The 50,295-nt window shown below is 64.4% G+C and carries 42 protein-coding genes and 1 tRNA gene (1 of these 43 only partly in view); 19 read left to right on the top strand and 24 right to left on the bottom strand.

The window, feature by feature from the left end; translation table 11 throughout:
- Positions 1–58: 58 nt before the first annotated feature.
- The 10 genes from tatC to BDW41_RS20650 all read right to left on the bottom strand — a co-directional run bounded on the left by tatC (position 59) and on the right by BDW41_RS20650 (position 8,425).
- On the bottom strand, positions 59–850 hold the full coding sequence (gene tatC / locus BDW41_RS20695; protein ID WP_074551895.1) for a twin-arginine translocase subunit TatC: 792 nt from the start codon (positions 848–850) through the stop codon (positions 59–61).
- A complete protein-coding gene (gene tatB / locus BDW41_RS20690) occupies positions 837–1,202 on the bottom strand; it encodes a Sec-independent protein translocase protein TatB (RefSeq protein WP_074551896.1) in 366 nt (121 codons plus the stop codon). Before tatB ends, tatC begins: the two co-directional genes overlap by 14 nt.
- An 81-nt stretch (positions 1,203–1,283) precedes the next feature.
- A complete protein-coding gene (locus BDW41_RS20685; RefSeq protein ID WP_199535403.1) occupies positions 1,284–2,288 on the bottom strand; it encodes a LysR family transcriptional regulator in 1,005 nt (334 codons plus the stop codon).
- A 23-nt stretch (positions 2,289–2,311) separates the two neighbouring features.
- Positions 2,312–2,881 (bottom strand): hypothetical protein, encoded by a 570-nt coding sequence (locus BDW41_RS20680; protein ID WP_074551897.1) that lies wholly within the window; start codon positions 2,879–2,881, stop codon positions 2,312–2,314.
- Positions 2,882–2,983: 102 nt separating this feature from the next.
- Positions 2,984–3,211 (bottom strand): twin-arginine translocase TatA/TatE family subunit, encoded by a 228-nt coding sequence (gene tatA / locus BDW41_RS23940; RefSeq protein WP_074551898.1) that lies wholly within the window; start codon positions 3,209–3,211, stop codon positions 2,984–2,986.
- Positions 3,212–3,260: 49 nt separating this feature from the next.
- On the bottom strand, positions 3,261–4,550 hold the full coding sequence (locus BDW41_RS20670; RefSeq protein WP_074551899.1) for an Nramp family divalent metal transporter: 1,290 nt from the start codon (positions 4,548–4,550) through the stop codon (positions 3,261–3,263).
- Between the two features lie 87 nt (positions 4,551–4,637).
- A complete protein-coding gene (locus tag BDW41_RS20665; protein WP_074551900.1) occupies positions 4,638–5,897 on the bottom strand; it encodes an oxalate decarboxylase family bicupin in 1,260 nt (419 codons plus the stop codon).
- Between the two features lie 447 nt (positions 5,898–6,344).
- Entirely contained in the window at positions 6,345–6,653 is a 309-nt protein-coding gene (locus tag BDW41_RS20660) for a hypothetical protein (RefSeq protein WP_074551901.1), read from the bottom strand.
- A gap of 78 nt (positions 6,654–6,731) precedes the next feature.
- Positions 6,732–7,247: a GNAT family N-acetyltransferase gene (locus BDW41_RS20655; protein ID WP_074551902.1), complete on the bottom strand. Its 516-nt coding sequence runs from the start codon at positions 7,245–7,247 to the stop codon at positions 6,732–6,734.
- A gap of 95 nt (positions 7,248–7,342) precedes the next feature.
- The gene (locus tag BDW41_RS20650) at positions 7,343–8,425 is read right to left on the bottom strand and encodes an NmrA family NAD(P)-binding protein (RefSeq protein WP_074551903.1); all 1,083 of its coding nucleotides are present in this window, start codon (positions 8,423–8,425) and stop codon (positions 7,343–7,345) included.
- A gap of 141 nt (positions 8,426–8,566) precedes the next feature.
- Here BDW41_RS20650 and BDW41_RS20645 point away from each other — a divergent pair, with 141 nt between their 5' ends.
- Positions 8,567–10,237 (top strand): M28 family peptidase, encoded by a 1,671-nt coding sequence (locus BDW41_RS20645; protein WP_158537018.1) that lies wholly within the window; start codon positions 8,567–8,569, stop codon positions 10,235–10,237.
- Positions 10,150–10,782 (top strand): helix-turn-helix domain-containing protein, encoded by a 633-nt coding sequence (locus tag BDW41_RS20640; RefSeq protein ID WP_083337798.1) that lies wholly within the window; start codon positions 10,150–10,152, stop codon positions 10,780–10,782. The genes BDW41_RS20645 and BDW41_RS20640 overlap by 88 nt, the downstream gene beginning before the upstream one ends.
- Before the next feature lie 554 nt (positions 10,783–11,336).
- Here the strand turns inward: BDW41_RS20640 and BDW41_RS20635 are convergent.
- The 3 genes from BDW41_RS20635 to BDW41_RS20620 form a co-directional block, all read right to left on the bottom strand.
- Complete coding sequence (locus BDW41_RS20635) at positions 11,337–12,497, bottom strand: NAD-dependent formate dehydrogenase (protein ID WP_074551906.1); 1,161 nt, start codon at positions 12,495–12,497, stop codon at positions 11,337–11,339.
- A gap of 148 nt (positions 12,498–12,645) precedes the next feature.
- On the bottom strand, positions 12,646–13,575 hold the full coding sequence (locus BDW41_RS20630; RefSeq protein WP_074551907.1) for a LysR family transcriptional regulator: 930 nt from the start codon (positions 13,573–13,575) through the stop codon (positions 12,646–12,648).
- Positions 13,576–14,304: 729 nt separating this feature from the next.
- Positions 14,305–14,380, bottom strand: a tRNA-Ile gene (locus BDW41_RS20620).
- A 169-nt stretch (positions 14,381–14,549) separates the two neighbouring features.
- Here BDW41_RS20620 and BDW41_RS20615 point away from each other — a divergent pair.
- Entirely contained in the window at positions 14,550–14,921 is a 372-nt protein-coding gene (locus BDW41_RS20615; RefSeq protein ID WP_074551908.1) for a nuclear transport factor 2 family protein, read from the top strand.
- 171 nt (positions 14,922–15,092) lie between these two features.
- Here the strand turns inward: BDW41_RS20615 and BDW41_RS20610 are convergent, their stop codons facing one another.
- On the bottom strand, positions 15,093–19,760 hold the full coding sequence (locus tag BDW41_RS20610) for a DEAD/DEAH box helicase (RefSeq protein WP_199535400.1): 4,668 nt from the start codon (positions 19,758–19,760) through the stop codon (positions 15,093–15,095).
- A 206-nt stretch (positions 19,761–19,966) separates the two neighbouring features.
- Here BDW41_RS20610 and BDW41_RS20605 point away from each other — a divergent pair, with 206 nt between their 5' ends.
- Together BDW41_RS20605 and BDW41_RS20600 are read left to right on the top strand one after the other, a co-directional pair.
- The gene (locus tag BDW41_RS20605) at positions 19,967–22,228 is read left to right on the top strand and encodes a TonB-dependent receptor (RefSeq protein ID WP_074551910.1); all 2,262 of its coding nucleotides are present in this window, start codon (positions 19,967–19,969) and stop codon (positions 22,226–22,228) included.
- Positions 22,229–22,385: 157 nt separating this feature from the next.
- Complete coding sequence (locus BDW41_RS20600; RefSeq protein ID WP_074551911.1) at positions 22,386–23,237, top strand: alpha/beta hydrolase; 852 nt, start codon at positions 22,386–22,388, stop codon at positions 23,235–23,237.
- 213 nt (positions 23,238–23,450) lie between these two features.
- Here the strand turns inward: BDW41_RS20600 and BDW41_RS20595 are convergent, their stop codons facing one another.
- Complete coding sequence (locus BDW41_RS20595) at positions 23,451–25,751, bottom strand: Orn/Lys/Arg decarboxylase N-terminal domain-containing protein (RefSeq protein WP_074551912.1); 2,301 nt, start codon at positions 25,749–25,751, stop codon at positions 23,451–23,453.
- A gap of 42 nt (positions 25,752–25,793) precedes the next feature.
- Positions 25,794–27,137 (bottom strand): arginine/agmatine antiporter, encoded by a 1,344-nt coding sequence (gene adiC, locus BDW41_RS20590; RefSeq protein WP_074551913.1) that lies wholly within the window; start codon positions 27,135–27,137, stop codon positions 25,794–25,796.
- Between the two features lie 486 nt (positions 27,138–27,623).
- Between adiC and BDW41_RS20585 the strand changes: the two genes are divergently transcribed.
- The 3 genes from BDW41_RS20585 to BDW41_RS20575 are packed head-to-tail and all read left to right on the top strand — an operon-like array spanning position 27,624 to position 31,560.
- The gene (locus tag BDW41_RS20585) at positions 27,624–28,349 is read left to right on the top strand and encodes a gluconate 2-dehydrogenase subunit 3 family protein (RefSeq protein ID WP_074551914.1); all 726 of its coding nucleotides are present in this window, start codon (positions 27,624–27,626) and stop codon (positions 28,347–28,349) included.
- A complete protein-coding gene (locus BDW41_RS20580) occupies positions 28,346–30,121 on the top strand; it encodes a GMC family oxidoreductase (protein ID WP_074551915.1) in 1,776 nt (591 codons plus the stop codon). Before BDW41_RS20585 ends, BDW41_RS20580 begins: the two co-directional genes overlap by 4 nt.
- On the top strand, positions 30,118–31,560 hold the full coding sequence (locus BDW41_RS20575) for a cytochrome c (protein ID WP_074551916.1): 1,443 nt from the start codon (positions 30,118–30,120) through the stop codon (positions 31,558–31,560). The genes BDW41_RS20580 and BDW41_RS20575 overlap by 4 nt, the downstream gene beginning before the upstream one ends.
- 10 nt (positions 31,561–31,570) lie before the next feature.
- On the opposite strand, the gene BDW41_RS20570 is transcribed toward BDW41_RS20575, so the two are convergent.
- Genes BDW41_RS20570 through BDW41_RS20555 form a run of 4 tightly spaced genes read right to left on the bottom strand, consistent with a single transcriptional unit; the run spans position 31,571 to position 36,337 of the window.
- Positions 31,571–33,088 (bottom strand): efflux transporter outer membrane subunit, encoded by a 1,518-nt coding sequence (locus tag BDW41_RS20570; protein ID WP_074551917.1) that lies wholly within the window; start codon positions 33,086–33,088, stop codon positions 31,571–31,573.
- Positions 33,089–33,114: 26 nt separating this feature from the next.
- Positions 33,115–34,713, bottom strand: a complete 1,599-nt coding sequence (locus tag BDW41_RS20565; protein ID WP_074551918.1) for a DHA2 family efflux MFS transporter permease subunit — start codon at positions 34,711–34,713, stop codon at positions 33,115–33,117.
- Positions 34,710–35,813: an HlyD family secretion protein gene (locus BDW41_RS20560; RefSeq protein WP_074551919.1), complete on the bottom strand. Its 1,104-nt coding sequence runs from the start codon at positions 35,811–35,813 to the stop codon at positions 34,710–34,712. The genes BDW41_RS20565 and BDW41_RS20560 overlap by 4 nt, the downstream gene beginning before the upstream one ends.
- The gene (locus tag BDW41_RS20555; protein ID WP_074551920.1) at positions 35,810–36,337 is read right to left on the bottom strand and encodes a helix-turn-helix domain-containing protein; all 528 of its coding nucleotides are present in this window, start codon (positions 36,335–36,337) and stop codon (positions 35,810–35,812) included. The genes BDW41_RS20560 and BDW41_RS20555 overlap by 4 nt, the downstream gene beginning before the upstream one ends.
- A 185-nt stretch (positions 36,338–36,522) precedes the next feature.
- Between BDW41_RS20555 and BDW41_RS20550 the strand changes: the two genes are divergently transcribed.
- Both BDW41_RS20550 and glk read left to right on the top strand, forming a co-directional pair.
- On the top strand, positions 36,523–37,227 hold the full coding sequence (locus BDW41_RS20550; RefSeq protein ID WP_074551921.1) for an SDR family oxidoreductase: 705 nt from the start codon (positions 36,523–36,525) through the stop codon (positions 37,225–37,227).
- Between the two features lie 165 nt (positions 37,228–37,392).
- Positions 37,393–38,412, top strand: a complete 1,020-nt coding sequence (gene glk / locus BDW41_RS20545) for a glucokinase (RefSeq protein ID WP_074551922.1) — start codon at positions 37,393–37,395, stop codon at positions 38,410–38,412.
- A gap of 27 nt (positions 38,413–38,439) precedes the next feature.
- Here the strand turns inward: glk and BDW41_RS20540 are convergent, their stop codons facing one another.
- Complete coding sequence (locus tag BDW41_RS20540; protein ID WP_146217396.1) at positions 38,440–38,751, bottom strand: hypothetical protein; 312 nt, start codon at positions 38,749–38,751, stop codon at positions 38,440–38,442.
- A 294-nt stretch (positions 38,752–39,045) separates the two neighbouring features.
- Here BDW41_RS20540 and BDW41_RS20535 point away from each other — a divergent pair, with 294 nt between their 5' ends.
- Complete coding sequence (locus BDW41_RS20535) at positions 39,046–39,729, top strand: HAD family hydrolase (RefSeq protein WP_074551924.1); 684 nt, start codon at positions 39,046–39,048, stop codon at positions 39,727–39,729.
- A 170-nt stretch (positions 39,730–39,899) separates the two neighbouring features.
- Positions 39,900–40,226, top strand: a complete 327-nt coding sequence (locus BDW41_RS20530; protein WP_074551925.1) for a hypothetical protein — start codon at positions 39,900–39,902, stop codon at positions 40,224–40,226.
- Positions 40,227–40,447: 221 nt separating this feature from the next.
- Here the strand turns inward: BDW41_RS20530 and rpmG are convergent, their stop codons facing one another.
- Together rpmG and rpmB are read right to left on the bottom strand one after the other, a co-directional pair.
- The gene (rpmG, locus tag BDW41_RS20525; protein WP_008211962.1) at positions 40,448–40,615 is read right to left on the bottom strand and encodes a 50S ribosomal protein L33; all 168 of its coding nucleotides are present in this window, start codon (positions 40,613–40,615) and stop codon (positions 40,448–40,450) included.
- Between the two features lie 10 nt (positions 40,616–40,625).
- Entirely contained in the window at positions 40,626–40,862 is a 237-nt protein-coding gene (rpmB, locus tag BDW41_RS20520; protein ID WP_026033649.1) for a 50S ribosomal protein L28, read from the bottom strand.
- A gap of 313 nt (positions 40,863–41,175) precedes the next feature.
- Here rpmB and secB point away from each other — a divergent pair, with 313 nt between their 5' ends.
- From secB to BDW41_RS20505, 3 genes are all read left to right on the top strand, one after another.
- Positions 41,176–41,667, top strand: a complete 492-nt coding sequence (gene secB, locus BDW41_RS20515) for a protein-export chaperone SecB (protein ID WP_019463605.1) — start codon at positions 41,176–41,178, stop codon at positions 41,665–41,667.
- Positions 41,668–41,686: 19 nt separating this feature from the next.
- Positions 41,687–42,715 (top strand): NAD(P)H-dependent glycerol-3-phosphate dehydrogenase, encoded by a 1,029-nt coding sequence (locus BDW41_RS20510; protein ID WP_074551926.1) that lies wholly within the window; start codon positions 41,687–41,689, stop codon positions 42,713–42,715.
- Between the two features lie 157 nt (positions 42,716–42,872).
- Complete coding sequence (locus BDW41_RS20505; RefSeq protein WP_074551971.1) at positions 42,873–45,899, top strand: DEAD/DEAH box helicase; 3,027 nt, start codon at positions 42,873–42,875, stop codon at positions 45,897–45,899.
- Positions 45,900–45,985: 86 nt separating this feature from the next.
- Here BDW41_RS20505 and BDW41_RS20500 read toward each other — a convergent pair whose 3' ends face one another.
- Complete coding sequence (locus BDW41_RS20500) at positions 45,986–47,182, bottom strand: fatty acid desaturase (RefSeq protein WP_074551927.1); 1,197 nt, start codon at positions 47,180–47,182, stop codon at positions 45,986–45,988.
- Positions 47,183–47,356: 174 nt separating this feature from the next.
- Here BDW41_RS20500 and BDW41_RS20495 point away from each other — a divergent pair, with 174 nt between their 5' ends.
- The 4 genes in view from BDW41_RS20495 to BDW41_RS20480 are tightly spaced (each overlapping or abutting the next) and all read left to right on the top strand, a layout consistent with a single transcriptional unit that may run on beyond the window.
- Positions 47,357–48,094: an ABC transporter ATP-binding protein gene (locus BDW41_RS20495; protein WP_074551928.1), complete on the top strand. Its 738-nt coding sequence runs from the start codon at positions 47,357–47,359 to the stop codon at positions 48,092–48,094.
- On the top strand, positions 48,091–48,885 hold the full coding sequence (locus tag BDW41_RS20490; protein ID WP_074551929.1) for an ABC transporter permease subunit: 795 nt from the start codon (positions 48,091–48,093) through the stop codon (positions 48,883–48,885). Before BDW41_RS20495 ends, BDW41_RS20490 begins: the two co-directional genes overlap by 4 nt.
- A complete protein-coding gene (locus BDW41_RS20485) occupies positions 48,885–50,243 on the top strand; it encodes a Gldg family protein (RefSeq protein ID WP_074551930.1) in 1,359 nt (452 codons plus the stop codon). The genes BDW41_RS20490 and BDW41_RS20485 overlap by 1 nt, the downstream gene beginning before the upstream one ends.
- Positions 50,240–50,295, top strand: the start of a protein-coding gene (locus BDW41_RS20480) for a hypothetical protein (protein ID WP_074551931.1). The gene runs 451 nt beyond the window's last position; 56 of the gene's 507 nt are visible here — the first part of the coding sequence; the start codon lies at positions 50,240–50,242; the stop codon falls past the right edge of the window. Before BDW41_RS20485 ends, BDW41_RS20480 begins: the two co-directional genes overlap by 4 nt.

Raw genomic sequence — 50,295 nt, 5'->3', positions numbered from 1 at the left:
TCTGTTCGTCGGTAAAACGCTTCTTCATGTCCGTCCTCGTCGTTATGACGGACTCTACTTAGATCAGATTGGCACGGAAACCTGGGGGCAGGTCACCTTGAGCAGAATCTGTCCGAGGAAGCCAGCGCACGGCCCATACACCAAGCTCGTAGAGCACGCACATCGGAACTGCCAGCATGATCATCGAGGTGATGTCCGGCGGTGTGATGAAGGCAGCAATGGCGAATGCACCGACAACGGCGTAGCGTCGACCACTTTGCAGTTGCTCGAGATTCACCGCACCGATGATGGCAAGGATGACGACGGCCACGGGTACTTCAAAGCACAAGCCGAAGGCAAAGAACATCAGCATCACGAAATCAAGGTAGTGGTTGATATCCGTCATCATCGCCACGCCCTGGGGCGTTACCGATGTAATAAACCGGAACGCGGCGGGGAGCACCAGCCAGTAGGCAAACCCGCAGCCAAGATAGAAAAGCAGCAAGGCTGCCATCAGCAGCGGTCGCGCCAATCGCCTTTCATTGCGGTAGAGCGCAGGTCTCACGAATGCCCAAAGCTGATACACGATCATTGGCATGCTGACGAACAAAGCCGCGTAGAAAGCCAGCTTCAATGGCGTGACAAACGGGCTAGCCACTTCCGTTGCGATCAGGTGCGCGCCCCGTGGCAGGCGCGAGATCAACGGCGCAGACAGCTGGCTGTAAAGGCGATTAGCGAACGGCGCCAGCGCTCCCAATACCACCAGCACGGTGACGGTGGCACGCATGAGCCGCGAGCGCAGCTCGATCAGGTGCGAGAACAGGCTCTGCTCCAAGCCGCTGTCGGCGATATCGTGCTTAAGTGCTTCCACGCGACATCTCCTGCGCCATCGTGCTGGTCAACGGCCGTTCGGTCGCAATGCCCTCTTCTACTGGCATCGACGGCGAGATCGAAGCATCGACGCCAGAGTGCACGCCGTGCAACGTCTGCTGCCATTGATCGCGTACCGTTTGCGCTGTCGCCGCGGCCTCTCGAGCCTGGCGACGCATGTCCTCCACTTGGAGTTCGCGCTCGACTTCGTCCTTGACGTTATTCCAGCCGGTCCGCACACGGCGCATCAACGCGCCCGCGGTGCGCGCAGCGTGAGGAAGCTTTTCCGGACCCAGCACAATCAATGCGACGAGCGCGAGCAATATCAGCTTGCCAAAGTCGATCTCAATCATAAATTTCCTTAAACGGCGCAGAGGTTGCGCTGATGTCCAACCTGAGCATCGACGACGCCTTTGGTTGGACTAGAGGAATGCTTATGGCGAGCGCTGCTTCGAAAACCGCAAAATGTGCGCTGCGCCTTCGTTGAGCAGGAAGTCCTTGAAGGCCAGAGCAACGCCGCTGAGTCGCTTGTCGGCGCGATAAGCCATCTGCCAATGATCCATCACCGGAAAACCGTCAACATCCAACACCGTCAGCACGCCAGCCTCCAACTCGGCTCCAATGGTGTGCGACGACAAAAAGCTCACTCCCAGGCCGGCGATGACGCCTTGCTTGATCGCCTCGGTGCTGGCTATCTCGAGCGTCGCTACAGGCCCATCCAGCTCGTCGAGCAGGCGCTGCTTCATCATTTTCCAGGTGTCGGAACCCACTTCACGCACGAGGAAACGCTCTTTCGCCAAGGTGGGCAGAGCGATGCGCCTGGCCTGCGCGAGGGGATGGTCGGGCGCAGCGACAATCACGAAAGGATGGGGTGCAAACGGTTGGCTAACGACGGCAGCGTTCTTCGAGGCGCCCACCATCACGGCGATGTCCATCAGGTTTTCATCGAGCTGTTGCATCAACCCGTCGTGGTTCTGAACGACCACTTCCAGTTCGATACCTTCGTGCTCGCGCATGAACACACCCAGCATGTGGGGGAACAGATAGCCACCCGCGGTAATCATGCCAACGCGAAGACGGTTCTCCGAGGTGTTTCTAACACGCTCCATCGCCGCTTCGGCTTTGGCGAACTGCTCGATGATGTCGTGGCTATGCCTCAGCATCTCCTCACCGGCCCGCGTCAGGAAGATACGCTTGCCCAACTTTTCGAATAGAGGGGCACCCACATGCATTTCAAGCTGCTTGATATGCTCGGAGACGGCAGGCTGGGTTAGGTGCAGCTCCTCGGCGGCGCGCGAAAAACTCTGTCTGCGCGCGACAATCACAAAGGTTCTGAGCTGGCGAAGTGTGGCATTTCTCACCTGCGTTACATTATATCGAACGCCGGCAAGGCGCCAGACGGTCTGGCGCTCAGGGCCCAAGTTCACGCGCGCGATCACGGCATCGGCACCAGGGCTCGGTATCAGCCGTTGTAACTAAGGTCCGAGAACTCCGACTGCGAGGAGAGTCCCCAGAGCAGCTTGGATTTCATCGTTTTGACCACCTTGCCCCAGCCTTGTTGCTGGATGTCGCTAGCGCTGTAGACGCGGCGGTAGCTGTCGACCAGCCGACTCCCGTCGCACAGTGCCGCGGCGACAAGGACACCTTGCGCCTTGGGTAGCGAGTAAAGAGTGGCCGTTGTCTTGCAATAGGTCTCCGGCGTGGGGACCTGCTCGCCGCCCACGTACAGCACCACGCGGCGGGCAGCAAATTCGCCGACATTCGATGGAACGCTGGCCGCACTGGATGCGGTAACGAACGTCAGATGGGGTGCGGCCATCGGTGTAACCACAGCGCCTGGCTCTGACGACTGCTGATGAACTTGCACGGGAAGGGTATCCATCGACGGGGCCCACGTTTGAACCGTATCCGAGGGTTGGGACCAGGTGGTCTGCAAGACGCCCGAGCAGCCTGTGACAAGCATGGTGAGGATGAGCGCCACGGGGCCTTTGATGCGGGCGCTGATCGGGCGAGGCCGGGAGAACCTGGACATAAACATATCCTTCTTTGGAATAGGTGGAGGAAATCTGGGGAATGAGAAGCGACGTAGGTAGCGGAGCTTGGGTGCAGGAGCCTCAGCTCCAAACCACGGGGCTCAAGCTTCTTGCTTCGACTTGGCTGCGCTTGTATCCATTGGCGATACAGGTTTGCGCTCTAGCGGATCGGTGATGGCCAGCGTTGGCTTTTCGTCATCGATATTCTTCTTGAACTCTTTGACCGCGGCGCCGAGGTCACTGCCGATGGAGCGAAGCTTTCCCGTTCCAAAGACCAGCACGACGACGGCGAGCACGACAACCCAATGAAAAGCGCTAAACGAACCCATGATGTGTATCTCGGTGAGCTAAAGGGAATGAATTCAGACTGCGCGCCAGTCAAAGCAATCCAATCAGGAGAACTGCGTTGAGCGCGATGATCAGTACGGTGAACAAGGAGGCCGCCAACAGCGTAGAAGTCGTTGTTTTGAACTCCCCCATGACCGAACGTCTCGAGGAGAGAACCACCAGTGCGACGAGTGGTAGTGGCAGCACGAAGCTCAAGACGACCTGGCTGAAAATCATCGAACGAACAGGGTCGAAGTACAGCGCTGCCACGAATGCCGGCACCATGGTGATGGCGCGGCGCAGCCAGACCGGAATGCGATACCCCACGAAACCCTGCATGATCACTTGGCCGGCCATGGTGCCCACGGCCGAACTTGATACGCCTGATGCGATCAGCGAAACCAGGAAGAGGCCGGCGGCACCCGCACCCAGTGCTGGGCCAAGCGTGCGATAAGCGCTGGCTATATCGGCCGTTGCCGGTGCGCTGAGATGGAATGCATTGGACGACATGACGACCATCGCCATATTGATCGCGCCTGCAACACCCAGTGCGACGACCACTTCTTTATTGGAAAAACCCAACAGCTTTCGACGCTCCGCGTCGCCGCACGCCACGGTGCGTTGCTGCGTCAGGCTCGAATGGAGGTAAAGCGTATGCGGCATGATCGTCGCGCCGACGATACTTACCGACAGAAGCACGGAGTCATGGTCAGGCAGCTCAGGCATTACCGAGTGGTAGAGCACTGCATGCCAGTCCGAAGGAACGATCACCAGCTCCGCGAGGTAACTCAGGCCGATGACGGCCACCAGCGCAATGATGACGATCTCCAGCGGCCTGAAACCGCGCTTGTCCAACGACACGATGGCGCATGTCGCTACACCGGTCAGAACGAGCGACGCCAACATCGAGAGATGGAATAGCAGTGACAAGCCGATCGCACCACCGAGAAATTCCGCCAAGTCGGTCGCGATGGCGGCCAGCTCGGAAGCGATCCACATGCCGATGACGACGCGGCTGGAAAAATGCTGCCGGCACAGTTGCGCGAGATTCCGCCCAGTCACGATGCCCAGCTTGGCGGACATCGCCTGAAACAGCATGGCGATCAGATTGGCGGCCAGCACCACCCAAAGTAGCCGATAGCCGTACCGCGAACCCGCCTGAATATTCGTGGCGAAATTGCCTGGGTCCATATAGCCCACAGAGGCGATCACAGCGGGGCCGATGAACGGCCAAAGCGCCTTGACGCCAGCCCGTTTGCCGCGCAGCGCCTCTTGTGTTGCCAGGTCGATATATCCCGCGGGTGCTGCGGCGGTCACTAACGTCGCTGACTCGGAGTACATATTCACTGATTCGCCCTCTCTGAATAGTGCGCGGCGGCGGCCACGCGACGGAGCACCACGGCGCTCCGTCGCGATCAGGTGGTATGGCTAGAGGGGAAGCACGTCGGCGCGTACTTCGGGAATGCCAGCGAGGACTTTCGGGTCGATGCCGAGGTGTTCCTGCACGAGCTGGGGCGGCGTGTGCTTCAACCAGTCCGACAGCGAGACTTCCGCATAATGGTCGGACTTGAAGATCTCCAGGAAGACCAGGTCGGTCTTGCCAGTGTTCTGCACGTAGTGACCGAGACTCTTCTTGACGTAGCCGATGTCGCCGGCACGGAAATCGGCGGTGGCAGCCTTCGGACCCGTGTCGAACACGGTCATGCGTGCTTCGCCGGCGATGTAGTACTGCCACTCGTCGGCATTGGGGTGCCAGTGAAGCTCGCGCATGCCACCAGGCTTGACCGTGACAAGCGCCGCAGCGACGGTGGTGGACACCTTGAAGTTACTGCTGTCGGCAATCCGCACGGTACCGCCGCGCGTCTGCTTGTTCGGCGTCATGTCGCCGAGCGAGAAGATAAACGGATGTTCCGGTGCGCCCAACGGCGATTGCGCGGCGCTTTGCGCACTGGAGAGGGGTCCGGGGTCCTTGCCCTGGAAAATCCATAGATTGTCCAGCGGGATATTCTTGAACTCTTCAGCTGGAACACCGAAATTGGCGGCGAGGATGTCTGGCGGCGTGTGAGCGATCCAGTCGGTCAACAGCAATGTGTTGAATTCCGAAGAGCGGCCATTGTCGAAGGCAAGCAAAAACTCTGCGCCATCCGGGCCAAGGCCTTGCAAGGAGTGCGGCAAGCCGGGCGGGAAATACCAGAGATCGCCCGTTTTGACATCAGCAACTTGCGGACGTCCTTGCGCATCAAGGATGGTAATGCGGCATTTGCCGTTGAGCATGATCGCCCATTCGGCTTGCTGGTGCCAATGCATCTCGCGAATGCCATTGGCGGCAAGGCGCATGTTCACGCCCGAAATGTCTTCGGAGATGGCAAAGTCGTCCTGAGTCACTTCGCGCGCCCAGCCGCCATTCTGGTAACGCTTGTGCGCGTTGTTGAACGATGCCCAGAACAGCGGCATGCCATTGATATCGGTTGCCGGTGGATCCTGGAAAGAGGGAAACTGATTGGCGATGGCCGGGTTCTGGGGACCCGGATCGGACAAGCTGCTGGGGCTCTTGGCGTTGATGCGTCCTTCGGGCGGACGATCGGGATTACCGAAGGTGGGGAAAGCCTTGGCGGATGCCGCGACGCCGAGCGCAGCGGCTGATGCGGCCGCGTTCACCAAGAGCTTGCGGCGGGTAATGTCGGTCATGGTCGTGTCCTATGCCATCAGCCACACGTCTACCTGCAAGCGCTCCAGGGAGCTTCAGCAAACGGGGCTTGCTTAGATTCACGCGAGGTCCCTCTAGGACGAATGCGTGCATGGGCTGCTGAAGGACGCCTACGTGATCGCGGCCGTTGCTTCAGGAGCTGAAACGATCATAGGGATCGTCCTGCGCTTGCGATATTCGGGATTTTTTTTGTCATCCATAGGGAAAGCTCTATGGATCGATCTCCCGTGTGCAGGCTGCCCTCTCGATGGCATAGCGATGTAGCCAACTCCCACGGGCTGGGCCTCGTTATGAAAGCGCATAAACGAAAGCGGCCGCCCATCAGGCGGCCGGCCCTTTTCATCGTAGGGGTGGCGAACCACGCAGGTGATCCCCGACCTCAGGCGCTCACCACCATCGAACTGGCCAGCGCCGGCCACCCAGGTTATTCAAGGCCAGCGCCTGGCAAGCAGCAGGCTCACGCCCAGGAGCATCGGCGTCAGCAAGAAGAGCAGAGATGCCTTTCCCGCGAGCATGATGACGATCGGGTTTGGAAGTCCGCCCAAGAGATCACTGAGGACATGCTTGTCACCGCTGACAAAAATTGGCAGAAGAATCGAGTCCATCGTTCCAAGCCGCGCGATGACCAGTTCAGCATTCGCTTGGATATTTGGCACGACTATCTGCATCGATGCATACAGATCATCATCTGGCGTCGACGACACGGCGCGGAAGAAGCTGCTCTTGCAAACCACCATAGAATTCGACGCTATCGTTTTATGAAGGAGCCTTCTGGAGGTGACTGTGACCACCGGCGACAGGGTGTAAAACGTCGTTCATTCGCTGGAATACTTGGAAAAATTCATGGCCGATGAAGTGTTTCTCTGTGCTTTCATCACAATTTCCGTTCTAGCAAGAACATGCATGCCATCGGGGGCATCAACCTGGACGAATCCCATCCTTTTATAGAGTTGAATCGCCGTATCTAGGGCATAAAACGACTGCAGATATAGTGCTTTTCCCGCGCACTCACTCACAAAAATCAAGCAGCGTTGTACTAACAGCCGCCCGATCCCCAGGCCCCTGGCTACTTCGTGGACCACGAGCTTGGCGAACTCATAATTGCCGCCTCCAATGCTCTTTACCGCAACTACGCCGACAACTTCGTTCTTCAAGCGAGCGACGAATACTTCGCCGCCCTGTTCGCGATAGTAAGTAAGTGGGGATGCCATGATCCGCAAATCTTCCTGCTCGGGAGCTCTACCCATCGAATCTCTGAGCCATGGGATCCATATTTCGCCAAAACGGACAGTCTCGCTTGGCCGCATAGCGCTGATTGAGATATCGCTCATCCGAGCACCTCGATGCATTTCGAAGATTGAGAGGGTTGAGCAAGTGCAGTCTTCACTTGCCCGCTGCAGTAAGTCCGACGGAGTCGACGTAAGCCTTACAAGATGCCTCGTCCTCTATCTTCACTAAGCTTAAGAATGGGAGTGATGTTCTCTGGTTGAATTCGCTCCCAAAGACCTCCCTTGCCAAGCTCTCTTCCGCGCTGATCCTCTCGCTTAAGCCAATCCTCGACGCTTCGGACCCTTTGCGGATGAATTCGATCTAGAAGCTCGTAGTCTCTCTGAACTACCCCATGCTTCCATACATTCCAAAAGCCTGTGAAATTGTCACGAAAGCTCATCGTACTTTTATCAGCAATGTCCGCGTTGTATCCCGCAGAAAGACCTGCGGCTACTTTGAGCGGACCGTTCCAGTAGGAAGAGATGTCTGTATCGATGTATCGCGCCGGATGCCCGGTCACCTTTTCGAAGGCGGCTGCGAGGTTCTGGTAGTCAACGTGTTCGATAGCGACTTCCAGGTTCATTCCATTCGCTGAATCTGCATTGTCAAACAGCCAGCGAACATAGAATCCACAGTCATCGAGAGCGACGTGCGGGACCGCGCCGCTGCCCAGCGGTACCCTCCAAGTCACAACTCCGTCCTCTACAGTTGGAGACATTGGAGTCCTTGCTGAGATAGCCATCTCCATATAGGGACCACTGGTAAACAACGCGGCCCCCATCCTCCCGCCGTTTGCTTGGTTCTGAAATAGGATCCATTCGCCAATGCGTCCCTTGCCGTCGTAATGACCGACTCGGAACTTGGAATCGTAGCCACCCTTCTTTATGGCGTAGTCGAGATTCCCATAGACAAAGAACCTGACCCCTTCTTCGAGCGCAATCTCGTAACAGCGAATGGCCCAATACATCTCGGTCTTTTCGCCCGTGTTAAAGCCGTCAATATTGACAAAGGCGCCATCACATCCGCGAAAGCCTTCGCGTAGCACTGCTTCATCGGCGAACGTTCCCTTGAGGCTAGTGACATTGCCAAGGGCTTGCAGTGACTTCGCCCGCTGAGAATCTGGATCGCGGCTGAGAAATCGTACGGAGTATTTTTCGTCAGCGACCAATGCCTTGATGACAGGCAAGCCTTGGGCGCCTGTGCCTCCGATAACAAAGATCTGAGAGGTCGATAAAGCCATCGTTGTCTCCACTTGGTGATGAGCGTAGGCGTCTAGATGAGCAAGCAGGCGGGCCTAATGGCGGTCACAGCCGCGCACTTGCGTATACGCCACGACGTAACTACTATCATGGGAGTTACTAGCCTTGCAAGGAAAAGGACCGTGAGATCGCGTTCAGCGGCACTACTTGGATTGGCACTACTGAACTTGGTGAGTCAAGCAAAGGCCGTCGCCTCTGCCAGTGACTTTGACGTTGAGCGCCTGCGTCAAGACACCAAGTACTTGGCTTCAGATCAACTTGGAGGTCGGATGCCGGGGACGCCGCAGGCCGCAGATGCCGTGGAGTACATCCGGGCTCAGATGAAGAGGGCCGGGCTCGAGCCTGGCTACCACGGGCGCTGGATTCAAGACGTCCCCTTGGTAACTCTAACGCCCGCAACCTCGCCTGTTCTTGAAGTTACCAGCGATCACGGTAGCCTGAGATTGAATCAAGGATCCGACGTCGTCGTTTGGACAAAGACACCGAAATCGCTTGTTTCGCTCCACGACTCGGAAATGGTGTTCGTGGGCTACGGCATTGTTGCGCCGGATGCTGGATGGGACGACTACAAGGGAGCTGACGTCCGAGGAAAAACGGTAGTCATGCTCGTAAACGATCCCGATTGGCAGTCGAGCGACAGCACTGGGCCATTTGGAGGAAAGCGGCTCAGCTACTACGGTCGCTATACCTACAAGTTCGAGGAAGCTGCTCGGCATGGTGCAAATGCAGCCCTAATCATTCATCGTACGGACGCAGCAGGCTATCCGTTCAAAGTGCTCGTCAACACAAATGCTGGCCCCAAGGTCCAGATCGACGATCCTTCCGACCCCAAAGATCACGCTAGTGTTGAAGGATGGATATCTCAGTCGTCAGCAAAAGACGTCTTCGATCTGGCTGGCCTAGATTTGGAAGCACAGATGTCGAATGCAGGAACGCGTGAATTTCACCCAGTTCCTATGCAACTACATGCTTCCGTGACCTTAAAAAACACTATTTCTAAGTTCAAATCTGAGAACGTCGTGGGTATCTTGCCGGGCCAATCGGACCCGAGTGAGGCTTTCTTCTTTAGTGCGCACTGGGATCATCTTGGAACTTGCGAGCCGGCATCCCTTGGTCACCGAATCTGCAATGGCGCGGTAGACAATGCCAGTGGAGTCGCAGGAGTCCTATCGCTGGCACGCTCGTTTGCATCTTCGCCGAAACTTCGTCGATCAGTACTTTTCATTGCCTTCACCGGCGAGGAGCAAGGACTGCTAGGTTCTGCCTATTATGTTAAGCATCCTGCGTTGCCGCTGTCCGATACTGTGGGCGGGATCAATATTGATGTTATGAATGTTTTTGGTCCAACCAACGACGTCATGATTCTTCACCCTGGCCTGACAACGCTTGAAGCGCCATTTATCGCAACGGCGACCAAGCAAGGCCGAAAACTTTCGCCAGACGCATTTCCTGAGCAAGGCCTGTATTACCGGTCCGATCAGTTGAGCTTCGCCAGAGCCGGCGTGCCCACATTGTTTGCTAGTAGCGGCTTTCAACGCCGCACCACCAGCAATACGGGGATGACGCTTGCCTACTACTTCCAACATGTCTATCACACGCCAGCAGATACATTTGATCCAAACTGGGATTGGACGGGAGCTATCGAAGATCTTGAGGTATACCGGGCTGTCGGCCGCGCGTTCGCCTCGGGGGGCGAGCGTCCAACATGGCTTCCCGGCTCGGAGTTTGGCTTTCCGAACTCAACACGCAAGCCGGTTACGGACGTTCACAAGGATCTGTTGCCAAACTTATAAGGTTGAACGGAAGGCCTCAAATTAAGAAACTGGAGCTCAGATATCAACTGAAGGTGAACGCGGTGAGAAGAAAGAGCCTTAAGGGAACGGACTGCGCCGTTGCTCTGGCTTTGGAGCATGTTGGTGATTGGTGGAACATCCTAATCCTACGTGATGCTCTCCAAGGATATTCACGCTTCGACGATTTCCATCAAAGCCTTGAAATCTCACCGACCATGTTGACAAGGAAGCTCAATGCTCTTGTCGACAGCGGCCTGTTGGAGAAGCGCCAGTATCTGGCGCGTCCCCCACGTTTCGAGTACGTATTGACTCCGCTTGGAAAGGATTTTGGTCCGGTTCTGGTCGCGCTATTTGCGTGGGGAAAACGGAACTTCCAGTCCATCGATCGCGGCATTGTTCTGGTGGATTCTGAGACTAACGAATTTGCAGAACCAATCGTCAGTGATCGGAAGTCGGGAGAGATCATTAGGTCTCCGAGGTTCAGCTTTAAGGCTGCAAAAGGGTCCAGTGCTGCCACGAAACGTCGCTTGAGTCGTTCGCGATAAGAAGGCAGGCGTTTGAAGAGCCTAAATTTTTGGATCTTGAGGCCCACGGGTTTAGACCATAAACAGGTCTTCTTGCCATCAACACACTGCCCCGATTGCTAGCTGGTGATGACAAGCCTCAGGATCCAACCCGATCAGGGGCCTACGACAAGAATGCTGGTCATCATGTCACCGCATGGCGCGACGATCTGGATCAACTGTTCGGCCGCCTCGGCGTACTTCTAATTGCAAAACTATCCTGATGGCCAAACTTCCTTCACTCGCAGCGTGAGTTCGGCCAACTTACGCCTTTACGACGTCTATCGGTAAGCAAGTGACCGCAAACGAGATTGCGAGGCTGCGCGAAAAGGCTGTAGCACGCTCGAGGCCCCGAATGGGGTGATCAGTACGAGATGCTGGATGCTGCTGCCAAACAGGCCGAAGAGTGAAATTGTCAGCGTGCCGCCGGGAAGGCCACGCAGGGCAAAGTTTCCCTTTGGAAGTGGTCGGGCGGCGGGGAATGTCCCCGGAGCGTTGGCCCCGGGATTATCTTCAATCGCTTCATCCACACGCCATCAGGTCAACTTGTACGAGGCCGCACCTGTGCCAGCAAGGTTGCCGCCGTCCACGATCAGGTATTCCGGCCGGATCGGCTTCTTCTCGAAGAAGCACTCCAGGATTTCCAGCGTCCCTGCCGCGTAACGCGCCTGAGCGGAGAGCGAGGTGCCCGAGATATGTGGCGTCATACCCTGATGCGGCATACGGCGCCACGGGTGGTCGATCGGTGCTGGCTGCGGGAACCAGACGTCGCCGCCATAACCAGCCAGTTGGCCTGATTCCAACGCGCGAACCACCGCATCGCGGTCGCACAGCGCGCCTCGCGCCGTGTTGATAAGGTAAGCGCCACGCTTCATCAGCGCGAACATCTTGTCATCGAACATGCCTTGCGTAGACGGATACAAAGGCATCTGCAGATTGACGATGTCACAGACCTTCAACAGCGATTCCGGCGTTTCGTGGAAGGTCGCATTGAGCTCCTTCTCGATCTCCGGCGACAAACGATGCGGGTCGTAATAGTGCAAGTGAACGTCAAAGGGCTTCATGCGGCGAAGTACGGCAAGACCGATACGGCCGGCTGCCAGCGTGCCGAAATGCATGCCTTCGATATCGTAGCTTCGGCTGACGCAGTCAGCGATATTCCAGCCGCCATTGTTGGCGATCTGATGCGAGGGAAGGTAATTGCGCACCAGCGAGAGCGCCGTCATCATCACGTGCTCAGCCACGCTGATGCTGTTTGAGAAAGTGACTTCGGCCACGGTAAGGCCGTGTTCGCTGGCCGCCTTGAGATCCACGTGGTCTGAGCCAATGCCGGCGGTAATTGCCAGTTTGAGGTTCTTGGCCTTGGCGATGCGCTCGGCGGTGAGGTAGGCCGGCCAGAACGGCTGGGAGATCACTACGTCGGCCGTGGGCAGGTGCCTATCGAGCACCGAGTCGACGCCTTCTTTGTCACTGGTGACGATCAGCTCGTGACCGTTCGCCTCCAAGTATTTGCGTAGGCCAAGTTCGCCCGACACACAACCGATGAGCTCGCCCGGTTTGAAGCCGAGTTCGCCCTTGGGCGTGGGCACCGTCTGGCCATTGGGGTAACCCTTGATGACGGGGACGTCATCGCGCGCGTAAGCCGGCGGATAGCCGGTGACGGGGTCGGGATAGAGCACGCAAACAATCTTGGCCATGATGAAACTCCGATGCGGGGGAACGTGTCAGTGACACGGGGCACGCGGAGTCTCTCCCTGCAGCACAGGGCATCGCCAATCGTTTGATCACATGTCGTGATAAGCGACGCTTATCAAGGCGCCGTGCGCTGCATCACGTGGTCGGCGGTCACCGGATACCGGAACAGCCATCTTCCAACACGCCATCCAAGCGCCCCTGTAGGTCAAGCCGGGGCGCCATATCCCATGCCGCATTGACCAACGCGGGCGCCGACTCTTCGTGCAAGCGCAGCAGACTCATGGGTGAAATCTGCTGGGGCTCGAGCGGGCGAATTTGGATGCCGCTGGCGAGAAAGTAGTCTGGCAAGGCGCTTACCGGCGCCACGCTGCATACCTCACCCGTGCGCACTTCTTCGTAGAGCACGCTGAGCGTGTTGGTTTCCACCACCACGTTGGGTTCCACGCGTGCCTGGAGAAACGCGTTTTCAACGATCTTCCGGTTCTGCATTTCATGGTTGAACAGGCATAGCGGCAAGCGAGCAGCTTCAGTCCAGGTGAAGGAGCGCTGTTCCGGTAAACCGGCCTTATCATTGAACAGCAGCACGAAACGCTCCTGATACAAGGTCATGGCATCGTAGGTCGCTGCATCGCAGCCGTCGGCATAGGCCAGGCCGAGATGGATATCCTTGTTCTTCAGGCGATGCAGGATGTCGCGCGTGCTCAACGAGAATACTTCCAGCGTAAGCTTGGGAATGGCCCGTCGATACTCGCTGGCCAGCATCGACACCGCCCGCAACGCCGACGGCACTGTGCCAATGGCGAGATGACCGCCCGGCACGACTTGCGCCAGCGCCGCCTCCTGCCGCAACCCTTCCAGGGACGCGAGTGTTTGCCGCGCCCATGCCAGTACACGTTCGCCTTCGGGCGTAAAGCCCTGAAATCGGCGGTCGCGCAGGATGATCATGATGCCCAGCTCTCGCTCGAGTTGGCGTATGCCGGCAGATAAGGCTGGCTGGGACACCCAACTCGCCTCCGCTGCCCGCGCAAAATGACGATGCTCCGCCAGTGCGACGAGATACTGCAGTTGCCTGACGAACATGGAACTCCCGCAGAGGCACCAAAGGCCTGAAATGTCCGAAGCCAGTGAGACTACTCGATGCCTGCTTCAGATCAAGGGCGGACGCCCGCGTCACTGGGATCTCGGAGCATATAAACGGTGCCGCATCTCCCGAGTTACGGAAGAGAGACCAGCCACGGTTAGGACGCATCCATGCCGACTTAGGTCCCGGGAGTCGTTTCGATAAATTCCCCCAAACGAGAAGCGGATCTTTGACGTTCTCTTACGGCGGGGACCGTCAACTATTCGGGAGCTCCACGAGATCGTCTATGCTGGCAGCGATCGGCGTTACACGAAGACCTCAAAGATCCTTGCGAACCTCCGGACCAAGGGCCTGATCCAGCGAAATGATGGGACATTGAAGGACGTCTACTTCGTCCCATGATCTGCAGCCGACCGGAATTCGGCGCGATGCGGCGCCAAGCGGCCAAACTATGTGAGATCGCGCATCAGGCCTAGTGCACCGTAGCTACCAGCAAAAGCTGTCAACGCCGCTACCAGCCAGAAGTGTCAAAACTGCCACTAGTCGCTGGTAGCACCAGGCGTCACCGGGTTCCAGTATCGGTCGCGTCCAATAAGATCTGACGAACGCGGACCATGTGCAGCTCACCACCGAGCCCGCGGCCAAACAATGCTTTACGCTCAATCATAGTTTGGCCAGAACGGCCAACTTATGCTTTCAGCCACACGTGGATTTTGCTGAACCAAATGTGGTGGGCCCAGAAGGATTCGAACCTTCAACCAAGGGATTATGAGTCCCCTGCTCTAACCGTTGAGCTATAGGCCCATGCGTGCCGGCGTTGCGCCGGTGTGGGGCGGACATGGTAGCGGGGGATGGCGGGGGCGTCGACGGGGTTGGGGGTGGGGTTTGGCTGGAAATTCGGCGCGGTGGCGCGGGTAACGTAGACTTTGCGCTGTCGCGCCGGGTTTGGCGCCTGATTTTTGAAGGATGCGCCATGCGCGAGCTGATCGAGCGTTACCTGGCTGCCTATAACCGCATGGACGTCGACGGCATGGTGGCGACGATGCATCGCGAGGTGGTGTTCGAGAACTACACGGCGGGGGTGCTGAGCGTGCGGACGTTTGGTGCGGACGAGCTGCGGCACCTGGCGGAGAGCTCCAGTTTCCTGTTTTCGGCGCGCCGGCAGTTGATCCTGGCTTATGAGGAGCGGGATGGGACGGCGACGGCGCACATTCTGTTCGACGGGACGTTTGCGGTGGACTTGCCCAATGGGGTGCGGGCGGGGCAGTCGATTACGTTGAATGGGCGCAGTGAGTTTCGGGAGAGGGATGGGTTGTTGGTTTATATTGGAGATTACAGCGAATAAGGGCTGTTTTTCAGCCTCTTGCTGGGATCAAGAAGCCGCCCGGTGTGCTTGGCGAAAATCAAGTCAAAGGCGCTGGATTCCTGCCTTCGCAGGAATGACGGTGGGGCGGGAACTGACGGTGAGGGACGGTTCTGATCCCTCGTTACTTTTCCCTTCTCGCCACACTATTTCTTAGGCATTGAAGCCGGCGGCTTGTGCATCGGCCTTCAAACTGCCCGCCTCTGACCTCCGCAGCAGCGCGTTACGCCAGTGTTGTTGCTGGGCTGGTGTGGATTCGGCGAGCCATTGGGGTTTGTTGGCGACCCAGGCGGCGACGGGGACGCCGTCTTCGTAGAGCACGCGGGTGCCGGTGACGGCGGGGAGTTTGTTGCCTGCCAGTACGGTGCCGGCGAGGTTCAGGGGGTCGGCACCGCTGACGAGGACGAGTTCGCCGGTCGGTTCCTGTTGGCGGATGGCGCGCAGGCGGGCGATGGCTTCGGGCAGGGCGAATTGTTCGCCGACCAGGCCTTCCACGAAGCGGCCGCCGCGGATTTCGCCGCGGGCTTCCAGGCGGTGGTAGACGCGCAGCAGTTCGCGCCAACTGGGCAGCCAGGGGGCTTCGCGTTCGAGCAGTTTCCAGAAGATGACGCCGTAGCGGCGGAGGAGGCTGCGGGCGATGTGTTCCAGGTGGTCTGGGTCGAATTTTGTGTTTGAGGTAGGTGGGGCTTTGGCGAGCATCTCCCCCTCTTCAGCCCTGCCGGGCAGCTTCTCCTCGCTCCTCAAAACCGGCGCCATCCCTGGCGCCTCCCCGCGTGCCCGCAAGGGGAGAAGCGAACTCCGGTTTGACCTTACTAGGGACCACCTTCCCGCATCTTCGATGCCGGTAAGCATGTGGCGGCGCAGGCGGCGGTGGCGGTGGGTGTCGCGTTTGGCGGCAGGGACGAGCAACGCGCGCAGGCCAGCGAAGCTGTCGGCGGTGACGCGGCCGGCGGCGACGAGTTCGCCCAGGGCGTCTTCCAGTTCGGTGCGCAGCAGGTGTGTGTCGCTCATCAGTTCGTCGAAGAACAGCGCGCCGTGGTCGCGCAGTGCGTCGAGCACGGCCTGGGCGCGGGAGGAGACGGCGGCGTCCTGCCCTTCGCCATCGGCGGCGGCCGCGTGGGTCCATACGGGCAGGCTGCGGCGCGGCAGCAGCACGATGGGCGTGGCGCGCACGGGGCCGCCGCCACTGCCGTTGCCGCTGCGCAGGCGGCTCCAGCTGACGCGGCCGGCGCGGATCTGTTCGTCCAGCCAGGTGATGGAGTAGTCGTCGATGCGCGCGGGCAGCAGTTCGCTTTCCCACGCGCCGGCGGCGGCCTCAAAACCTTCGAGCTGGGTGAGCACGGCGGGCAGCGCGTCGGGGCCGGTAAGGCGTGCGCCGGGCGCGACATGTTGCCAGTCGAACAGGAAGCGCATCAGGTCGCGACGGCTGACGGGTTCGATCTCGCGGCGCAGGCGGCCGATGGTGTAGCGGTGGATGCGTGCGAGCAGATGGCGTTCGCACCACTCCACCTCGGGTGTGCCGGGCGTGAAGTGGCCCTGCATCACGTAGCCTTCGGATTGCAGGCGCAGCAGGGTGAGGTCAATGTCGCTGGCGTCGACGTGCAGCGTGGCGGCAAGTTGCGCGACGGTGATCGGGCCTGCGCCGGTGAGGCGGGCGCGCACGAGTTCCAGCAGGGCGTCTTCGCGGGACCACGTTTGTGCGGCGTAGTCGGCGGGGGCGTCGATGGGTGGGTTGAGCGTGGCAGCGGGGTGGACGGCCTGCCATTTGGGGAGGTGTTCGGCGGTGGTCCAGAGGGTGCCACTGGCTGAGGTGTTGGACTGGGGCGAGAGTGGCCCCTCACCCCGGCCCTCTCCCCGGAGGGGAGAGGGAGTAAGGCGCGTCGCACGATGATTTGCCGCGAGTGACTTGAGCCATGCGTTCCAGCCTTCGTTCGCATCCGCTTCGCCCTGCGTGATGCCGCCGAGGATGGTGAGGGCTTCGTGCATTTCGTCGGCGCTGCGTACCTGCGGCCAGGCTTCTTCGCGCACGGAGGCGATGGCGTCCGGATCGAGGCGGCCGAGGTCGTCGACGCTTTCGGGGTCGCTCCAGCGGCGGGATTGCACGGCTTGCGTGCGGCGTTCTTCCAGTGGGGCGTCGTCGAGGTACGCGTAGGGCGCGGCGCTGAGCACTTCGCCGGCGAGTGGGCTGGGCGCGGCCAGGTCGCGGGCGACCACGGTGATGCTGCCCTCTTCCAGCCCGCGCAGGATGTGCAGCAGGCCGTCGACGTCCATCGCTTCGCGCAGGCAGTCGTGCAGGGTCTGGTTGACCAGCGGATGGTCGGGAATCTCGCGCTCGCCGACGATGTTCTCCAGGCACGCGACCTGATCGGGAAACACGGTGGCGAGCAGGTCTTCGCTCTTCATGCGCTGCAGTGGCGGCGGCACTTTCTTGCCGCCCTGGAAGCGCGGCAGCGCGAGCGCGGTGGTGGCGTTCCAGCGCCAGCGCACGGGGAACAGCGGTGCGTCGAGCAGCGCCTGGACCAGCACGTGCTCGGCGGTGTTGGAGTGCAGGTAGCGGGACACTTCTTCCAGCGGAAAGCTGTGGCTGGTGGACAGCGACAGCACGATGGAATCTTCGGTGGCGGCGGCCTGCAGCTCGAAGTTGAACTGGCGGCAGAAGCGCTTGCGCAGCGCCAGGCCCCAGGCGCGGTTGATGCGGCTGCCCCACGGCGTGTGGATGATCAGCTGCGTGCCGCCGGATTCGTCGAAGAAGCGCTCGAACACCAGCGTGTGCTGCGTGGGCAACACGCCGAGCGCGGCCTTGGCGGCGGCCATGTAGTCGGCCAGTTGCTGCGCGGCGGCTTCGCCCAGGCCCAGCGTGTGCATCAGCCAGTGCATGACAGCGGGCACGCCGCCATCGTCGAGCCGCGTGGCGATCTCTTCGCGCAGGCGCGACACGCCGTGCGAGAGTTCGGCGCTGCGGCCCGGCGCCTCGCCCAGCCAGAACGGGATATTCGGCGGCACGCCTTGCGCGTCTTCCACGCGCACGCGGTCGCGCTCCACGCGCAGGATGCGGTAGCTGCTGTTGCCGAGCTGGAAGATGTCGCCGGCCAGGCTTTCCACGGCGAAGTCTTCGTTGACCGAGCCGATGATGGTGGCCTGCGGCTCCAGCACCACGAGGTAGTCGGCGGTGTCGGGGATGGCGCCGCCGGAGGTGACGGCGGTGAGGCGCGCATTGCGGCGCGCGCGCAGTTGCTTGTGCACGGCGTCGCGATGGATGTACGCGCCGCGCGGGCCGTGCCGCGTGGTGAAGCCGTCGGCGAGCATGCGCACGGTGTCGTCGAACTGCTGGCGCGGCAGGTCGCGATACGGATGCGCGCCGCGCAGCGTGTCGTACAGCGCGTCCTCGCTCCATTCCTGGCAGGCCACTTCGGCCACGATCTGCTGCGCGAGTACGTCCAGCGGTTGCGGCGGCTGGATCAGCGTGTCGAGTTCGCCGCGGCGCACGCAATCGAGCAGTGCGGTGCATTCCACCAGGTCGTCGCGCGAGGTGGGAAACAGGCGCGCCTTGGGAGTGCCGTTTACCGCATGGCCGGAGCGTCCCGCGCGTTGCAGGAAGGCGGCGATGGAGCGTGGCGAGGCGATCTGGCAGACGAGATCGACATCGCCGATGTCGATGCCCAGTTCCAGCGAGGCGGTGGCGACGAGCACACGCAGGTCGCCGCGCTTCAGGCGTTGCTCGGCATCCAGGCGTTGCTCCTTGGCCAGGCTGCCGTGATGCGCGGCGACGGCTTCCTTGCCGAGGCGTTCGGAAAGATGTCGCGCTACGCGTTCGGCCATGCGGCGCGTGTTGACGAACACCAGCGTGGTGCGATGCGACTCCACCAGTTGCGCGAGTCGGTTGTAGACCAGTTCCCAGCAGTCGTTGGACATGACGGCTTCGAGGGGAACGGGGGGAACTTCGATGGCGAGGTCGCGGTGGCGGGTGTGGCCGACGTCGATGATGTTGACACAGTGGTCCTTCTCCCCGAAGGGAAGAAGGTGGCCCGAAGGGTCGGTTGAGGGGGTGGGGCTTGCCCCAAGTGTTTTTGGAGCGTGCTTGCGTTTCTTTGGAACGATGTCGCTAGATTGACCCCTCACCCCGGCCCTCTCCCCAACGGGGAGAGGGGGAAGTGTGGCGTGGCTGCCGACCAGGAACTTCGCGACTTCTTCGATGGGCTTTTGCGTGGCGGACAAGCCAATACGCAGCAAGCGGCGCTGGCACAGCGATTCCAGTCGCTCCAGCGATAACGCCAGATGCGCGCCGCGCTTGCTTGAGGCGAGTGCGTGGATTTCATCCACGATCACGGTGCGCGTGGTCTTGAGCATCGCGCGGCCGGATTCGGAGCCGAGCAGGATGTACAGCGACTCCGGCGTGGTGACGAGGATGTGCGGCGGTTGCTTGCGCATCACGTTGCGCTCGGCCTGCGGCGTGTCGCCGGTGCGCACGGCGGTGCGGATGTCCACGTCCGGCAGGCCCAGCTTGCGCAGCTCGGCGCGGATGCCTTCCAGCGGCGCTTCCAGGTTGATGCGGATGTCGTTGGACAGTGCCTTCAGCGGCGATACGTACACCACCGTGGTGGCGTCGGGCAGCGTGCCGTGGTTGGCCACGCCTTCGCGCACCAATGCGTCGATGGCGGAAAGAAACGCGGTGAGTGTCTTGCCCGAACCTGTCGGCGCGGCGACCAGCGTGTGCTGGCCCGACCGTATGGACGGCCAGGCGGCTTTTTGCGGTGCCGTCGGTTCAGGAAACGCGGCCTGGAACCACGCGGCCACCGCCGGGTGAAAATCGTGCAGGGGCATGGACTTAAGTGTCGCGCAAAGCGCTCTCAGAGTCCGAGACATGGGGTTGTCAAGGGCATTTGGCAACGGATCGCACGAAATTACGCTTCTGTCCCTGCCAGAATTACGTGACAATATCGTTAAGCCGCGCGCTAAAGCTCCGTTCCAGCGGCTGTTTCTTGCTCTTCTTCCTGCTTCTTGCCCTTCCAAATTTCTGGGGAAACTCAATGACCGCCGCCAGCCCGACGCGTTTCGCGTTGCTCGCCCTTTCCATTGCCAGCGCCCTTGCCGTGGGAAACACCGCTTTCGCACAGGACGCCAATCCGCCTGCCGCCGCGCCGGCCAAGAGCCAGAACGGCAAGCCCGTGCAGCTCGAAACCGTCAACGTGACCGCTGAAAAGCGCGTCGAGAACATCCAGAAGGTGCCGGTCTCCATGACGGTGGTGACGCCGGAGCAGCTGGGCAACTACGGCCAGGCGGGCGACACCGTGCTGGCGCTGGCCGGCCGCGCGCCGAGCGTGTATGCCGAGACCTCGTATGGCCGCGAATTCCCGCGCTTCTACATCCGCGGCCTGGGCAACAGCGACTTCGACCTCAACGCGTCGCAGCCGGTGTCGATGGTGTACGACGACATCGTGCAGGAAAACCCCATCCTCAAGGGCTTCCCGCTGTTCGACCTGGAGCAGGTGGAAGTGCTGCGCGGCCCGCAGGGCACCATGTTCGGCCGCAACTCGCCGGCCGGCGTGATCAAGTTCGACTCGGCCAAGCCCAGCCAGGAAACCACCGGCTACGCCAAGGCCTCGTACGGCACCAAGGGCACGGCGAACGCCGAGGCCGCGCTGGGCGGTTCGCTGGGCGGCAACTGGTCGGGCCGCGTGTCGGCGCTGGCGCAGCATCGCGACGGCTGGATCGACAACGACTACACCGGCAAGAAGGACGCGCTGGGCGGCTACAACGACCGCGCCGTGCGCCTGCAGGCCATGTACGACGTGCAGGATTTCAACGCGCTGATCAACGTGCATGCGCGCTGGCTCGACGGCAGCGCCATGGTGAACCGCGCCAACGCCATTCCGCTGGGCAGCGACAGCCTGGTGCAGGGCTTCGACCGCAACGTGGTGTACCAGGACGGCAACAACCGCCAGCACCTGTTCACCTGGGGCAGCAACGTGCACCTCACCTGGAACCTGGGTGACTACACGCTCACCTCCATCACCGGCTTCGAGAAGGCTGACACGTACAGCCTGGGCGACGTGGACGGCGGCATCGCCATTCCGCACAACGCCAGCCAGCTGCCGTACGTGACGCCGTTCCCGTCGGAAACGGCCGATGCGCTGCCGCACGACCGCCAGGTCACGCAGGAAGTGCGCCTGGCCAGCAACCCGCAGGATCGCCTGAACTGGCAGGTGGGCGCGTACTACTTCAACGAAAATATCGCGATCGTCAACTACGACTACAACACGCTCGACAACCATGCACTGGATGGTTACGCGCAGCAGTCGCAGAAGACCACCGCGTATGCGTTCTTCGGCTCCACCGACTACCACCTCACCGACGATTTCGACGTGCGCGCGGGCGCGCGCTGGTCGCATGATTCGCGCGACTTCCACGTGGATCGCATCCTGTCGCCGATCGGCGGCGGCCCGCTGTCGCTCAGTGCCAACCCGCACGATTCGCGCTGGAGCGGCGACCTCACCGGCACCTGGGCGGTGAACCAGAACGTCAACGTGTACGGCCGCATCGCCAACGGCTTCCGCGCGCCCAGCGTGCAGGGCCGCGTGCTGTTCGCGGACTTCATCTCGCAGGCCAAGCCGGAAACCATCACGTCGTACGAGCTGGGCATCAAGACCACCAGCCTCGAGAACCGCCTGCGCTTCAACGCGGACATCTTCGACTACACCATGCACAACCAGCAGCTCACCGCGGTGGGCGGCGACCTGAACGTGACGCGCCTGGTGAACGCGAAGGAGACCCGCGGCCACGGCGCCGAGTTCGACATGGAGGCGTACGTCACGCCGAACTTCATGCTCACCGCCGGCGGCAGCTACAACCACACCGAGCTGAAGGACCCGACCCTGGCGGTGGCGCCGTGCGGCGCGGGCTGCACCGTGCTCAATCCGCTGGATGCGAACGGCAACGCGCTGATCAACGGCAACTCGCTGCCTAACGCGCCGAAGTGGATCGGCAACCTCACCGCGCGCTACGGCATCCCGTACGGCGAGAGCGGCGAGTTCTTCATCTACACCGACTGGAGCTACCGCAGCGAAGTGAATTTCTTCCTGTACGACTCGGAGGAATTCCGCGGCAAGCCGATGCTGCAGGGTGGAGTGCGCGTGGGCTACAACTGGGATTTCGGCAAGCGCGAAATCGCCCTGTACGGCCGCAACATCACCAACAAGCAGTACATCACCGGTGCCATCGACTTCGACAACCGCACCGCGTTCGTCAACGACCCGCGCATCATCGGCGTGGAGTTCAAGGCGGACTTCTGATCGGCGCAAGCAATCGATCGTGCAGTGCATCAAGGGAGCGGCTTGCCGCTCCCTTTTTGTTGGGCGCGTTGTTGGGCCCGGCGAGCTGCCGCCACGCCGCGCGCCAAACCCGCGCCGCTTGTTGCAGAATGCGGGCCTTTCCCGTCGAGAGCGCGATGTGAACCACCCGGGCGACCACGGCAGCGAACGCAGCCAGATCCTGACCATGGCCGACGGCCAGCCCCTGTTCGTGCGCGACTGGCCGAACAGCCGCGCGCACGATGCGGTGCTGATCGTGCATGGGCTGGGCGAGCACAGCGGCCGCTACCAGCGCCTGGCCGGCTGGTTCCGCACGCGCGGCTTCGCGGTGCGCAGCTACGACCAGCGCGGCCACGGCCAGACGCCGGGCCGTCGCGGCGCGCTGTCCCACGGCAACGACCTGCTGGAAGACCTGGCCACCGTCTACAACGACTACGCCAACAGCCTGCCCAGGCGCCCGCTGTTGCTCGGGCACAGCATGGGCGGCCTGGTCGCCGCGCGCAGCGTGCTCGACCGTCGCGTGGAGCCGCCGGCGCTGGTGCTGTCCTCCCCTGCCCTGCGCACCTGGGAGCCCGCATGGCGGCAGAAGCTGGCCGCGACGCTGGCGAAGCTGCTGCCCAACCTGCCGCTGCCGAACGGCCTGCCGTTCGACAAGCTCTCGCACGACCCGCAGGTGGAGCCGGCGTACCGCGCCGATCCGCTGCGCCATGGCTGGATCACGCCGCGACTGGCGGATTTCATCTTCCGCGCGGGCGACGCCTCGGTGGCGGACGCAGGCAAGCTCACCGTGCCGACGCTGCTGCTGGTAGCAGGCTCGGACAAGCTGGTGAACCCGGCCGGCAGCCGGGATTTCTCCTCCGGAAACTGGGCCGGCGGCCAGCTCACCACGCGCTATTTCGACGCGCTGTACCACGAGCTGTTCAACGAGGCGGAACCGGCGCGCAGCCAGGTGCTGAAGCAGTTGGGGGATTGGTTGCAGAAGCGCGGGTGATGCGGAGCGGCTCTGGCTAAGGGAAAGGCAAAGTCACTGGATTCCGGCCTGCGCCGGAATGACGGTGAGGGGTAGGTGCGCAGTGAGATGCCTCCACGCCACGTTCTTTTCACGCTTGCCCCAAAGCATGACCAAGCGAGACCGTCATTCCGGCGCAGGCCGGAATGACGAGCAAGGGCGCGTCCGCGAGAAACGCGAACGCGCCCCTGCAACCTACTTCTTCAGCACCTCCACCACATACCGCGGCCCATCCTCTCCCTGCTCGATGATGAGCCCATGGATATCCGACTCGAAGCCGGGGAAGCGTTCGTTCTGCTCCTTGGCCGTGCGCAGGCTTTCGATGATGGGTGAATCCTTCGCGCCGAATTTCTCGCCCGGCATGATCACCGGGATGCCCGGCGGATACGGCACCAGCATGGTGGCGGCGATGCGGCCGGCGAGCTTGTCGATCTCCACGTGTTCCACTTCGCCACGCACCAGGCGGTCGTAGGCTTCCCATGGCGCGAGCACGGGCTCGGGCAGTTCCACGTACATCTCGCGCATCACCTGGGCCACCTTGTTCTTGGTGTTGAACGCATGCAGCGCGTCGCACAGGTCGCGCAGGCCGGTATCGGCGTAGGCCACGGGGTGTTCCTGCACCAGCGAGGGCAGCGCCTTGCTCAGCGGCGCGTTGGCGTCGTACAGCTCCTTGAACGCCAGCAGCTCGGTGGTGAGCGTGCTCCACTTGCCCTTGGTGACGCCCATGGAGAACAGGATGAGGAAGGAGTAGAGGTTGGTCTTCTCCACCGTGATGCCGCGCCCCCACAGGAAGCGGCTCACCACCGCGGCGGGTATGCCCTGCTTCTGCACCTTGCCGTCCATGCCCAGGCCCGGCATCACCAGGGTGACCTTGATCGGGTCGATCATCACGTAGTCGCGCGGCAGGTCGCCGAAGCCGTGCCAGGCGGCCTTGGGCGCCAGCTTCCAGTCGGCCTGCCTGGTGGTCACGGGCTGGCCGGCGCGTTCGCCTTCGTCCAGGCGTTCCGTGAGGCCGTCGGGCTGCCACACGCTGAACCACCAGTCGCCCTTCTTGATGCCGTCGCCCACGTGCAGCACGGCGCGGCGGAAGGCGATGGCTTCCTTGTGCATCTGGTCGATCAGGCTGCGGCCGGCGCGGCCCTCCATCATGCGCGAGGCCACGTCGCACGAGGCGATGATGCCGTAGTGCGGCGAGGTGGAAGTGTGCATCATGAACGCCTCGTTGAAGCGGTCCGCGTCCAGCTTGCGCGTGCGGCTGTTGCGCGCATGGATCATCGAGGCCTGCGAGAACGCCGCCAGCAGTTTGTGCGTGGACTGCGTGGCGAAGATGATCGGGTCCTGGTCGCGCGGCTTGCCCTTGGCCATCGCGTAATGGTTGTCGTACAGCTCGTGGAAGGCGGCGTAGCCGTACCACGCCTCGTCGAAGTGCAGGAAGTCCACGCCGCCGCCGATGTCCTTGGCGATCTTCTCCACGTTGTAGCAAAGGCCGTCGTAGGTGGAGTTGGTGACCACGGCGATCTTCGGCTTGAAGTCCTTGCCCTTGGCCTTGGCCGCCTTGCTGGCCAGCGGATTTGCCGCGATGGCCTTGGCCATGGACTTGGGATCGAACTGGTCCAGGCTGATCGGCCCGATGATGCCGTGCGCGTTGCGGCTGGGCGTGAAATACACCGGCACCGCGCCGGTCATCACCAGCGAGTGCAGCAGCGATTTGTGGCAGTTGCGATCGACGAACACCACGTCGCCGCGCGCCACCGTGGCGTGCCACACGATCTTGTTCGAGGTGGAGGTGCCGTTGGTGACGAAGAAGGTGTGGTCCGCGCCGAAGTTGCGCGCGGCTTCGGTTTCCGCCGCCTTCACCGGGCCGGTGTGGTCGAGCAGCGAGCCCAGTTCCGGCACCGACACGGACAGGTCACTGCGCAAGGTGTTCTCGCCGAAGAACTGGTGGAACGCGCGGCCCTCCGCCGACTTGGTGAACGCCACGCCGCCGCCATGGCCCGGCGTGTGCCACGAGTAGTTCGACTCCGCCGCGTGATGCACCAGCGCCTTGAAGAACGGCGGCATCAGGTTTTCCATGTACTCGTCGGCCGCGCGCATCACCTGCTTGGCGATGAAGGCCTTGGTGTCCTCGTAGAGGAAGATGAAGCCGTGCGTGATGCTGAGCAGCCGGGTGGGGATCTGCTCCACCGTGCGCCGCTCGCCGTACAGGAAGATCGGCAGGTTCTCGCGATAGGCCAGCTGCGTGTTGAGGAAGTCGTACAGGCGGTCGAACTGGTGCGGCCCTTCCTCCTCGCCGTCAATGGAAATGAGCACTGCCGAGGCCGCGTTGTAGGTGCGCGCGCCAGCTTCCGCGTCGCTCATGGTGAGGCCGCTCAGCACGCGATGGCCGTAGCTGCGGATTTCGTCCGCCAGCGCGCGGATGAGGATGCCGTTGATGCGCGGCGAGTCGTAGTCGGCATCGATGATGACGACGGGATAATCCAGGGCGTTGAAATACATGGGGCGACTCCATCGATCGCAGGGCGAGGGGGGAAACGGTGCTCAGGCGCGCGGCGTGCCGGGCAGCGCGGCCCGGGTGGCCTTGTCCTGCCGGCGCTGTTCGCTGAAGAACGGATAGAACACGGTGATGAACAGCATGAACAGGAAGGCGTAGGTCACCATCTGGCCGTTGGTGCCGAAGATGGCCCACAGGCAGTACACGACAGTGATGCTGGTCAGCACCCAGTAGATGCCGGTGTGCACCGTGGCATGGCTGAGCTCCACCGCGAAATAGCAGGCCACGCAGGAATAGATGTAGGGCAGCAGGGTCAGCACCACCGCGGCCTGCGTGATCACCTCGAACTGTTCCGACGCCGTGGGCGAGGCGGCCGTGATCAGCACGATCAGCGACATCAGCACGCCCACGATCAACAGGCCCTGCACGGGCGTGTCGTCCTTGTTCGCCTTGCTGAAGATTTTGGGAAACAGGCCATCGTCGCCCGCGGCCTTGGCGCTGAGCGCGGTCAGCAGGATCCAGCCACCCAGCGAGCCGCCGGCGCCCAGCGCCGCGCACAGGCTCACCACGCCGCCGCCGATGTTGCCGATGGCCACCTGTGCCGCCAGCGCGAACGGCGCGTCGGCCACCTGCAGCTGGTCGTTGGGGATCATGCCCATGATCACGGCGGAGCTGGAGATGTACACCACGGCGGCCAGCGCCACGCCCGCGATGGTGGCGATGGCGACGTTCTTCTCGGGGTTCTTCACTACCGCCGCCGACACCGAGGCGGATTCCACGCCAATGAACGCCCACAGGGTCAGCGAGGCCGCGCCGGAAATCGCCTGGAAATCGCCCTTGCCGGTGACGTTGTACGCGGCAGCGAACAGGTCGCTCTTGAAGAAGAACCAGCCGAAGATGGCGATGCCGAACAGCGGCACCAGCGCGAACGAAGTGGTGATCGACTGGATGCGCGCCACCACCTGCGCGCCGAGGATGTTGGCGAAGGTGAACAGCCAGATCAGCACCAGCACCACGATGGTGCGCACCAGGGGCTGCGACAGCGCGGGAATGAAATAGCTGAAGTAGCCCACCGCCGCGACGGGCAGTGCCACGTTGCCGATCCAGTTGGCGAACCAGTAGATGGTGTTGGTCTGGAAACCCATGTACGGGCCGAACGCATCGCGTGCATACGCATAAGGGCCGCCGGCTTTCGGCGCGAGGCGGCCCAGCTTGGCGAACACGAAGGCCAGCAGCAGCGAGCCGATGGTGGTGACCACCCAACCCCACATCGACACGCTGCCGATCTTGGCGAGGCTGCCGGGCAGCAGGAACACGCCCGAGCCCATCATGTTGCCCGCCACCAGGAAGGTGGCGGCGACGACGCCGATCTTGCGTTTTTCATCTGCCATGACGTGGCTCCCGAGTGATCAAGGGGACAAACGCGTGCCCGCCGCCACGCGAAAAGCGCGAAGCGAAGACGGCGATAAAGAGAACGTGCGAGTGGAGGGAACGGCGAATGCCGCCCCTGCCGCGCGTTGTTGCGTGCGCGTGGTGTTGGCCATGCGTCGAGCGGCTCGCAGGATCATCGGGTGACACACTCCATGTCGCGGCCGACCTCACCGTCACCCGACTGCAGGGAAGCGCCACACCACCCCTGCGCCCGAACCGCGTCGCGACCGACATCCTTCGGCCCTGCACTCGTCGGGTGACACCATGAAGCGGGATTGTCGTCATGCAAGCGGTCGACATGCCGTGAAGGATGATCGTCCGTATCGCGGCGGAAATCCCTGATGCAGGCGCTTCGCGTGCGTCCACATGTCAGTGGTTTTCACGTTTTGCAATCACCTGCCGCGTCAGCATGTGCGAGCGCAACGCGCGTAGGTACGGGGAGTGTCATGACGAGCAAGCCCAGTTCGCCTTCACGTCGCGACTTTCTGCGGCAGTCGCTGGTGGCGGTTCCGGCGGTCAGCCTGTTGGGAACGGCGGCCATCGCGCAGACGCAAAGCGGCACCGCGGCCGAGCCCGCCGCCGCCGCCGGCCCGAAGTACACGCCGCGCTACTTCACCGCGCCCGAGTGGGATTTCCTGCAGGCCGCGGTGGATCGCCTGATCCCCGCCAACGAGGACGGCCCCGGCGCCGTGGAAGCGGGCGTACCGGAATTTCTCGATCGCCAGATGGAAGCGGCCTACGGCCACGGCGGCCTGTGGTACATGCAGGGGCCGTTCGTTCCCGATGCGCCGCCGACCCTGGGGTATCAGTTGCGTTACACCCCGCGCGAGCTCTATCGCAAGGGCATCGCCGCCATCGACGACTGGTGCCGGAAGCAGCACAACCAGACGTTCGCCGCGCTGCCGGCGGACCAGCGCGATGCGATCCTGCATCAGCTGGAGAAGGGCGAGATCACGCTGGACGACGTGCCCACCGCGACCTTCTTCGCGCAGCTGCTCACCAACACCAAGGAAGGCTATTTCGCCGACCCCATGTACGGCGGCAACAAGCAGATGGCGGCGTGGAAGATGATCGGCTTTCCCGGCGCGCGCGCGGATTTCACCGACTGGATGGACCAGGCGGGCAAGGCCTATCCGTTCGGGCCGGTGTCGATCGAAGGGGCCGAGTCATGATCCGCATGAAGCCGGTCGACATCGTCATCGTCGGCTTCGGCTGGACCGGCGCCATCATGGGCATCGAGCTGGCGGACACGGGCCTGAAGATCCTGGCGCTGGAACGCGGCGCCTATCGCGACACCTCGCCGGATTTCGTCTATCCGCACAATGCCGACGAACTCGCCTATGGCGTGCGCGGCGAGCTGTTCCAGCCGCTGGCGCGCGAAACCGTCACGGTGCGTCACGCGATGAGCGACACGGCGGTGCCGTACCGCCAGTACGGCTCGTTCCTGTTCGGCAACAACGTGGGCGGCGCGGGCATCCACTGGAACGGCCAGCACTACCGGCCCTCGCCCGAAGACCTGGAAATCCGCAGCCACATCAGCAAGCGCTACGGGCAGAAGTTCATCCCCGAGGACATGCAGATCCAGGATTACGGCGTTACCTATGACGAACTGGAGCCGTACCTGGAACAGTTCGAATACCTGTGCGGCACCTCGGGCACGGCGGGCAACCTCAACGGCCAGATCCAGCCGGGCGGCAATCCGTTCGAAGGCCCGCGCAAGAAGCCGTATCCCAACCCGGCCGTGTCGGACACCTACGGCGCCAAGCTGTTCGCCGATGCCGCGCGCGCGGTAGGCTATCACCCGTTTCCGCAGCCATCGGACAACGCCTCGCGCCCGTACACCAATCCCTATGGCGCGCGGCTGGGGCCATGCAACCTGTGCGGCTATTGCGAGCGCTTCGGTTGCTTCATGTATTCCAAGGCGTCGCCGCAGACCACCATCCTGCCGGTGCTGATGCGCAAGCCGAATTTCGAGCTTCGCACGCACAGCCACGTGACGAAGATCAACCTCGATTCCAGCGGCAAGCGCGCCACCGGCGTCACTTATGTCGACGCGCAGGGACAGCAGGTGGAGCAGCCCGCGGATCTGGTGATCGTCGCCGCCTTCCAGATGCACAACGTGCGCCTGATGCTGCTCTCGGGCATCGGCACGCCTTACGACCCCAACACCGGCAAGGGCGTGATCGGCAAGAACTACGCGTACCAGATGATGAGCAGCATGGGCGTGTTCTTCGACAAGGACGTGGCGATCAATCCCTTCATCGGTGCGGGTGCGGGCGGCGTGCAGATCGTGGACGATTTCAACGCCGACCATTTCGACCACGGGCCGCACGGTTTCATCGGCGGCGCGTACATCTACGGCGGACAGACCGGCGGCCGGCCGATCCAGCAATTGATCGTGCCGCCCGGCACGCCCGCGTGGGGCGCGGCATGGAAGAAGGCCGCCAGGGACAGCTACCTGCACGCCACCACCGTGGCGACGCACGGTTCCGTGATGTCCTATCGCGACCGCTACCTGGACCTGGACCCCACCTACAACGACGCCTTCGGCCTGCCCTTGCTGCGCATCACCTTCGACTGGCACGACAACGAGTACAAGATGTCCCGGTTCGTGACGGAGCGCGCGCAGGAAATCGTCAAGCAGATGAACCCCAAGGCGACTTCGCTGACGCTGCGCAAGCCGGGGGATCACTACGACATCCGGCAGTACCAGACCACGCACACCACGGGCGGCGTGATCCAGGGACCCTCGCCCGACATCAGCGCGCTCAATCGCTTCCAGCAGAGCTGGGACGTGCCGAACGTGTTCGTCACCGGCGCGTCGGCCTTTCCGCAGAACCTGGGCTACAACCCGACGGGCCTCATCGGCGGCCTGACCTACATGTCGGTCAAGGCGATCCGCGAGACCTACCTCAAGCAACCCGGCCCATTGGTGCAGGCATGAACACCTACGGGAGACGTCGGCGGCGCAGCGGTGGCGGCTTGCTCCGCCTGATCGTGGTGCTGGTCGTGCTGGTGCTGATCGCCTGGATGGCCGCCATGCTGTTTCCGGGCGGCGGCGGCGACCCGGCCGCGAAGGCGCCGGATACCACGGCCGAGCAGATCAAGCAGGGCGAATACCTCGCGCACATCGGCGACTGCGTGGCCTGCCACACCGCGCCGGGCGGCCAGCCGTTCGCGGGCGGGCTGCCGATTGCCTCGCCCATCGGCACCATCTACAGCACCAACATCACGCCCGATCCGGACACCGGCATCGGCAAGTTCACCTACGGGCAATTCGAGCGCGCGGTGCGGCGCGGCATCGACGACGAGGGCCACACGCTGTACCCAGCCATGCCTTATCCCTCGTATGCCAAGGTGAGCGATCAGGACATCCAGGCGCTGTACGCGTACTTCATGCACGGCGTGCCGCCGGTGAAGCAGGCGAACAAGCGCGAAGGCATCGCGTGGCCGCTTTCCATGCGCTGGCCGCTCACCTACTGGCGCTGGCTGTTCGCGCCCAAGGTGACGCCGGTGGAAACCGCCGCCACCGGCGATGCCGCGCTCGCACGCGGGCAATATCTGGTGGAGGGGCTAGGCCACTGCGGCGCCTGCCACACGCCGCGTTCGTTCACGCTGCAGGAAAAGGCGCTGGGCCCGCGCGACGGCACCGCCTACCTGAGCGGCGGCGAAAGCGACAACTGGGTCGCGCCCAGCCTGCGCAGCGAACTGGCCAGCGGCCTGGGCAGCGTCAGCGAGGAAGAGATCGCCGCGCTGCTCAAGAGCGGGCGATCCGAGCGCAGCGCCGTGTTCGGTGGCATGAGCGACGTGGTCGAGCACAGCACGCAGTACCTGAACGATCCGGACGTTGCTGCCATCGCGCACTTCCTCAAGTCATTGCCGGCCGCGCGCGACGAGCAGGCGGTGACGTACAGCGACGCCACGCACACCGCACTGCACAGCGGCAACGTCAGCGCGCCGGGCGCGCAGCTCTACGTGGACAACTGCGCCACCTGCCATCGCACCGACGGCCACGGCTACGGTCAAGTGTTCCCCGCGCTGGCCGGCAACCCTGTGCTCAACGGCGACAACGCGGCCTCCGCGATCCGCCTGGTATTGCACGGCGGCACCATGCCAGCGGGCCGCGATGCACCCACGCAGTTCACCATGCCGGCCTTCCGCGAACGCCTGAACAACCAGCAGATCGCCGAGATCCTCAGCTTCGCGCGCTCCAGCTGGGGCAATCGCGGCGGCGCCGTGTCCGCGCAGGACGTGGCGCGTCTGCGCGACCTGCCGCCCGCGGGCGAGCCGCTGATGAGCGGCTACGATCCGCGACAGCGCGGATCGGACGCGCCCGGCCCGCTCGCCGAGGATCAGGCCGGCGTGCCGGTGACGAACAAGTAGCCGGCAGCGCTCAGCGCTCCGCCACCGCTTTCTCGCCGGCATCGCCGTTGGACCAGCCGCCGCCCAGCGCGCGGAACGTGGCGACGGCGGCGCGCGCGTCGTCCGCGTGCACGCGCGCGAGTTCGTCGCGCGATGCGAGCAGCTGGCGATCTTCGTCCAGCACTTCGATCAGGCTGACGGCGCCGCCCTTGTAGGCGTCCTGCGCGGCGGCGCGCGCATCTTCGTGCGCCTTCACTTCGTCCGTGAGGTCGCGATGCTGGGTTTCCAGTTCGGCCAGCGAGACGATGGCGTTCTCCACGTCTTCCGTGGCGCGCAGCATGGATTGGCGATACAGCGCCAGCGCTTCCGCGTTGGCGCCCTTGGCCTGCGCCACCTCGGCATCGACCCGGCCGAAATCGAATAGCCGCCAGTGCAGGCCAAGCACGGCCTGCGGCTGGAATGCCTGCGACGAGAACAGCGAACCGCTGTGCAGGCTGTCAAAACCGAGCAGGCCGCCCAGCGAGACTTTCGGGTAGTACTCGGCCACCGCCACGCCGATGCGTGCGTTGGATGCGGCGAGCTTGCGCTCCGCGGCGATCACGTCGGGGCGGCGGCGCAACAGCATGTCGGGGCCGCCGTCGGTGGCGATGGCGGGCACGGTGTAGTTCCGCGGGCTGTCCTTGAGTTCGGCGGCATAGGTGCCGGGCGGCACGCCCATCAACACGTCGAGGCGGTTGAGCTGCTGCGCCAGCGTGGTGCGCAGCGGCGGCAAGGTGGCCTTGGCTTGCAGCACCAGCGCCTGGGCTTGCGCCGCTTCGCGCGAGGTGGCGAGGCCGCCGGCAAGGCGCACCTTCACCAGTTCCAGCAACTGCGTCTCGGTGTCGATCTGCTGTTGCGCGAGGCGGATGCGTTCCTGCGCGCCGCGCACCTGGAAGTAGCTGTCCGCCGCTTCGGCGGCGATGGAAACGCGCACGCCATCGCGATTGGCTTCCGCCGCCTGCGCTTCGGCATCCGCCGCTTCCGCACCGCGATGCAGGCCGCCGGCAAGATCAAGCTCCCAGCTGGCGCCCACGCCGATGTTCTCCAGCGTCTGCGTGCGCTGGTAGCCCGGCGTATGGCTGGCGATCTCGCCGAGCGGACTCTTGGTGGACTGGTGCAGCTGCGTCAGCTGTCCGTCCAGGCTGCCTTGCGGTGCGAGTTGCGCACCGGCCTCGCGCGCGGCGGCGCGGGCCTGGTCCACGCGCGCCATGGCGGCGGCAAGGTCGAGGTTCTGTGCCATCACGCGACCGATGATGCGCGTCAGTTCCGGATCGCCGAAGCCCTGCCACCACGTGTCGAGTTCCGGCGCGCTCTGCGCCGCTTCGCGCGTATCCAGCATGGATTGGCTGCTGTACTGCGCGTGGGTCTTGACCTCCGGGCGCACGTAGTCGGGCCCCACGGTGCAACCGGCAAGGCCGAGCAGTGCCGCCGCCATCGCGGCCATGCGCAGGGAGGAACGGCGCGACGCGACGCGTGACGCGCCAGCGCGGAACGAAAGCGAAGTGTTCATGTGAGTTCTCGAGGAGAAGTAAGGATTCAGTGCGCGTCCGCGGAAGGGCCCGCCGGAGGCGCCACCTTGCGCATCAGCGGCACCATCACCGTGGCGACGGCGAAGCACAGGCCGATGGCGAGGAACGCGTCGGCGTACGACAAGGTCTGCGCTTCGCGATAGGCCAATTGCCACAGCTGGTGCAGCGAGCCGTCCGGATCGCCCGCGGCACCCTGCCCCAGCTCGGCCAGGTGCGTGCTGGTCTGCGCCAGCCAGCCGTTCATCGCCTCGTTGCCGGCGTTGAGATGTTCGGCCAGTCGATAGAAATGCAGGTTGGTGCGGTCGTTGAGGATGGTGGCGCACACGGCGATGCCGATGGCGCCGCCGAGGTTGCGCATGAGGTTGAACAGGCCGGACGCCAGTTTCAATCGCGCCGGCGCCAGGCCGCCGAGCGTCAATGTCACCGCGGGCGGCACCGCCAGCTGCTGCGCCATGCCGCGCAGCGCCTGCGGCAGCAGCAGTTCGCGCGCGCCCCAGTCGTGCGTGATCGGCGAGAAATCCCACATCGACACGGCAAACAGCGCGAGCCCCGCCATCATGATCCAGCGCAGGTCGTAGCGCCGCGCGAGAAAGGCGTACAGCGGAATGCTCATGATCTGGAACACGCCGGTGGAGAAGATCGCCTCGCCGATCTGCAGGGCGCTGTAGCCGCGCACGCGCCCTAGGAACAGCGGCGTGAGATAGATGGTGGAGAACAGCCCGATGCCGGTGACGAAGGAGAAGAACGAACCGAGCGCGAAGTTGCGGTCGCGCAGCGCGCGCAGGTCCACCACCGGATGTTCATAGGTCAGGCTGCGCGCCACGAAACCCACGCCCGCGATGCCCGACAGCCACGCATTGGCCAGGATCACCTGGTCGCTGAACCAGTTCCAGCGCGGGCCTTCTTCCAGCGTGTATTCCAGGCAGCCGAGGAACACCGCGAGCAGCACCATGCCCAGGTAGTCGGCGTGGCGCAGCAGCGAGAGATCGGGGCGATCGATGTTCACCAGCATCGGCACCGCCACCGTGACGAAGATGCCGGGCACGAGGTTGATGAAGAACAGCCAGTGCCACGAGGCGTTGTCGGTGATCCATCCGCCCAGCGTCGGACCCAGCGTGGGCGCCAGCGAGGCGATGGCGCCGATGGTGGCCGCCGCGATCACGCGCTGCTTGTTGTGGAAGAACACGAACGCGGTGGTGAACACCGTGGGGATCATCGAGCCGCCGAGAAAACCCTGCAGTGCACGGAACACGATCATGCTCTTGATGTCCCAGGCGGCGCCGCACAGCATGCTGGTGATGGTGAAGCCCGCGGCGGAGGCGGCGAACAGCCAGCGCGTGGACATCACGCGCGAGAGCCAGCCCGACAACGGGATCACCACGATCTCCGCGATCAGGTAACTGGTCTGCACCCACGCCGTTTCGTCCGCACCGGCAGAGAGCCCGCCGCCGATGTCGCGCAGCGAGGCGGACACGATCTGGATGTCCAGCAGGGCGATGAACATGCCCACGCACATGGTGGCGAAGGCGAACACCTTCTGCGCCATGCTCAGCGCGGCGGGATCCACCGGTTCGGAGTACGGCACGCGGCCGGCGACGGCGTTCATGGCGTGGCGGCCACGGCGCGCGTATCCACGTCGGCGACCACGGAGAGTCCCGGGCGCAGCACGCCGAGCTGGCTGTCCTTGTCGTCCAGCACCACGCGCACCGGCACGCGCTGCACGACCTTGGTGAAGTTGCCGGTGGCGTTTTCCGGCGGCAGCACGCTGAACTGCGCACCCGTGGCGGGCGCGAGGCTGGCGAGATGGCCGCGGAACACGCGGCCCGGCAGTACGTCCGCGCGGATTTCCACCGGCTGGCCCGCGCGCATGCGCGCCAGCTGGTCTTCCTTGAAGTTGGCATCCACCCACAGGCCGCGCGCCGGCACTACCGACAACAACTGCGTGCCGGCTGCCGCATAGGCGCCGGTGCGTGCGCGGCGGTTGCCCACCACGCCGTCCACCGGCGCGCGCAGTTCGGTGTAGCCCTCGTTCAAGCGGGCGATGTCGCGCTCGGCGATGGCCTGCTGCAACGCGGCGCGCGCCTGTTGTTTCTGCGACTCGATGACGTCGATCTGGCGTTGCGCGGCGACGAGCGCGGCCTGCGCCTTGTCCGTCGCGGCGCGCGCTGTCTTGTAGGTGGCGTCGGCGCGCTGCGCGCTTTCGATGGAAACGGCCGAGCGGCTGGAGAGGTCGCGATAACGCGCCTCGTCATCGCGCGAGCGTTGCGTTTCCGCATCCGCGGCGGCCACGCCGGCCTGCGCCTGACGGATCACCGCCTCCTGCAGTTTTTCGTTCGCGTCGAGGTTGGCGAGCAGGGCCTGCTGCGCGGCGACGGCGCCGTCGGCGCGCGCCACGGCCGCGCGGTAATCGCGGTCGTCGATCTTCACCAGCAGGTCGCCGGCGTGCACGAACTGGTTGTCGGTCACTGCCACCTGCGCGATATAGCCGGGCACCTTGGGCCCGACCACGGTGACGTCGCCGCCGACATAGGCGTCGTCGGTGTCTTCGATGAAGCGGCCCGTCGTCCACCAGTGCGTGCCGTAGACGATGCCGGCGATCAGCGCGATGCCGATGGCGACGCGCAGGATGTGTTTCTTGCGATGGCGTGGAACAGGTTCGACCAGCGCGGGACTGTCCGCGCGCTCGGCGGCGGTGGCGACGTTCATGGGGTGGACTCCGAGGGGATGGGATCAGGGGAAGGCAGGCGTGAATTGCGCAACGCGATGCGCGCGCGCATGCGCTCGTCGGCGGCGGGGCCGGCGCGCATCTGGTGGCGTTCGCGGGTAATGGGTTCGCCGGTGCGGCGGTCGACGAACATCGGCTCGACCAGTTGCCCGGTGTGGCGGTCGACCAGTTCGATGGCGTGGCCGTCGGGCGAGAAGTGGCGGTTGCCCCAGGCCATCAGGGCCAGCAGCACGGGGCGGAAGTCGCGCCCGCATTCCGTGAGCACGTATTCGTGCCGCACCGGACGGCTGCTGTAGCGGCGGCGCTCCAGCATGCCCTGCTCCACCAGCGTCGCCAGCCGGCGGCTGAGGATGTTGGGCGCGATGCCCAGGCTGGCCTGGAAATCGTCGAAGCGGCTCAGGCCGTAAAAGGCATCCCGCAGGATCAGCATGCTCCAGCCATCGCCCACGCGATCCAGGGCCTGGGCGATGGGGCATGCCATGTTTTCGAAGGCGGTGCGGCGCACGTTGGCGACTCGTGGTAGATTGAATGATGATGATCATATAAATCGTAACTTGCGGAATGCAAGTGACTTTTTGTGATGCCTCCGTGAAACGGAGCGTCGCGGAAGCGCCCTTGGAGCCGCGAATATCCGATTTATATGATTTAAATCATATAAATAGCCGTCGCTCCCACCCACAGGACATACCGATGAAAATCCAGGGCTCCACCGTTCTCGTCACCGGCGCCAACCGCGGCCTCGGCCTTGCCTTCGCCAAGGCGCTGCTCGCCGCGGGCGCGCGCAAGGTCTATGCCGGCGCGCGCGATCCTTCCACCGTCACCCTGGCCGGCGTCGTGCCGGTGAAGCTCGACGTGACGCGTCCGGAAGATGCCGCCGCCGCCGCGGCGCTCGCTTCCGACGTGGACATCGTCATCAACAACGCGGGCATCACCGGCGGCATCCCGCTGCTCGATGCGCGGGAAGGCCAGCACGATCTGCGCCGCATCATGGAAACCAATCTCTACGGCATCCACAACGTGAGCGTGGCGTTTGCGCCGGTGCTGAAGAAGAACGGCGGCGGCGCGCTGGTCAACATGCTTTCCGCGTTGAGCTGGATCAGCCTGCCCAGCACCAGCGCGTACTCGGTGTCCAAGGCCGCCGCGTGGGCGCTGACCAACAGCCTGCGCAACGAGCTGCGCGAACAGGGCACGCAGGTGCTGGGCATCCACGCCGGTTATATCGACACTGACATGGTCAGCCACGTCGATGCGCCCAAGGCGAGCCCGGACGACATCGCGCAGCGCACGCTGGAAGCGCTGGAGCGCGGCGATTCGGAAATTCTTGCCGACGACACCGCCAAACAGGTGAAGGCGGGCTTCAACGCACCGCGCGCGGCCTACCTCGGCGCGGCCTGATCCAGGGCATCGCGGACGGGGCCGCCGCCCCGTCCGCGATGGACGGCCGGACGTCCAGCCATTCGCCGCCGAATGGCTGGAAAACCGCCGTTCGCTGCATTGCACTACTGGACGAAACAGCCCGGTGGAGTCACCCTTACTGTCTCCCCAAGTGCAGGACCGTCCATGAGAACACCAGCCCGTGCCGCCCCGACCTTGCTTGCTGACCTCGGCGGCACCAATGTGCGATTCGCACTGGCTGACACGGGCCGGTCCAACCCGCTGATGGACGACAGCGTGCGGCGCTACCGCGTCAAGGACCACGCCTCGCTGGCCGAAGCCATCCGCCAGTATTTCACCGACACGGGGTTCACCGCCTCGCGCGCCGTCATCGCTGCCGCCGGCCGCGTGAGCGAGGGCGAGACGGTGAAGGTCACCAACAACCCGTGGCAGGTCGCGGCGCATGCGCTGCAGGCCGAGCTGGGCATGGAGGCGGTGCATCTGGTGAACGATTTCGCGGCGCAGGCCATGGCCGTGCCGCTGCATACGCCCGACCAGCTCACCTCAGTGGGCCCGCAGGCGATGCCCTCGCCGGGCGCGCGCGACACGCAGACCTTCGTGGTGGTGGGCCCGGGCACGGGCCTGGGCGTGGCCGGCCTGATGCGTCGCGAAGGCCGCTGGATCGTGCTGGAAACCGAAGGCGGCCACGCCGGCTTCGCGGCCCACACGGCGGAGGACGTGGAAATCCTGCATCGCCTCAACGCGCGCTTCGGCCGCGTCTCCAGCGAACGCATGATCTGCGGCAACGGCCTGGTGAACCTGTACCTCGCGCTGGCCGACATCGCCGGCCAGCCACCGGAGGAATACACGCCCGAAGACATCACCGCCCGCGCCGAAGCCGGCACGGACGCGCTGTGCGTGCGCACGGTGGAAACGCTGGCCGGCATCTTCGGCAGCGTCGCCGGCGACCTGGTGCTGAGCCTGGGCGGCTGGGACGGCGTGTTCCTGACCGGCGGCATGCTGCCGATCCTGCTGCCGTGGCTGCAGCACGGCGGCTTCCGCGAACGCTTCGAAGCGAAGGGCCGTTTCCGCGAAACGCTGGAGCAGGTGCCGACCGTGGCGATGATGCATCCGGATCCGGGCCTGCTCGGCGCCGCCGCGCTCGCCGTGCTCGACGCCGGCAAGCCACTGCTGCCGAACGGCTGACGTTTCCGCCAGCCGTTGGCCACCGGCTCAGCGGTACTGGCGCGTCACCACCAGCTTGCGGCCGCCGCCCGGCCGCTCCACGAAGTAATCGAGCATGGCAACGCCGCTGTAGTCGCTCGCCATGCTCGTCTGTTCCACGTACACCGCGCGTGCCGCGCCCGCCACGGTGCACACGCCCATGCCTCCGCGCGAACCGATCAACGGCGTGCCCGACGGGCAGGCGTCGTTGACCACGGCACCCGTGAACACGATGCGTGCATAGCCCCCGCTCGCCACCGCCGCGGGTGCGGCCATCAAGCTTGCCGCGCCCATCACCCCCAACAGACTGATGCGTTTCATGCTGTCCCCCCGGACTTGAGTGGTCGGTATGTCGCGCATGCGCGCCGCCGGGGGCATGTGTTCGTCGGTGAGTGGACGGGCGCACGAGATGCGCTCGCCCGGTCGCCACTTCCGCTCCTCGCCCCCCGGCAGGATGCATCCGTTCGACGCCATCTACGTTAGGCATCGCCTGCGGCGCTTTCTGTCATCCCGCGGGCAGCCCTACATGACAGCGTGCGTTGCATCACGCTTCGCGGGTAAGCACTGCCCGCAGTGCTACGCTGTAGTGCCCTCCCCCGATCAAGCGAATCCGCCATGCCACGCGCCGATACCGCCTTCCTGTTCGATCTCGACGGCACCCTCGTCGACAGCGTCTACCAGCACGTGCTGGCGTGGAAGGAAGCGCTCGATCGCGAAGGCGTGGAACTGTCGGTGTGGCGCATCCACCGCAAGATCGGCATGAGCGGCGGCCTGTTCACCAACATCCTGCTGCGCGAAACCGGGCTGGAGATCACCGAGGAACGCTTGGCGCGCCTGCGCGCGTGGCACGCGGAGGCGTACAACCGACAGGCCACGCAGGGTTCGGTGCGTCCCCTGCCGGGCGCGCGCGAGCTGCTGGCCTTCCTCACCGATGCCGACATTCCGTGGGCCATCGCCACCAGCGGGCGCATGCAGACGGCTGCGCACAACCTCGAAGCGCTCGGCGTCGATCCGTCCAAGGTGCCGGTGGTGACGCGCGACCAGGTGCGCCATGCGAAGCCCGATCCGGATCTTTTCATCACCGCCGCGCAGCGGCTGGGCGTGGACATCCACTACAGCCTCGTCATCGGCGACAGCATCTGGGACATGCTCGCCGCGCAGCACGCGCGTGCGCTCGGCGTGGGCCTGCTCTCCGGCGGCTATGGCCAGGAGGAACTCGAGGATGCCGGCGCCTTCCGCGTCTACGAAGACCCGGCCGACCTGCTCAAGCACATCGACGAAGTGGTGGCGCGAAGCTGAAAAGCAGGAGTGAGTGAAGAGAAGTGAGGAGTGAGAGTCGCCAGCATCGCTTCTCTCTCACTTCTCACTCCTCTTGACTCACTCCTCGCTCTCGCCGTCAGGCGCGATTCATCGCCGCATGGACGGCAGCGGTTAGTCTCAAAGACCGATCAGGAACACAGGAGGCCGCCATGCGCCGCTTTCTCGCCATGCTTCCTCTCGCGCTGCTCGCCGCGTGCTCGCCCGCCTCGCCGCCGCCCGACCAGAAGCCGCCGCAACCCAAGGCCGCCGCGCAGAACACGCCGGACAACGCCGAGCTCGGCTCGCCGCAATGGTATGCGTGGGTGGACGAGCGCCTGCACATCAGCGACGACGGCCACGGGCCGGACCGCGGCTCGCCGGAGTGGAGCAGCGCCGTGCAGCACAAGCTGGGGCAGGAAGCACCGCAGTCGCAGCCCGGCTCGCCACAGTGGCAGCAGGCGGTGGATGCGCTGTTGCGGACGAGGCCGGCGATGTAGCTCTCGCGTTGGCCCATGGCCCACTGCACGCGTGTGTCGTACATGCGTGGCGCGCTGGTGTCAGCTGCGATCCGCGGTCACGGCCACATTCGCGCTACGCGGCTGCAAGACACGGGCATGAAAATCGAGCTTCCGCGAGCACGCCGAAGCGGCGGCAAGCGGACAACAAAAAACCCGCCTCGCGGCGGGTTTTTCGAGGAAGCAAGCTAAACCCGAGGGGCTTACTTGATCTTGCCTTCCTTGTAGATCACGTGCTTGCGAACCACCGGATCGTACTTCTTGAACTCGAACTTTTCCGGGGTGTTCTTCTTGTTCTTCTGCGTGGTGTAGAAGTGGCCGGTGCCGGCCGAAGAGATCAGGCGGATCTTGTCTTGCTTGCTGTTAGCCATGGCTCAATCCTCAGATCTTTTCGCCGCGGGCACGCAGGTCGGCGAGCACGGCTTCGATGCCGTTCTTGTCGATCGTGCGCAGGGCGTGGTTGGAAACGCGCAGCTTCACCCAGCGGTTCTCGCTCGGGACCCAGAAGCGGCGCTCATGCAGGTTGGGCAACCAGCGGCGACGGGTTTTGTTGTTAGCGTGCGAGACGTTGTTACCAGTCCGCACACCCTTTCCGGTGACTTGGCAAATACGGGCCATGATGACCTCCTGTGCAGGCGCCCTGGGGCGCGTTTGCCACCCGTTGGCCAGGGCGGCATCGGCCCAGCGGCGCAAGCGCCACGCGATGCTGGAGATGGAGCTTTTCGCGTCTGCCGTGAGGCCCGCATCGCGTCGCGGACGTGCCCGGAAGCCCGGGTCGGCATGGTCGAGCCGGCTATTCTCCCAGAAAAACAGGGCGGTGCGCAATATTTGCCCAGTTTGAGAACCCGGGCGCATGGCGGGGCGCGGGGATGTATGGAACAATCAAGACCTTTGCGTTTTCACGCACCGAACACTTTACGAGGATTTCCCCATGGCAGACGTCTCCGCCAACGGCCAGGCCGGCCAGCCGCAGCTGGTGCTGCAGAAGATCTACATCAAGGACGTGTCCTACGAGGCGCCCAACGCCCCGCAGATCTTCCAGGACGTGGGTGAAACCGACCAGCAGCCGCAGGTGCAGCTGAACCTGGGCCAGAAGTCCACCGACATGGGCAACGACCTGTTCGAAGTGGTGCTGAGCCTGACCCTGACCTGCTCGCTGGGCGAGCGCACCGCCTACCTGGCCGAAGTGCACCAGGCCGGCGTGTTCGGCATCGCCGGTTTCTCGGAAGAGGACCAGGCCGGCATCCTGAACAGCTACTGCCCGAACCTGCTGTTCCCGTACGCTCGCCAGATGCTGTCCTCGCTGGTGCTGGAAGGCGGCTTCCCGCCGTTCCTGCTGCAGCCGATCAACTTCGACGCGCTGTATGCCGAGCAGCAGCGCCGCATCCTCGGCGGCAGCGCCGCGCCGACGCTCAATAGCTGAACCCAGGGGTCTCAAGCTCATGGTTGAGCGTCCGACCCTGGCCGTGCTCGGTGCCGGTTCCTGGGGCACCGCCCTGGCGGCCCTGGCCGCCCGCAACCAGGTGCCGACCCGGCTCTGGGGGCGCGATGCGGCCGCGCTGAAGGCGATGGAGCAAACCCGTCGCAACCAGCGCTACCTGCCCGATATCGAGCTGCCGGCCGAACTGGTCTACGAGCCCGACCTGGCCGCCGCCCTGCGCGGCGCCCAGCTGGTGCTGATCGTGGTGCCGAGCCACGCGTTCGCCTCCATTCTGGAGGAGATCCAGCCCTACCTCGCTCCCGACGCCCGCATCGCCTGGGCCACCAAGGGGTTCGAGCCGGGCACGGGCCGTTTCCTGCACGAACTGGTGGCCGAGCGCTTCCCAGGCCGCGCGGCGGCCGTGGTCACCGGCCCCTCGTTCGCCAAGGAAGTGGCCTCGGGCATGCCCAGCGCCGTCACCGTCCATTCCGACGACGACGCCTTCGCGCACGACCTGGCCCTGGTGCTGCACGCGCCGAACTTCCGCGCCTATTCCGGCAGCGACGTGCTGGGCGCGGAGCTGGGCGGCGCCATGAAGAACGTGCTGGCGGTCGCCACCGGCGTGGCCGATGGCATGAACCTGGGCCTGAACGCGCGTGCCGGCCTGATCACCCGCGGCATGAACGAAATGCTTCGCCTCGGCGTGGCGCTGGGTGCGCGTCCGGAAACGCTGATGGGCCTCGCCGGCCTGGGCGATCTGGTGCTCACCTGCACCGGTGACCTGTCGCGCAACCGTCGTCTTGGCCTGGCGCTGGGCAAGGGCAAGGCCATCGACGAGGCCGTGCGCGAGATCGGCCAGGTGGTGGAAAGCGTGCTCACCGCCGATGAAGTGGCGCGACTGGCCACCAAGCACGGCCTGGACCTGCCCATCAGCAGCGGCGTGCGCGCCGTGCTGCACGGCGAGGTCACGCCGGCCGAAGGCCTCAAGCGGCTGATGAGCCGCGAGCAGAAGCCCGAGTATCCCAAGGGCCTGTTCACGCCCGCGGCGTAACGCTACGGGCGGCGCATCGGCCGTTCACATTCAGCGCCTCATGCAGAACGATCCGCTCCGGTTTGAAAAAACCGGAGCTGAGACGCGCACACACGCAAGAGCCTTGCTAAGCTGAATCTTTTGGTCGCCCTAGCGGACCGAATCGGACCGAATGCGCATGCAGTCACCGGACGATAAACGCCACGACCGCCCGGCCCCGTCGCACGACGAGGGTGTCAGCGAGCCGCTGCCCGGCGTCTGGCGCAAACTGCTGGCGGCATCGGCGCCGACGGTCGCGCCGGAACCCCTGGTGCTCGGCTTCTTTCTCGACGTGGTGCCCGAGGAAGGCCAGCCTTATGCGCACGTGGATGTCGCCCCTGTGCTGCTGGCGGTGGCCGAGCAGGGCCGCTTCGTGCGCCCCGCGCCGCTGGACAGCAAGCACCTGTCGCAACAGCCGTTGCAGCCGCACGAGCAACGACTGGCCGCCACCGTGCTCGGCCTGCCGCAGACCTTGCGCAAGAGCCGCAGCTACGCGCGCCTCAGCGGCCATGTCGGCGATGCGCTGCTGGCGGAGATCCTCGACACCACGCCGTGTTTTCTCGGCGGCCTGGCCGGACTGCGCCTGTCGCGCGGCAAGGGCCACCAGCTCAACTGGCAATGGCACCTGGAAAACGACGGCAGCCAGCGCCTGCTGCCCTGCCTGCCGACCAACCATCGCGTGCTGCGCATCGACGCGCTCTGGTATCTGGATGCCGAACGCGCCGAGCTCGGCCACCTGGACGCGCCACTGGAAGAAACCGCGTGGCTGGACCTGCCGCCGCTGAAACATGAGTACAGCCAGACCCTGCGCGATGCCTTGCCGCGCAGCCGACTGTCGCACCGCCTGCCGTTGCCGCAGGTGCTGGGCGAAATGCGCCGCGCCGAACTCGCGCCCAAGCCGGTGCTCACCCTGCACGCGCTCACGCGCCACGCGCGCCTCGCCGCCGGCACGCCGCCGCTGGCCTATGCGCGACTCGCCTTCGACTACGCGGGCGAGCGCCTGCCTGGCCGCGGCGGCGAGCCGCTGGTGCGGCGCGTGCGCAACGGCCATCTGGTGGAGATCACCCGCCGCCGCGCGGAGGAACTCTCCGCGATGGAACAGCTCGAACGCGCCGGCCTCACGCCCGGTGTGGATACCGAAGGCCTGCCCTGGGATCTCGCCGACACCTTGCCCGATGACGCCTGGCTATTCCCCGGCAAGGGTTACGCCGGCGCGCTGGAAGTGAACACGCCCGCGCGCTGGTTGGCGCTGCGGCCCAAGCTGGAAGCGGAAGGCTTCCTGCTCGACTACGCGCCCAGCTTCCCCTTCGAAGTGCTCGAAGGTCCGGTGCGCTGGTACGGCAACGCGGTGGAAGACACCGACGACCACGCCTTCGACCTGGAAATCGGCATCGAACTGGAAGGCAAGCGCCACAACCTGCTGCCCGCCGTGGCGCAGGCGCTGGCCGACCATCAGTTGAACCTGAGCCCGGTGCCGAACGAGCCGGAAGACGCCGTGTGGTACGCGCCCGTCGACGAACGGCGCCGCGTGCCCGTGCGCCTGAAGGAACTGCGCGGCCTGCTCGCGCCGCTGGCGGAATACCTGGAACGTCCGCGCAAGAAGCTCCACCTGCCGCGCGTGCAGGCCGGCCGCCTGGAAGAACTCGCCGAGGCGCTGCCCACCGGCGGCGAACTGGAAGCACCCGATGCGCTGCGCGGCTTCACCGCGCGCCTGCGCGACGCGGCCGAGCGCGCCAGCGACGCGGTGCCCGATGGCCTCACGGTGGAACTGCGCCCCTATCAGCGCGAAGGCCTGCGCTGGCTCAACGCGCTGGCCGAAGCCGGCGTCGGCGGCGTGCTCGCCGACGACATGGGCCTGGGCAAGACGCTGCAGCTCATCACGCATCTGCTGGCGCTGAAGGAGCGCGGCGCGCTGACCGAGCCCGCGCTCGTGGTCGTGCCGACCAGCCTCATTCCGAACTGGATGGCCGAAGTCGCGCGCTTCGCACCCGCGCTGCGCGTGCTCGCCCTGCACGGCCCGCAACGCAGCGGCGACTTCTCGCAACTGGGCACGCACGACGTGGTGCTCACCAGTTACGCGCTGTTGCCGCGCGACGTGGTGCAGCTGCGCAAGCAACCGTTCTCGCTGATCGTGCTGGATGAAGCGCAGCAGGTGAAAAACCCGCGCACCCAGGCGCGCCGCGCCGTGCTCAGCCTGCGCGCGCCGCGCTGCATCTGCCTCACCGGCACGCCGCTGGAAAATCACCTGGGCGAACTGTGGTCGCAGGTTGACCTGGCCGTGCCCGGCCTGCTCGGCGACGAGGGCGCGTTCCGCCGCCACTACCGCGTGCCGATCGAGCGCCATCGCGACACCGACTGCCAGGATCGCCTCAACCGCCGCCTCGCACCCTTCATCCTGCGCCGCACGAAGTCGCAGGTGGCGAACGAGTTGCCGCCGAAGACGGAAATCACCCGCCGCGTGGTGCTGGAAGGCCGCCAGCGCGAACTCTACGAAAGCCTGCGCCTGTCGCTGGCGGAGGAACTGCGCGAGGTCATCGCCCAGCGCGGCATCGCGCACAGCGGCATCGTGGTGCTCGACGCGCTGCTCAAGCTGCGCCAGGTGTGCTGCGATCCGCGCCTGGTGAAGCTGGAAGCGGCACGCGGCGTGCGCGATTCGGCCAAGTTCGAACTGCTGATGGACATGCTGCCTGCCCTGCTCGCCGAAGGCCGCAAGGTGCTGCTGTTCTCGCAGTTCACCGAAATGCTCAAGCTGATCGCGCACGAACTCGATCGCCAGCGCATTCCCTACGTCACCCTCACCGGCGAAACGCGCGACCGCGCCGAACCCGTGCGCCAGTTCCAGGAAGGCGAAGTGCCGCTGTTCCTGCTCTCGCTGAAAGCCGGCGGCGTGGGCTTGAACCTCACCGCGGCCGACACCGTGATCCACTACGACCCGTGGTGGAACCCTGCGGCGGAGGCCCAGGCGTCCGACCGTGCGCACCGCATCGGCCAGGACAAGCCGGTGTTCGTGTTCCGCCTGATCACCGGCGGCACGGTGGAGGAACGCATCGAGGAGCTGAAGGCGCGCAAGGCGGAACTGGCCGAGGCGGTGCTCGAGGGCGGCGGCACGCGCGAGAAGCTGAGTTTCGACCAAGCCGACCTGGATGCGCTGCTGGCGCCGGGCTGATCGTCGCGCTTGATCCCTTTTCGCTTATTCGCCCACAAAAAAAGCCCGCCTTTCGGCGGGCTTTTCACGTAACGCTTAGCCGGCGATCAAGCCGCGCTGGCCACCGAATAGCTCTTCAGGCGACCGGCAAACTCCTGCAGCGCGCGAATACCGCTCTGCTCCGCCTCGGCAATCCACTGCTGCAGGCCCTTGAGCGCCTGATCCGCGCCACGCTGCTCCATCAGGGCGGCGAGGCGGTTACGGAAATCGCACACGGTGCTCAGGGTCGGACGCTTGGCCAGTACCGCCTGCATGCGGTCGCGGCCTTCGTTGTCCAGCCAGCGGCCACCGTCGGCCAGCGCGCGGCGCATGCGGCGCGGCACCGACTTGATGCTCTCGCCGGCGTGCTGCGCTTCGTCGCGCAGGGTCGGCATGATCACGTTGCGGTAGTAGTCGGTCATCGCGGCGAAACGATGCGTGAGAACGCCCTTGAGCGTCTCGGCGTCCGGCAGGTGCACGTTCGGGCGAACATCCAGCGTCGGCGCGACGCGCAGCACCTTGGCCAGGCCCACCTTCTGCAGGCCGCAGATCACGAACCAGCCGATGTCGAACTCCCACTTGCGCAGGGCGAACTTGGCCGAGCTCGGAAAGGCGTGGTGGTTGTTGTGCAGCTCTTCGCCGCCGATCCAGAAGCCCCACGGAATGAGGTTGGTCGCGGTGTCGGCGCTTTCGAAGTTGCGGTAGCCCCACCAATGGCCGATGCCGTTGACGAAGCCGGCGGCCCAGAACGGAATCCAGATCATCTGCACGGCCCACAGCGCGGCGCCGATGACGCCGAACAGGGCAAGGTCGATGATCAGCATCAGCGCAGGACCCCAGTACGGATGGCCGGCGTAGAGCTTGCGCTCGATCCAGTCGTCGGGCGTGCCGCGGCCGTACTTCTCCAGGTCTTCCTTCACTTCGCTGGCATCGCGGTACAGCGACACGCCGTCCCAGAAGACCTTCTTGATGCCATAGATCTGCGGGCTGTGCGGATCTTCCTCGGTCTCCACCTTGGCGTGGTGCTTGCGGTGCACCGCCACCCACTCCTTGGTGACCATGCCCGTGGTGAGCCAGCCCCAGAAGCGGAAGAAGTGCGAGATGGACCAGTGCAGGTCCACGCCGCGATGGGTCTGGCAGCGGTGCAGATACAGCGTCACCGTGAAGATGGTGAGCTGCGTCATGACCAGCATGTAGATCACGATGGTTCCCCAGCTGGCGTGCGTCAGGCCGTTGGAGAGGAAGTTGAGTACTGCGTCGAGCATGGGAAACACCCAGGTGTATGAAATTTCAGTCTAATCGAGGGGTTTCCGTACCCGCCAGCATGGACCAGCAAATAATTGTCGCACCCCTTTGAGGCCGCGAAGTTAATGTGCTGTAGCGCCCAGCGGCGCGCCCTCCCCGTTGTGTGAAGATGGGGCCGCCGTGACAATCATGCAATGACCGCGCCTACCGTCGTATTGCAACTGGATCACACCACCCGACATCGGGCGGGACGCCCGGCCGTCGCCGATCTCAGTCTGACCCTGGACGCGGGTCAGGTGCTGGGTTTGCTGGGGGTGAACGGCGCGGGCAAGAGCACCACGCTGGCCATGATCGCAGGGGCGCTGATACCGGACGGCGGCGCCATCCGGCTGAACGGAAGGGACTTCCTGGAACATCCGGAACTGGCGCGCCGCGCCATCGGCTGGCTGCCGGAACGTGCCCCGCTGTGGCCGGAATTGACCGTGCTGGAACATCTGGACGCGCACGGTCGCCTGCGCGGCATCCACGGCGCGGCACTGGCGAAGGCGCGCCAGCGCATCGTCGAACGCCTGGAACTGGGCACGCTGTCGCGTCGGCTGGCCGGCGTGCTCTCGCAAGGGCAGCGCCAGCGGCTGGGCCTGGCCTGCGCACTGCTGCACGAACCCTCGCTGCTGGTGCTGGACGAGCCCGCCAACGCGCTGGACCCGGTGCAGGTCGCGGCGCTGCGCGGGGTGATCCGCGAACAGGCGGCCGCGGGCACCGCGGTAATTCTTTCCACGCACCTGCTGGCGGAGGTCACCGCGGCCTGCGATCGCGTGGCGATCCTGCACGAGGGGCAGCTGCGCTACGACGGCCCCATCACCGACGACGACCACAAGATGCTGGAACAGACCTTCTTCGATATCGCCATGCGCGGGGCGCAGGCCGCATGAGCGTATTCGCCGTGACGCGGCTGGAGCTGCGCCGCCTGTTCGTGCGTCCGCTGGCCTGGGTGCTCGCCGCCCTGACGGTGGCGCAGCTGGCCGGCCGCTTCATGCTGCTGGTGCAGATCTTCGCCACCCATCAGATCGCGTGGGCTGCCCAGCCCGCCGGGCCGGGTTATACCGACATCGTCGCCGTGCCGATGCTCAGCAGCATCCTCACCAGCGGCATCCTGCCCATGCTGCCCTTCGGCCTGGCCGAGCTGGCCCTCGTGGTGGTGCCGCTGCTTACCATGTCCACGCTGGCCGGCGAGCGCAGCCACGGCACCTTGCCGCTGTGGTTCGCCATGGGGCAATCGCCGTTCGACATGGTGATGGGCAAGTTCCTCGCGCTGCTGGTGTGGCTGGCGCTCTGGCTGCTGCTGGTGCTGGCCATGCCGCTCAGCCTGGCCCATGGCATGACGCTGGACTGGGGCAAGCTCGCCGCCGCCGCACTGGGCCTGCTGCTGATGCTGGCGGCGCTGTGCGCCATCGGCATCGCCTGCTCGGCCTACGCCTCGCATCCCGCCATCGCCGCCGCGGCCAGCCTGATGCTGGGGCTGGCCCTGGTCAGCCTGAATGTCGGCGCCCTGATGGCCGGCGTCGACAACGGTTTCGTCAACTGGCTCGCGATGAGCACGCATCTGGATTCGCTGATCCGCGGCCTCGTCTCCAGCGCGGACGTCGCATGGTTTCTGCTGGTGATCGCGGTGGCGCTGATACTTGCCACGCAGCGGCTGGGCGCGGAACGGGGGCGCGGCTGATGACACGCACGTTCCGACGACTCCATGGCTGGTTGTTCGCCCTGCTGGTGCTCGCCTGCGCGGGCGCCATCGGCTATTTCTCCGCACGCTACGACCATGTAGCCGACTGGACCTACGGCGGCCGCGCCTCGCTGCCGGCCGAATCGCTCGCCGTGCTCAAGGCGCTCGACGGGCCGGTCGACATCGTCAGCTACGCCAATCCGCAGGGCGACGTGCGCAGCAACATCGCCGCCTTCCTGCAGCGCTACCAGCGCGCCAAGCCCGACCTCAGCCTGCGTTTCGTCGATCCGCAGCAGGACCCGGCGGCGATGCGCGAGCTCGGCATCACCACCAACGGCATGCTGATCCTGCATTACCGGGGACACGAGCAACGCCTCGATGCGCTGGACAACCGCAGCCTCACCAATGCGCTCAAGCGCCTCTTGCGCGGCGCCGACCGCATCGTCGCCTTCGTTTCCGGCGATGGCGAACGCAGCCCTTCCGACGGCGGCAACGCCGACCTGGGCCTGTTCGTCGCGCAGATGCAGGACAGCGGCATACGCGCGGTGCCGCTCAACTTCGCGCAGGTCGCCAGCGTGCCGATGCACACGGATCTCGTGGTGCTGGCCAGTCCGCAGCACGCGCTGTCGTACGGCGCGGTCAAGGCGCTCACCGACTACGTGACCGAAGGCGGCAACCTGCTGTGGCTCACCGAGCCGACCAACGACGACCTGCACCTGATGCCGCTGGCGGATGCGCTGGGCCTGCACCTGTTGCCGGGCGTGCTGGTCGACGGCCAGGGCACGGCGATCGGGCTGAACGATCCGCGCGTGCTCGCGCTGGGCGATTATCCGGAGCAGGCGATCACGCATGGCTTCCGCCTCAACACGCAGTTCCAGCAGGTTTCCGCGCTGGCGCTCGCCTCGCAGACGGCGTGGCATGCCGTGCCGTTCCTGCGTTCGAGCCCGCAGAGCTGGACCGAATTCAAGCCGATCAGCAACACCGGCACCTCCACCATCCGCTTCGATGCCAGCGCGGGCGAACTGAAGGGCCCGCTGGATTTCGGCTTCGCGCTCTCCCGTCTCTCGCCCAGTCCCGACAAGGCCGAGCAGCGCGCGGTGGTGATCGGCGACGGCGACTTCCTCTCCAACGCTTACCTCGGCACCGACGGTAACCGCGAGCTGGGACGCCGCGTGTTCGACTGGCTGCTGGGCGACGACGTGCTGGTCAACCTGCCGCAGGCGACGGGCGCGCCGGATCGTCGCCTAAACATGACACTGGCCCAGTTGAGCACGGTGTCGTTCGGCTTCCTGGTGGTCGTGCCGCTGCTGTTGCTGATCGCCGGCGGCTGGATCGCCTGGCGTCGTCGCCGCGCATGAAGCGCTCCACGCGCCAACTGGCCGGGCTCGGTGCGTGCGCCCTGGTCCTGAT

Source organism: Dyella sp. AtDHG13, from assembly GCF_003201105.1.
Taxonomy (GTDB): Bacteria; Pseudomonadota; Gammaproteobacteria; order Xanthomonadales; family Rhodanobacteraceae; genus Dyella; species Dyella jiangningensis_B.
Note: the sequence above shows the minus strand (reverse complement) of the source record. Positions and strands in the feature narration are given on the sequence as shown.

Excerpts from the sequence above, each read along its gene's own strand:
- BDW41_RS20680 (WP_074551897.1), bottom strand. The coding sequence starts at position 2,881 with ATGTCCAGGTTCTCCCGGCCTCGCCCGATCAGCGCCCGCATCAAAGGC.
- adiC (WP_074551913.1), bottom strand. The coding sequence starts at position 27,137 with ATGGCAGATGAAAAACGCAAGATCGGCGTCGTCGCCGCCACCTTCCTG.
- BDW41_RS20670 (WP_074551899.1), bottom strand. The coding sequence starts at position 4,550 with ATGTACTCCGAGTCAGCGACGTTAGTGACCGCCGCAGCACCCGCGGGA.
- BDW41_RS20610 (WP_199535400.1), bottom strand. The coding sequence starts at position 19,760 with ATGCCCCTGCACGATTTTCACCCGGCGGTGGCCGCGTGGTTCCAGGCC.
- tatB (WP_074551896.1), bottom strand. The coding sequence starts at position 1,202 with ATGATTGAGATCGACTTTGGCAAGCTGATATTGCTCGCGCTCGTCGCA.
- BDW41_RS20560 (WP_074551919.1), bottom strand. The coding sequence starts at position 35,813 with ATGAACGTCGCCACCGCCGCCGAGCGCGCGGACAGTCCCGCGCTGGTC.
- BDW41_RS20580 (WP_074551915.1), top strand. The coding sequence starts at position 28,346 with ATGATCCGCATGAAGCCGGTCGACATCGTCATCGTCGGCTTCGGCTGG.
- BDW41_RS20535 (WP_074551924.1), top strand. The coding sequence starts at position 39,046 with ATGCCACGCGCCGATACCGCCTTCCTGTTCGATCTCGACGGCACCCTC.
- BDW41_RS20575 (WP_074551916.1), top strand. The coding sequence starts at position 30,118 with ATGAACACCTACGGGAGACGTCGGCGGCGCAGCGGTGGCGGCTTGCTC.
- BDW41_RS20570 (WP_074551917.1), bottom strand. The coding sequence starts at position 33,088 with ATGAACACTTCGCTTTCGTTCCGCGCTGGCGCGTCACGCGTCGCGTCG.
- secB (WP_019463605.1), top strand. The coding sequence starts at position 41,176 with ATGGCAGACGTCTCCGCCAACGGCCAGGCCGGCCAGCCGCAGCTGGTG.
- tatA (WP_074551898.1), bottom strand. The coding sequence starts at position 3,211 with ATGGGTTCGTTTAGCGCTTTTCATTGGGTTGTCGTGCTCGCCGTCGTC.
- BDW41_RS20495 (WP_074551928.1), top strand. The coding sequence starts at position 47,357 with ATGACCGCGCCTACCGTCGTATTGCAACTGGATCACACCACCCGACAT.
- BDW41_RS20530 (WP_074551925.1), top strand. The coding sequence starts at position 39,900 with ATGCGCCGCTTTCTCGCCATGCTTCCTCTCGCGCTGCTCGCCGCGTGC.
- BDW41_RS20635 (WP_074551906.1), bottom strand. The coding sequence starts at position 12,497 with ATGGCCAAGATTGTTTGCGTGCTCTATCCCGACCCCGTCACCGGCTAT.
- BDW41_RS20510 (WP_074551926.1), top strand. The coding sequence starts at position 41,687 with ATGGTTGAGCGTCCGACCCTGGCCGTGCTCGGTGCCGGTTCCTGGGGC.
- BDW41_RS20665 (WP_074551900.1), bottom strand. The coding sequence starts at position 5,897 with ATGACCGACATTACCCGCCGCAAGCTCTTGGTGAACGCGGCCGCATCA.
- BDW41_RS20505 (WP_074551971.1), top strand. The coding sequence starts at position 42,873 with ATGCAGTCACCGGACGATAAACGCCACGACCGCCCGGCCCCGTCGCAC.
- BDW41_RS20485 (WP_074551930.1), top strand. The coding sequence starts at position 48,885 with ATGACACGCACGTTCCGACGACTCCATGGCTGGTTGTTCGCCCTGCTG.
- BDW41_RS20660 (WP_074551901.1), bottom strand. The coding sequence starts at position 6,653 with ATGGTGGTTTGCAAGAGCAGCTTCTTCCGCGCCGTGTCGTCGACGCCA.
- BDW41_RS20595 (WP_074551912.1), bottom strand. The coding sequence starts at position 25,751 with ATGTATTTCAACGCCCTGGATTATCCCGTCGTCATCATCGATGCCGAC.
- BDW41_RS20550 (WP_074551921.1), top strand. The coding sequence starts at position 36,523 with ATGAAAATCCAGGGCTCCACCGTTCTCGTCACCGGCGCCAACCGCGGC.
- glk (WP_074551922.1), top strand. The coding sequence starts at position 37,393 with ATGAGAACACCAGCCCGTGCCGCCCCGACCTTGCTTGCTGACCTCGGC.
- BDW41_RS20640 (WP_083337798.1), top strand. The coding sequence starts at position 10,150 with ATGGCTTCCCGGCTCGGAGTTTGGCTTTCCGAACTCAACACGCAAGCC.
- rpmB (WP_026033649.1), bottom strand. The coding sequence starts at position 40,862 with ATGGCCCGTATTTGCCAAGTCACCGGAAAGGGTGTGCGGACTGGTAAC.
- BDW41_RS20565 (WP_074551918.1), bottom strand. The coding sequence starts at position 34,713 with ATGAACGCCGTCGCCGGCCGCGTGCCGTACTCCGAACCGGTGGATCCC.
- BDW41_RS20650 (WP_074551903.1), bottom strand. The coding sequence starts at position 8,425 with ATGGCTTTATCGACCTCTCAGATCTTTGTTATCGGAGGCACAGGCGCC.
- BDW41_RS20605 (WP_074551910.1), top strand. The coding sequence starts at position 19,967 with ATGACCGCCGCCAGCCCGACGCGTTTCGCGTTGCTCGCCCTTTCCATT.
- BDW41_RS20540 (WP_146217396.1), bottom strand. The coding sequence starts at position 38,751 with ATGAAACGCATCAGTCTGTTGGGGGTGATGGGCGCGGCAAGCTTGATG.
- rpmG (WP_008211962.1), bottom strand. The coding sequence starts at position 40,615 with ATGGCTAACAGCAAGCAAGACAAGATCCGCCTGATCTCTTCGGCCGGC.
- BDW41_RS20585 (WP_074551914.1), top strand. The coding sequence starts at position 27,624 with ATGACGAGCAAGCCCAGTTCGCCTTCACGTCGCGACTTTCTGCGGCAG.
- BDW41_RS20630 (WP_074551907.1), bottom strand. The coding sequence starts at position 13,575 with ATGTTCGTCAGGCAACTGCAGTATCTCGTCGCACTGGCGGAGCATCGT.
- BDW41_RS20490 (WP_074551929.1), top strand. The coding sequence starts at position 48,091 with ATGAGCGTATTCGCCGTGACGCGGCTGGAGCTGCGCCGCCTGTTCGTG.
- BDW41_RS20655 (WP_074551902.1), bottom strand. The coding sequence starts at position 7,247 with ATGAGCGATATCTCAATCAGCGCTATGCGGCCAAGCGAGACTGTCCGT.
- BDW41_RS20615 (WP_074551908.1), top strand. The coding sequence starts at position 14,550 with ATGCGCGAGCTGATCGAGCGTTACCTGGCTGCCTATAACCGCATGGAC.
- BDW41_RS20500 (WP_074551927.1), bottom strand. The coding sequence starts at position 47,182 with ATGCTCGACGCAGTACTCAACTTCCTCTCCAACGGCCTGACGCACGCC.